The organism is Mycobacterium sp. NGS67, from assembly GCF_059812185.1.
This window is the reverse complement of sequence record NZ_JCALCF010000012.1, coordinates 110,918-167,791: the sequence shown is the minus strand read 5'-3', so window position 1 is coordinate 167,791 and position 56,874 is coordinate 110,918. Positions and strand designations below refer to the sequence as shown.

The 56,874-nt window shown below is 67.5% G+C and carries 51 protein-coding genes and 3 pseudogenes (2 of these 54 only partly in view); 27 read left to right on the top strand and 27 right to left on the bottom strand.

Annotation, left to right across the window (positions count from 1 at the left end; translation table 11 throughout):
- Window positions 1-1,012, bottom strand: the 5' portion of a protein-coding gene (locus AC5Y4D_RS14090) for a PE domain-containing protein (RefSeq protein ID WP_500037453.1). 749 nt of this gene lie to the left of the window's left edge; only the first 1,012 of its 1,761 coding nucleotides appear in the window; its start codon is at window positions 1,010-1,012; its stop codon lies beyond the left edge, outside the window.
- Between the two features lie 123 nt (window positions 1,013-1,135).
- Here AC5Y4D_RS14090 and AC5Y4D_RS14085 point away from each other — a divergent pair, with 123 nt between their 5' ends.
- Genes AC5Y4D_RS14085 through AC5Y4D_RS14065 form a run of 5 tightly spaced genes read left to right on the top strand, consistent with a single transcriptional unit; the run spans window position 1,136 to window position 6,688 of the window.
- A complete protein-coding gene (locus AC5Y4D_RS14085) occupies window positions 1,136-1,768 on the top strand; it encodes a TetR/AcrR family transcriptional regulator (RefSeq protein WP_499989772.1) in 633 nt (210 codons plus the stop codon).
- A complete protein-coding gene (locus tag AC5Y4D_RS14080; protein WP_500037452.1) occupies window positions 1,758-2,681 on the top strand; it encodes an ABC transporter ATP-binding protein in 924 nt (307 codons plus the stop codon). The genes AC5Y4D_RS14085 and AC5Y4D_RS14080 overlap by 11 nt, the downstream gene beginning before the upstream one ends.
- Complete coding sequence (locus tag AC5Y4D_RS14075; protein ID WP_500037451.1) at window positions 2,678-4,312, top strand: ABC transporter permease; 1,635 nt, start codon at window positions 2,678-2,680, stop codon at window positions 4,310-4,312. The genes AC5Y4D_RS14080 and AC5Y4D_RS14075 overlap by 4 nt, the downstream gene beginning before the upstream one ends.
- Window positions 4,309-4,983 carry a methyltransferase family protein gene (locus AC5Y4D_RS14070; protein WP_500037450.1) on the top strand — a complete coding sequence of 225 codons (675 nt, stop codon included), beginning with the start codon at window positions 4,309-4,311 and terminating at the stop codon, window positions 4,981-4,983. Before AC5Y4D_RS14075 ends, AC5Y4D_RS14070 begins: the two co-directional genes overlap by 4 nt.
- A 19-nt stretch (window positions 4,984-5,002) precedes the next feature.
- The gene (locus tag AC5Y4D_RS14065; protein WP_500037449.1) at window positions 5,003-6,688 is read left to right on the top strand and encodes a CocE/NonD family hydrolase; all 1,686 of its coding nucleotides are present in this window, start codon (window positions 5,003-5,005) and stop codon (window positions 6,686-6,688) included.
- Window positions 6,689-6,782: 94 nt separating this feature from the next.
- Here AC5Y4D_RS14065 and glgC read toward each other — a convergent pair whose 3' ends face one another.
- Window positions 6,783-7,997 (bottom strand): glucose-1-phosphate adenylyltransferase, encoded by a 1,215-nt coding sequence (gene glgC, locus AC5Y4D_RS14060; RefSeq protein WP_499941233.1) that lies wholly within the window; start codon window positions 7,995-7,997, stop codon window positions 6,783-6,785.
- A gap of 163 nt (window positions 7,998-8,160) precedes the next feature.
- Between glgC and glgA the strand changes: the two genes are divergently transcribed.
- Entirely contained in the window at window positions 8,161-9,324 is a 1,164-nt protein-coding gene (glgA, locus tag AC5Y4D_RS14055; protein ID WP_500037448.1) for a glycogen synthase, read from the top strand.
- Between the two features lie 22 nt (window positions 9,325-9,346).
- Here the strand turns inward: glgA and AC5Y4D_RS14050 are convergent, their stop codons facing one another.
- From AC5Y4D_RS14050 to log, 7 genes are all read right to left on the bottom strand, one after another.
- Complete coding sequence (locus AC5Y4D_RS14050; RefSeq protein WP_003406247.1) at window positions 9,347-9,514, bottom strand: DUF3117 domain-containing protein; 168 nt, start codon at window positions 9,512-9,514, stop codon at window positions 9,347-9,349.
- A gap of 177 nt (window positions 9,515-9,691) precedes the next feature.
- Window positions 9,692-10,273, bottom strand: a complete 582-nt coding sequence (locus AC5Y4D_RS14045) for a DNA-3-methyladenine glycosylase I (RefSeq protein ID WP_500037447.1) — start codon at window positions 10,271-10,273, stop codon at window positions 9,692-9,694.
- Window positions 10,270-10,632, bottom strand: coding sequence for a DivIVA domain-containing protein (locus tag AC5Y4D_RS14040; protein WP_500037446.1), 363 nt, complete (start codon window positions 10,630-10,632; stop codon window positions 10,270-10,272). Before AC5Y4D_RS14040 ends, AC5Y4D_RS14045 begins: the two co-directional genes overlap by 4 nt.
- A gap of 38 nt (window positions 10,633-10,670) precedes the next feature.
- Window positions 10,671-11,624: a glucosyl-3-phosphoglycerate synthase gene (locus AC5Y4D_RS14035; protein ID WP_500037445.1), complete on the bottom strand. Its 954-nt coding sequence runs from the start codon at window positions 11,622-11,624 to the stop codon at window positions 10,671-10,673.
- On the bottom strand, window positions 11,621-12,445 hold the full coding sequence (gene folP, locus AC5Y4D_RS14030; protein WP_500037468.1) for a dihydropteroate synthase: 825 nt from the start codon (window positions 12,443-12,445) through the stop codon (window positions 11,621-11,623). Before folP ends, AC5Y4D_RS14035 begins: the two co-directional genes overlap by 4 nt.
- Before the next feature lie 216 nt (window positions 12,446-12,661).
- Window positions 12,662-14,443 carry a long-chain-acyl-CoA synthetase FadD6 gene (gene fadD6 / locus AC5Y4D_RS14025; protein ID WP_500037444.1) on the bottom strand — a complete coding sequence of 594 codons (1,782 nt, stop codon included), beginning with the start codon at window positions 14,441-14,443 and terminating at the stop codon, window positions 12,662-12,664.
- A gap of 59 nt (window positions 14,444-14,502) precedes the next feature.
- Window positions 14,503-15,054: a cytokinin riboside 5'-monophosphate phosphoribohydrolase gene (gene log / locus AC5Y4D_RS14020; RefSeq protein ID WP_499941243.1), complete on the bottom strand. Its 552-nt coding sequence runs from the start codon at window positions 15,052-15,054 to the stop codon at window positions 14,503-14,505.
- A 60-nt stretch (window positions 15,055-15,114) separates the two neighbouring features.
- On the opposite strand from log, the gene AC5Y4D_RS14015 reads away from it, so the two are divergent.
- Window positions 15,115-17,232: an AAA family ATPase gene (locus tag AC5Y4D_RS14015; RefSeq protein WP_500037443.1), complete on the top strand. Its 2,118-nt coding sequence runs from the start codon at window positions 15,115-15,117 to the stop codon at window positions 17,230-17,232.
- A 4-nt stretch (window positions 17,233-17,236) separates the two neighbouring features.
- Here AC5Y4D_RS14015 and AC5Y4D_RS14010 read toward each other — a convergent pair whose 3' ends face one another.
- Genes AC5Y4D_RS14010 through dapE form a run of 3 tightly spaced genes read right to left on the bottom strand, consistent with a single transcriptional unit; the run spans window position 17,237 to window position 18,980 of the window.
- A complete protein-coding gene (locus AC5Y4D_RS14010; RefSeq protein WP_500037442.1) occupies window positions 17,237-17,632 on the bottom strand; it encodes a type II toxin-antitoxin system VapC family toxin in 396 nt (131 codons plus the stop codon).
- Between the two features lies 1 nt (window position 17,633).
- Window positions 17,634-17,882 carry a type II toxin-antitoxin system Phd/YefM family antitoxin gene (locus AC5Y4D_RS14005; RefSeq protein ID WP_499941248.1) on the bottom strand — a complete coding sequence of 83 codons (249 nt, stop codon included), beginning with the start codon at window positions 17,880-17,882 and terminating at the stop codon, window positions 17,634-17,636.
- 33 nt (window positions 17,883-17,915) lie between these two features.
- Window positions 17,916-18,980 (bottom strand): succinyl-diaminopimelate desuccinylase, encoded by a 1,065-nt coding sequence (dapE, locus tag AC5Y4D_RS14000; protein WP_500037441.1) that lies wholly within the window; start codon window positions 18,978-18,980, stop codon window positions 17,916-17,918.
- A 95-nt stretch (window positions 18,981-19,075) separates the two neighbouring features.
- On the opposite strand from dapE, the gene dapD reads away from it, so the two are divergent.
- Window positions 19,076-20,020, top strand: coding sequence for a 2,3,4,5-tetrahydropyridine-2,6-dicarboxylate N-succinyltransferase (gene dapD, locus AC5Y4D_RS13995; RefSeq protein WP_500037440.1), 945 nt, complete (start codon window positions 19,076-19,078; stop codon window positions 20,018-20,020).
- Here dapD and AC5Y4D_RS13990 read toward each other — a convergent pair.
- The 6 genes from AC5Y4D_RS13990 to AC5Y4D_RS13965 all read right to left on the bottom strand — a co-directional run bounded on the left by AC5Y4D_RS13990 (window position 20,017) and on the right by AC5Y4D_RS13965 (window position 28,577).
- Window positions 20,017-21,267, bottom strand: a complete 1,251-nt coding sequence (locus AC5Y4D_RS13990) for an MFS transporter (protein WP_499941418.1) — start codon at window positions 21,265-21,267, stop codon at window positions 20,017-20,019. The two genes, dapD and AC5Y4D_RS13990, sit on opposite strands and share 4 nt — an antisense overlap.
- A 158-nt stretch (window positions 21,268-21,425) precedes the next feature.
- On the bottom strand, window positions 21,426-22,829 hold the full coding sequence (locus AC5Y4D_RS13985) for an acyl-CoA synthetase (protein ID WP_500037439.1): 1,404 nt from the start codon (window positions 22,827-22,829) through the stop codon (window positions 21,426-21,428).
- A 1-nt stretch (window position 22,830) separates the two neighbouring features.
- Window positions 22,831-23,739 (bottom strand): alpha/beta fold hydrolase, encoded by a 909-nt coding sequence (locus AC5Y4D_RS13980; protein WP_499941255.1) that lies wholly within the window; start codon window positions 23,737-23,739, stop codon window positions 22,831-22,833.
- 23 nt (window positions 23,740-23,762) lie between these two features.
- Window positions 23,763-24,851: a GGDEF domain-containing protein gene (locus AC5Y4D_RS13975; protein WP_500037438.1), complete on the bottom strand. Its 1,089-nt coding sequence runs from the start codon at window positions 24,849-24,851 to the stop codon at window positions 23,763-23,765.
- Between the two features lie 52 nt (window positions 24,852-24,903).
- Window positions 24,904-27,120, bottom strand: a complete 2,217-nt coding sequence (locus tag AC5Y4D_RS13970) for a CaiB/BaiF CoA transferase family protein (RefSeq protein WP_500037437.1) — start codon at window positions 27,118-27,120, stop codon at window positions 24,904-24,906.
- Complete coding sequence (locus tag AC5Y4D_RS13965; RefSeq protein WP_500037436.1) at window positions 27,117-28,577, bottom strand: aldehyde dehydrogenase family protein; 1,461 nt, start codon at window positions 28,575-28,577, stop codon at window positions 27,117-27,119. Before AC5Y4D_RS13965 ends, AC5Y4D_RS13970 begins: the two co-directional genes overlap by 4 nt.
- A 167-nt stretch (window positions 28,578-28,744) precedes the next feature.
- Here AC5Y4D_RS13965 and AC5Y4D_RS13960 point away from each other — a divergent pair, with 167 nt between their 5' ends.
- The 8 genes from AC5Y4D_RS13960 to AC5Y4D_RS13925 are packed head-to-tail and all read left to right on the top strand — an operon-like array spanning window position 28,745 to window position 35,458.
- Complete coding sequence (locus AC5Y4D_RS13960) at window positions 28,745-29,947, top strand: cytochrome P450 (RefSeq protein ID WP_500037435.1); 1,203 nt, start codon at window positions 28,745-28,747, stop codon at window positions 29,945-29,947.
- Between the two features lie 3 nt (window positions 29,948-29,950).
- Complete coding sequence (locus tag AC5Y4D_RS13955; RefSeq protein ID WP_500037434.1) at window positions 29,951-31,147, top strand: acyl-CoA dehydrogenase family protein; 1,197 nt, start codon at window positions 29,951-29,953, stop codon at window positions 31,145-31,147.
- Entirely contained in the window at window positions 31,148-31,690 is a 543-nt protein-coding gene (locus AC5Y4D_RS13950; RefSeq protein ID WP_500037433.1) for an FAS1-like dehydratase domain-containing protein, read from the top strand.
- Window positions 31,690-32,109 carry a Zn-ribbon domain-containing OB-fold protein gene (locus AC5Y4D_RS13945; protein ID WP_500037432.1) on the top strand — a complete coding sequence of 140 codons (420 nt, stop codon included), beginning with the start codon at window positions 31,690-31,692 and terminating at the stop codon, window positions 32,107-32,109. The genes AC5Y4D_RS13950 and AC5Y4D_RS13945 overlap by 1 nt, the downstream gene beginning before the upstream one ends.
- Window positions 32,110-32,112: 3 nt before the next feature.
- Window positions 32,113-33,219 carry an acyl-CoA dehydrogenase family protein gene (locus AC5Y4D_RS13940; RefSeq protein WP_500037431.1) on the top strand — a complete coding sequence of 369 codons (1,107 nt, stop codon included), beginning with the start codon at window positions 32,113-32,115 and terminating at the stop codon, window positions 33,217-33,219.
- The gene (locus AC5Y4D_RS13935) at window positions 33,220-33,675 is read left to right on the top strand and encodes a MaoC family dehydratase (protein ID WP_500037430.1); all 456 of its coding nucleotides are present in this window, start codon (window positions 33,220-33,222) and stop codon (window positions 33,673-33,675) included. It begins immediately after the preceding gene.
- Window positions 33,672-34,838, top strand: a complete 1,167-nt coding sequence (locus AC5Y4D_RS13930) for a lipid-transfer protein (protein WP_500037429.1) — start codon at window positions 33,672-33,674, stop codon at window positions 34,836-34,838. Before AC5Y4D_RS13935 ends, AC5Y4D_RS13930 begins: the two co-directional genes overlap by 4 nt.
- Before the next feature lie 5 nt (window positions 34,839-34,843).
- Window positions 34,844-35,458: a TetR/AcrR family transcriptional regulator gene (locus AC5Y4D_RS13925; protein WP_500037428.1), complete on the top strand. Its 615-nt coding sequence runs from the start codon at window positions 34,844-34,846 to the stop codon at window positions 35,456-35,458.
- A 242-nt stretch (window positions 35,459-35,700) separates the two neighbouring features.
- On the opposite strand, the gene pruA is transcribed toward AC5Y4D_RS13925, so the two are convergent.
- Window positions 35,701-37,353, bottom strand: coding sequence for an L-glutamate gamma-semialdehyde dehydrogenase (gene pruA, locus AC5Y4D_RS13920; RefSeq protein WP_500037427.1), 1,653 nt, complete (start codon window positions 37,351-37,353; stop codon window positions 35,701-35,703).
- An 84-nt stretch (window positions 37,354-37,437) separates the two neighbouring features.
- On the opposite strand from pruA, the gene AC5Y4D_RS13915 reads away from it, so the two are divergent.
- From AC5Y4D_RS13915 to AC5Y4D_RS13885, 7 genes and pseudogenes are all read left to right on the top strand, one after another.
- Window positions 37,438-38,994 carry a PucR family transcriptional regulator gene (locus AC5Y4D_RS13915; protein ID WP_500037426.1) on the top strand — a complete coding sequence of 519 codons (1,557 nt, stop codon included), beginning with the start codon at window positions 37,438-37,440 and terminating at the stop codon, window positions 38,992-38,994.
- A 100-nt stretch (window positions 38,995-39,094) separates the two neighbouring features.
- Window positions 39,095-39,898 carry a trehalose 2-sulfotransferase gene (gene stf0, locus AC5Y4D_RS13910; protein ID WP_500037425.1) on the top strand — a complete coding sequence of 268 codons (804 nt, stop codon included), beginning with the start codon at window positions 39,095-39,097 and terminating at the stop codon, window positions 39,896-39,898.
- Window positions 39,895-40,812 (top strand): sulfate adenylyltransferase subunit CysD, encoded by a 918-nt coding sequence (cysD, locus tag AC5Y4D_RS13905; RefSeq protein WP_500037424.1) that lies wholly within the window; start codon window positions 39,895-39,897, stop codon window positions 40,810-40,812. The genes stf0 and cysD overlap by 4 nt, the downstream gene beginning before the upstream one ends.
- Complete coding sequence (gene cysC, locus AC5Y4D_RS13900) at window positions 40,812-42,722, top strand: adenylyl-sulfate kinase (protein ID WP_500037423.1); 1,911 nt, start codon at window positions 40,812-40,814, stop codon at window positions 42,720-42,722. The genes cysD and cysC overlap by 1 nt, the downstream gene beginning before the upstream one ends.
- Window positions 42,723-42,851 (top strand): annotated as a pseudogene (locus AC5Y4D_RS13895) (putative sulfate exporter family transporter); the annotation flags it as partial.
- A gap of 87 nt (window positions 42,852-42,938) precedes the next feature.
- Window positions 42,939-43,226 (top strand): CDGP domain-containing protein, encoded by a 288-nt coding sequence (locus AC5Y4D_RS13890; RefSeq protein WP_499989762.1) that lies wholly within the window; start codon window positions 42,939-42,941, stop codon window positions 43,224-43,226.
- Window positions 43,227-43,274: 48 nt separating this feature from the next.
- On the top strand, window positions 43,275-43,736 hold the full coding sequence (locus tag AC5Y4D_RS13885; RefSeq protein ID WP_500037422.1) for a DUF2834 domain-containing protein: 462 nt from the start codon (window positions 43,275-43,277) through the stop codon (window positions 43,734-43,736).
- Between the two features lie 72 nt (window positions 43,737-43,808).
- Here AC5Y4D_RS13885 and AC5Y4D_RS13880 read toward each other — a convergent pair.
- From AC5Y4D_RS13880 to fdxA, 3 genes and pseudogenes are all read right to left on the bottom strand, one after another.
- Window positions 43,809-45,029: pseudogene (locus AC5Y4D_RS13880) on the bottom strand (alpha/beta hydrolase fold domain-containing protein); the annotation flags it as partial.
- Window positions 45,030-45,178: 149 nt separating this feature from the next.
- Window positions 45,179-46,276 carry a succinyldiaminopimelate transaminase gene (dapC, locus tag AC5Y4D_RS13875; protein WP_500037421.1) on the bottom strand — a complete coding sequence of 366 codons (1,098 nt, stop codon included), beginning with the start codon at window positions 46,274-46,276 and terminating at the stop codon, window positions 45,179-45,181.
- A gap of 26 nt (window positions 46,277-46,302) precedes the next feature.
- Window positions 46,303-46,626, bottom strand: a complete 324-nt coding sequence (gene fdxA, locus AC5Y4D_RS13870) for a ferredoxin (RefSeq protein WP_499941294.1) — start codon at window positions 46,624-46,626, stop codon at window positions 46,303-46,305.
- A 404-nt stretch (window positions 46,627-47,030) separates the two neighbouring features.
- Here fdxA and AC5Y4D_RS13865 point away from each other — a divergent pair.
- Together AC5Y4D_RS13865 and AC5Y4D_RS13860 are read left to right on the top strand one after the other, a co-directional pair.
- Window positions 47,031-49,061 (top strand): annotated as a pseudogene (locus AC5Y4D_RS13865) (FAD-dependent oxidoreductase).
- 235 nt (window positions 49,062-49,296) lie between these two features.
- Entirely contained in the window at window positions 49,297-49,626 is a 330-nt protein-coding gene (locus AC5Y4D_RS13860; protein ID WP_499941422.1) for a hemophore-related protein, read from the top strand.
- 62 nt (window positions 49,627-49,688) lie between these two features.
- Here AC5Y4D_RS13860 and AC5Y4D_RS13855 read toward each other — a convergent pair whose 3' ends face one another.
- Window positions 49,689-52,262 (bottom strand): bifunctional FO biosynthesis protein CofGH, encoded by a 2,574-nt coding sequence (locus tag AC5Y4D_RS13855; protein ID WP_500037420.1) that lies wholly within the window; start codon window positions 52,260-52,262, stop codon window positions 49,689-49,691.
- Window positions 52,263-52,534: 272 nt separating this feature from the next.
- On the opposite strand from AC5Y4D_RS13855, the gene AC5Y4D_RS13850 reads away from it, so the two are divergent.
- Complete coding sequence (locus AC5Y4D_RS13850; protein ID WP_500037467.1) at window positions 52,535-53,392, top strand: PE family protein; 858 nt, start codon at window positions 52,535-52,537, stop codon at window positions 53,390-53,392.
- Window positions 53,393-53,396: 4 nt separating this feature from the next.
- On the opposite strand, the gene AC5Y4D_RS13845 is transcribed toward AC5Y4D_RS13850, so the two are convergent.
- The gene (locus tag AC5Y4D_RS13845; RefSeq protein WP_500037419.1) at window positions 53,397-53,858 is read right to left on the bottom strand and encodes a hypothetical protein; all 462 of its coding nucleotides are present in this window, start codon (window positions 53,856-53,858) and stop codon (window positions 53,397-53,399) included.
- 98 nt (window positions 53,859-53,956) lie between these two features.
- Window positions 53,957-54,850: an N-acetyl-1-D-myo-inositol-2-amino-2-deoxy-alpha-D-glucopyranoside deacetylase gene (gene mshB, locus AC5Y4D_RS13840; protein WP_500037418.1), complete on the bottom strand. Its 894-nt coding sequence runs from the start codon at window positions 54,848-54,850 to the stop codon at window positions 53,957-53,959.
- Between the two features lie 85 nt (window positions 54,851-54,935).
- Here mshB and AC5Y4D_RS13835 point away from each other — a divergent pair, with 85 nt between their 5' ends.
- On the top strand, window positions 54,936-55,541 hold the full coding sequence (locus AC5Y4D_RS13835) for a TetR/AcrR family transcriptional regulator (protein WP_500037417.1): 606 nt from the start codon (window positions 54,936-54,938) through the stop codon (window positions 55,539-55,541).
- On the opposite strand, the gene AC5Y4D_RS13830 is transcribed toward AC5Y4D_RS13835, so the two are convergent.
- Window positions 55,538-56,611 carry a PE family protein gene (locus tag AC5Y4D_RS13830; RefSeq protein WP_500037416.1) on the bottom strand — a complete coding sequence of 358 codons (1,074 nt, stop codon included), beginning with the start codon at window positions 56,609-56,611 and terminating at the stop codon, window positions 55,538-55,540. The two genes, AC5Y4D_RS13835 and AC5Y4D_RS13830, sit on opposite strands and share 4 nt — an antisense overlap.
- A gap of 157 nt (window positions 56,612-56,768) precedes the next feature.
- Window positions 56,769-56,874: the final stretch of a PE family protein gene (locus AC5Y4D_RS13825; RefSeq protein ID WP_499989756.1), read on the bottom strand. The gene runs 2,021 nt beyond the window's last position; the window shows 106 of its 2,127 coding nt (coding positions 2,022-2,127); its start codon lies off the right edge, out of view; it ends in the stop codon at window positions 56,769-56,771.

Here is a 56,874-nt window from a genome sequence, read left to right as displayed (position 1 = left end):
CCAACGCGGTGAGCGGGGGGCCTGGAATCGCTGTATCCAGCAGGTTTGTCACGTTGCTGATTGTTTGCCCGTGCCGGACGAACTCGATGGTGACGATCTCGCCAGTACCGGGGATGTAGGTGGGCCCGCCTTGACCGATGAACAGGCCGCCGTAGCCGCGGGCGCCGGTGGCTCCGACCGTGGCACCGGCCCCGCCGATGCCGCCGTATCCGCCGTCGCCGAACAGGAGCGCCTGGCCACCCGCACCGCCGGGACCGCCGGTTACGAGATGTGCACCGCCGGCGCCACCGTGGCCGCCATTGCCCATCAGCCAACCGCCGACGCCACCAGTCCCGCCCGCACCGCCGGCCCAGCCGGTACCGCCGCTGCCGCCGTTGCCGATCAGCCCGGCAGCTCCACCGGTCCCGCCGGCAAGGGGCAACACGCCGCCGGTCGGGCTGTAGCCGGCACCGCCGTCACCGAACAGCAATCCGCCGGCGCCGCCGGTCGGTGACGTCGCCGTTCCGGCTGCGCCGTTGCCGATCAGGTCGCGTCCGAACAGCAGCTGGGTGGGCGCATTGATGATCGGGTCCACCGCCTGGCCCAACGGGCTGGCGATCCATGCTTGACCGGCCGTGTGAATCGGACGGTAGACAATTGCCTGAAACCCACCGGAGACGACCTCGTTCAGCGCCGCCAAGGGCGCCGCGGCCGCACCGCCGCCCAGCAGCACACTCTCCAGCTCGCGCAAGATGGCCGCCTCGGTAGCGCCGTAGGACGCGGCCGCCGCACCCAAGTTGCGGACGAACTCGCCGTGATAAGCCGCCGCCTGGGCGGCTGCCGCTTGGTATTCGTTGGCATGCGTGCCGAACAGCGCCGCCACTGCAGCGGACACTTCATCGGCCGCCGCCGCGGCCACGTTGGTCGTCGGGGCGAGCGCGGACAGATTTCCGGCCCCTACCGCCGTCCCGATTTGCGCGGCATCGGCCGTCGCCGTCTCGAAGATGTCCAGTGCCGCCACCACAAATGACATTTCGCTACTCCTCGTTGCGGTATTCGATGCGGTCATCTTGGCATCCATGACCGAGGCGCACGGCGGATTCGCGAAGAACGGCACCCTTGACACGGCGCTGAACACACGTTTAGTGTACTGAACATGCGTTCAGCCGACTTGACCGCAACCGCGCGGATCCGCGACGCGGCGATCACCCAGTTCGGTGAACACGGTTTCGGGGTCGGCCTGCGCGCCATCGCCGACGCGGCCGGGGTCAGCGCGGCTCTGGTCATCCATCACTTCGGCTCCAAGGAAGGTCTGCGCAAGGCCTGCGACGAATACGTCACCGAACAGATCCGCAGCGACAAATCCGAGGTCATCCAGTCCAACGACCCCGCCTCCTGGCTCGGGGCGATGGCCGAGATCGAGTCCTATGCCCCACTGATGGCATACCTGGTCCGCAGTATGCAGTCCGGGGGTGAGCTCGCGAACATGTTGTGGCAGCGAATGATTGACAACGTCGAGGACTACCTGCAGGAGGGTGTCCGGGCCGGCACCATCAAGCCGAGTCGGGACCCGCACGCGCGCGCAAGGTATCTGGGCATCATCGGCGGCGGTGGGTTCCTGCTCTATCTGCAGATGCACGAGACGCCGACGGATGTACGCGCGGTGTTGCGCGACTACGCCCGCGACATGGTGTTGCCCGCCCTCGAGCTCTATTCCGAGGGACTGCTCACCGATCGCACCATGTACGACGCATTCCTCGAAAATCAAGGAGGGTCCAATGACCACTGATTACCGGGCGCCCATCGATGTCTCCGGTCTGACAAAGAGATTCGGGTCCGTGCGCGCACTCGACGGACTCGACCTACGGGTCGAGGAAGGCGAAGTGCACGGTTTCCTCGGCCCCAACGGCGCCGGCAAGTCGACTACCATCCGCGTCCTGTTGGGGGTAGTCAAGGCCGACGGCGGCACTGTCCGACTGCTCGGCGGCGACCCGTGGGTCGACGCTGTCGAACTGCACCGTCAGATCGCCTATGTGCCAGGCGATGTCACGCTCTGGCCGACACTGACCGGAGGCGAGACCATCGACCTGCTGGCCCGGATGCGCGGTGGCATCGACCAAAAGATGCGCGCGGAATTGATCGAGCGCTTCGAATTCGATCCGCACAAGAAGGTGCGGACCTACTCCAAAGGCAATCGCCAGAAGGTCTCCTTGATCTCGGCGTTCTCGTCACGGGCCAGGCTGCTGCTGCTGGACGAACCCACCACCGGGCTGGACCCGTTGATGGAGAACGTCTTTCAGCAGTGCGTCGCCGAAGCGCGCGATCGCGGCGCGACGGTGCTGCTGTCCAGTCACATCCTGGCCGAGACCGAGGCGCTGTGCGAGCGGGTGACCATCATCCAAGCCGGCAGAACCGTGGAAAGCGGATCGCTGGAATCCATGCGGCACCTGAGCCGGACCTCTATTAAAGCCGAGATGATCGGCGACCCAGGCGATGTCACCCGGATCAAGGGCGTCGAGGACGTCAGCATCGAAGGCAACACGCTGCGTGCGCAGGTCGACAGCGAAAGCTTGGGTGAACTGATCCGGGTGCTCGGTGCCGCCGGAGTGCGCAGCCTGGTCAGTCAGCCGCCCTCGCTGGAAGAACTGTTCCTGCGCCACTACAGCAGCAACGGTGCCCGGACGGAGGTGCCGGCGCGATGAGCACCGCCCTACTGCAGAATTCCGCCCTTGCGCCGCAACGCAGTTCGAACTTCACCGGCACACTGCAATTGCTGCGGCTCTACTTGCGCCGCGACCGGATTGTGTTGCCGCTGTGGGTGTTGCTGCTGTCAGTTCCGTTGGCCAGCGTGTACATCGGCAGCATCGAGAAGATCTATCCGACGGAGGCCGACCGGGCCGACCTCGCGGCATCGATCATGGCGAGCCCGGCCCAGCGTGCCCTCTACGGCCAGATCTACAACGACAGCCTCGGCGCGGTCGGCCTCTGGAAAGCCGGAGTGTTCCACGTGCTGATCGCGGTGGCCGTCATTCTCACCGTGATTCGTCACACCCGCGCCGACGAGGAAACCGGCCGGGCCGAACTGCTCGATTCGACCGCCGTGGGCCGCTACGCCGCCTTGACCGCCGCGCTGCTGTTGTCCTTCGGCGCCTCACTGGTCACCGGATTTGTCGGGGCGGCCGCACTGCTCACCACCGACGTCCCTGCGGGCGGGTCCGTGGCCTTCTGTGCCGCACTCGCCGGCTCCGGGCTGGTCTTCACCGCGGTTGCCGCAGTCGCTGCGCAGCTCTCACCGAGCGCCCGGGTTGCCCGCGGTTGCGCCTTTGCAGTCCTCGGCACCGCATTCACACTGCGGGCCGTCGGGGACGCGGGTTGGGCTGGGCTGTCGTGGTTTTCGCCGCTGGGGTGGTCGTTGCAGGTGCGTCCCTATGCAGGCGATCACTGGTGGGTGCTACTGCTGCACCTGGTGACGGCCACGGTGCTGACCGCCGTGGCGTACCGGTTGCTGGCCGGCCGCGACGTCGGCGCCGGCCTCGTCGCCGAACGTCCCGGCCCCGGCGTCGCGGGGAACACACTGAGCAATGTCTTCGGTCTGGCGTGGCGACTCGACCGCGGCTCCGTCGTGGTGTGGACGGTGGGGCTGGCGCTGTACGGGTTGCTGATCGGCAGTGTGACGCACGGTATCGGTGACGAGTTGGGTGGCGGCGCGGGTGCGCGCGAGATCGTCGTGCGGATGGGCGGTACCAGCGCACTCGAGCAGGCCTTCCTCGGCGTCGGATTCACCATGCTGGGCATGGTCGCGGCGGCATTCGCCGTCTCGCTGTCCCTGCGGTTACACCATGAGGAAGCCAGTCAGCGCGCCGAGACACTGCTGGCCGGTGCGGTGTCCCGGACCCGGTTGCTGGCCAGCCATCTGGTGTTGGCACTGGGCGGGTCGGCATTCACGATCCTGCTGTCCGGCCTGGCCGCGGGACTGGCCTACGGTTTGGCCGCCGGTGACGTCGGCGGCACGTTGCCCGCGGTCGTCGGGACGGCGGCCGTACAGGTGCCGGCGGTGTGGTTGCTGTCGGCGATCACCCTCGGATTGTTCGGGCTGGCACCGCGATTCACCTCCGCCGCATGGAGCGTGCTGGTCGGGTTCATCGCGCTGTACCTGCTCGGGTCGTTGTCGGGGTTCTCGCAGTGGCTGCTCGACCTGGAGCCGTTCGGGCACACGCCACGCGTCGGCGGCGGGGATTTCACCGCGGTGCCGTTGTTGTGGTTGCTGGGCATCGACGCTGCATTGATTGGGTTGGGCGTCTTGGCTTTTCGGCGACGGGATGTGCGGTCGTGAAGACCGGCCGGCGGATCGCGCTGTCGTCTGTCTTCGGCCTGATCCTCCTGGGTGCCATGCTGTTCGTCCCGGCGGGCACGTTGAATTATTGGCAGGCATGGCTTTTCCTAGCGGTGTTCACCGTCGCGACGCTGGCCCCCACCATCTATCTGGCCCGCACCCACCCCGATGCCCTGCAGCGACGTATGCGTGCCGGACCCAGGGCCGAAACCAGAACCCTGCAGAAGTTCGTCATCGTCGCGGCGTTCGCCGCGCTGGCGGCGATGGTGGTGGTCAGCGCCCTGGACCGCCGCTTCGACTGGTCGTCGATGCCGACCGCGCTCGCTTTGACCGGCGATGTACTGGTCGCGACCGGATTGGGCCTGGCCATGCTGGCGGTGGTGCAGAACAGCTACGCGGCGGCGACCGTCACGGTGGAGGCAGCCCAACCGGTCGTGTCCACCGGCTTGTACGGCATCGTGCGGCACCCGATGTACGTCGGGGACGTGATCCTGATGGCCGGTATCCCGCTGGCGCTGGGCTCCTACTGGGGGCTGCTGCTGGTGGTGCCCGGCACCGCTGTCCTCGTGCTGCGCATCCTCGACGAAGAACGGGTACTCGAAGACGAACTACCGGGATACCGCGACTACACCCGGCGAGTCCGTTATCGGCTGGTGCCACGCGTCTGGTAGCGCGCCTAGGGTAACGGGCGTGGCCCGCAACTGTGCACCGACTCTGGACCGGCCGTGGCGTCGTCCGGGCGCATTCCGTTACGCCGTGCAGCGCGTTCGCGGTCTCGTCAGACCGCCGATCACGGTCACCGACCCTCCCCCGCACCTCGTCGTCGAGCGCGATGTCGAAGTGCCGACCCGCGACGGGACGGTCTTGCGGCTCAACGTCTTTCGTGAGGAAGACGGTACTGCGCGGCCCGTCATCCTCAGCATCCATCCGTACGGCAAGGACGATCTGCCGACCAGGCGGCGCAAGCGCTGGACGTTCTCGGCTCAATACCGCCTCCTGCGCCAACCCAAGCCGGTGCGTTTCTCCGCCCTGACGGGTTGGGAGGCTCCGGATCCGGTGTGGTGGACCGGGCACGGCTTCGTCGTGGTCAACGCCGACTGCCGCGGCTGCGGTCAGTCCGAGGGCACCGGAAATCTGCTGTCACGCCAGGAAGCCGAGGACACCTACGACGTCGTGCAGTGGTTGGCCGAGCAACCGTGGAGCGACGGCCGGGTGGTCATGCTCGGTGTCTCCTACCTGGCCATCACCCAGTTCGCAGTGGCCGCGTTGCAGCCACCGGCACTGCGTGCGATCTGTCCGTGGGAAGGCTTGACCGATGCCTACCGCGACCTGACGTTCCCGGGCGGCATCCGGGAATCGGGGTTCACCCGCATGTGGGCCCGCGGCCTGCGTCGTCGCACCCGGCAGAGCTACGACCTGGAACAGATGCAAACCCAGCACCCGCTGCGCGACGAGTTCTGGCGTTCGGTGGCACCGGATTTGTCGGAGATCAAGGTCCCCATGCTGGTCTGCGGCAGCTTCTCGGACAACAATCTGCACAGCCGCGGCTCCATGCGGGCGTTCATCCACGGAGGGTCCGCTCACGCCCGCCTCTACACCCATCGCGGCGGCAAATGGGAGACGTTCTACTCCGACGACGCGTTGGCCGAGCAACTGGCGTTCTTTCGCGACGTGCTGAACGGCGCGCCCGCATCCCGCAGCGTCCGCCTCGAGGTGCGCGAGGACCGCGACACGGTGGCCGCGGTGCGCGAAGAGCACGAGTGGCCACTGGCCCGCACCAAATGGCGCCCGATGTATCTCGCCGGTGCCGGGCTCCTGGCGACTGAGCCGCCCCGGAAGGCCGGCAGCATCACGTTTGAAACGCATTCTCGCGCAGCATCATTCAGCTGGACCGTGGAGCAGGACATCGAGCTGGCCGGACCGATGGCGGCCCGGCTCTGGGTCCAGCTGGACGGTTGTGACGACGCGAATTTATTTGTCGGAGTTGAGAAGTGGCGCGACGGATGCTACGTCGGCTTCGAAGGGTCCTACGGCTACGGCCGCGACCGGGTGGCCACCGGATGGCAGCGGGTCTCGTTGCGCGCCTTGGATCCCGAGCTGTCCCGTCCTTGGCAGCCGGTCCCGGCGTGCGACCGGGTGCAGCCGGTGCCTCCTGGTGAAGTGGTTTCGGTGGACGTGGCGCTGGGACCGTCGGCCACGCTGTTCCGCGCCGGCGAGCAACTGCGGATGGTGGTGGCCGGACGCTGGCTGTCCCCGCGCAATCCGTTGACGGGCCAGTTCCCGGCGGCCTTCCCGGACCCGCCGCGCGGCCTGGTGACGCTGCGCTGGGGTCCGCGCTACGACGCGCACCTGCTGGTCCCGGAAGTCCCCTCGTAGCGCGAGCAGACGCAGAATCGCACGCTCGGGTGCACTTTCATGCGATTCTGCGTCTGCTCGCGGCGGGAGGTGCCCCAGCTCGCCGGCGGTTTCGTCAGATCCAAGTGCCCTTGCCGACGGCCACCACGCCGCCGGCGCTGATCGCAAACCGTTCCCGGTCCTTCTCCAGGTCCACCCCGACCATCTCACCGGGGCCGACGACCACGTTCTTGTCCAGGATTGCGTGGCGCACCACCGCGCCACGGCCGACCCGCGCACCCGGCATGATCACGCTGCCCTCGACGATCGCGCCGTCGTCGACCACGACGTTGGACGACAACACCGAGTTGCGCACCGAAGCCGCCGAAATGATGCTGCCCGCGCCCACCACCGACTCCTGGGCCGAGCCGCCGTTGACGAACTTGGCCGGGGCCAGATTTTCCGTGGCGCCCAGGATCGGCCAGCGCCGGTTGTACAGGTTGAACACCGGATGCACCGACACCAGGTCCATGTGCGCGTCGTAGAACGCATCGAGCGTCCCGACATCACGCCAGTAGCCGCGGTCGCGGTCGGTGGCGCCGGGCACGTCGTTGTCGGCGAAGTCGTAAACCGCGGCCATCCCGTCGGCCACCAACCGCGGAATGATGTCGCCACCCATGTCATGGTCGGAGTGGTCGTCGTCGGCGTCGGCGCGGATCGCATCGATCAGCACCTTGGTGGTGAAGATGTAGTTGCCCATCGACACGAAGGTGGCGTCGGGGTCGTCGGGGGTGCCGGGCGGGTCCATCGGCTTCTCGACGAAGTTGCGGATCCGGCCCGATTCGTCGGCGTCGATGCAGCCGAACGCGCTCGCTTCGGCTCGCGGCACCCTGATGCCGGCTACGGTCGCGCCGGCACCACTGTCGACGTGGAAGCGCACCATCTGCTCGGGATCCATCCGGTACACGTGGTCGGCGCCGAAAACCACGATGTAGTCGGGATCTTCGTCGTAGATCAGGTTCAGTGACTGATAGATCGCGTCGGCCGAACCGGTGTACCAGCGCGGACCGAGGCGCTGCTGGGCCGGGACCGGGGTGATGTACTCGCCGGCCAAACCGGACAACCGCCAGTTCTGCGAGATATGGCGGTCCAGCGAGTGCGACTTGTATTGGGTGAGAACACAGATCCTCAGGTAGCGCGCGTTGACGAGGTTGGACAGCACGAAGTCGATCAGCCGGTATCCGCCGCCGAAGGGAACCGCGGGTTTGGCGCGGTCGGCGGTCAGGGGATAGAGCCGCTTGCCCTCACCACCGGCCAGCACAATGCCCAGCACTTGTGGCGATTCCCTCATGCGCTTCAACCTATCGGCACCTGCGGACCCCTGCCACCGATCCCCGCTTCGCCCGAGAAGCGTGAGGACCGGTGGGTCAAGGATATTCGGCCGGGTTGGCGAGCTTCTCGACAGCCCGACACCCGCCAGGCGGGCTGTCCGGTCGCCGAACTAGCGTGCGGGTATGCGGGTGGCAATGATGACTCGGGAATATCCTCCGGAGGTCTACGGCGGTGCCGGTGTACACGTCACCGAACTGGTCGCACAACTGCGCCGACTGTGTGCGGTCGACGTGCATTGCCAAGGCGCGCCGCGCCCCACCGCCGTCGCCCACCAGCCCGACCCGCGGCTGCGCAGCGCCAATGCGGCCTTGTCGACCTTGTCGTCGGACCTGGTGATGGCCAACGCCGCCAACGCGGCCACCGTCGTGCACTCGCACACCTGGTACACCGGCCTGGCCGGGCATTTGGCCAAGCTGCTCTACGACGTCCCGCACGTGCTGACCGCCCATTCCCTGGAGCCGATGCGGCCGTGGAAAGCCGAGCAGCTCGGCGGCGGCTATCAGGTTTCGACCTGGGTGGAGAACACCGCCGTCCTGGCCGCCGACGCCGTCATCGCCGTCAGCACCGGGATGCGTGACGACATTCTGCGCGTCTACCCCACGTTGGATCCGAATCTGGTGCACGTGATCCGCAACGGCATCGACACCGAGGTCTGGCATCCCGCCGGACCGGTGCGCACCGGGTCGGTGCTGGAAGATCACGGCGTCGACGTGAACCGGCCGATCGTGGCGTTCGTCGGGCGGATCACCCGGCAGAAGGGTGTGTCGCATCTGGTCGCGGCGGCGCACCAATTCAGCCCGGACGTGCAGCTGGTGTTGTGCGCCGGAGCTCCTGACACTCCGCAGATCGCCGAAGAGGTGCGCTCCGCGGTGGCCAGACTCGAACGCACCCGCACCGGGGTGTTCTGGATACGCGACATGCTGCACAAGACCAAGCTGCGTGAAATACTCTCAGCTGCAACGGTTTTCGTGTGCCCGTCAGTGTACGAGCCGTTGGGCATCGTGAACCTGGAGGCAATGGCCTGCGCGACGGCGGTGGTGGCTTCCGACGTCGGCGGGATCCCCGAGGTGGTCGCCGACGGCGTCACCGGTTCGTTGGTGCACTACGACGCCGAGTATCCCGAGGCCTTCGAGGCGCGGTTGGCCGAGGCGGTCAATGCCCTGATCGCTGACCCGGCGAAGGCCGAACAATACGGCCGCGCGGGACGTCAGCGCTGTATCGAAGAATTCTCCTGGACACACATCGCCGAGCAGACGCTGGACATCTACCGCAAGGTGTGTGAGTAGGGCAGGCTCAGGCGCGCCGGCCTCAGCTGGTGACGCCCTTGAGCTCGTCGCCCAGGGCGGCGGCTTCGTCCGGAGTGAGTTCGACCACCAGTCGGCCCCCACCTTCAAGTGGTACCCGCATTACGATGCCGCGCCCCTCCTTGGTTGCTTCTAGTGGACCGTCGCCGGTCCGGGGCTTCATCGCCGCCATCGAGTGCTCCCTCCAGATTCGATCTGGCCCGCACCCGCGGACCTGGTCGGCGCCGAGCATGCCCCGCCAGTGGATTTCCAGCCATACCCGACATTGAACTGCCAAATCACCAGTCTATTGTTCCCTATCCGGGTGACCAGGTGCACAAAGACCCACTTCTGATGCCAACTGAGGTCGTCAAACCGTAGCCCGCTGCACCCAGCACGTACGGATGTGATCGTCGACCATTCCGGTCGCCTGCATCAGTGAGTACGCGGTGGTGGGACCGACGAAGCGGAAACCGCGTCGCTTCAGCTCGCGCGCCATCGCCTTTGATTCCACGCTCACCGAAGGGATTTCAGACAGGTCGGCAAGGCGAGGCCGCGCAGGCGGCGCGAACGACCAGAGCAGATCGGACAGGTCCCGCGGGGACCCCAGCTCGACGGCGGCACGCGCATTGGCGATCGTCGCCTCGATTTTGGCCCGGTTGCGCACGATGGACGTGTCGGCCAGCAGCCGTTGCACGTCGGCGTCGGTGAAGCCGGAGATCTTCTCGACGTCGAACTCAGCGAAGGCGCGCCGGAAATCGTCGCGTTTGCGCAGGATGATCAGCCAGGACAGACCGCTCTGGAACGCTTCCAGACTCATCCGCTCGAACAGCGCCGTCCCGTCGGTGAGTTTCTGGCCCCATTCGTAGTCGTGGTAGTCGCGGTAGAGCTGCGCGTCGGGTCCGGGGCGCACCTCGGCCCAGCCGCAGCGGACGCGACCGTCCTCGCTCATGTCGGACCGGAACGCTCGGACACGACGGGCTCGACGTCGGACGGCTCCGAACCGCCGGACTGGACCTCCGTACCGGACGATTGCAGGGCAGCCACCTGTGCGCGCAGTATCTCGAGCTCCCGGCCCAGCCGGTCCAGCACCCAGTCCACTTCGCTGGTCTTGTACCCGCGCATGACCTGGGTGAACTTCACCGCGTCGACGTCAGCGGCCGTGACACCGTAGGCGGGCAGCACCGTCGCCGTCGTCGCCCGCGGCAACGGCGGCAGCGGCTCACCGCGACCGAACAACAGGCTCGCCGCGCCGAACAGGACGACCGCGACCAGGATCAACACCACCAGGTACAGCAACACCAACGCCACGGGATCGATCTTGCCCTACGGCACTGACACGTCGGTTTCTAGCGCGGCCGGAGCACATCCATGGGTGGACGGTCGGCCAACGACACCGGCCAGGTGTGCTGGGTGTAACCTTCACCGGCCGGCGAGAACTGCGTCAGGCCGACCCCGGAGTCGGGGACCCCGCACCGGGACAACAGGGTGGCGATCACCTGGCGACTCATCGCACCCAGCTCCTCCAGCGGCCGGTTGCGGTGCGCCCGGACACCCAGGTTGACCTGCGCGATCGCATCCAGTCCCAGCCGATCGAAGGTGTCGACGAGCAGGCCGATCTCCACGCCGTAGCCCGGCGCGAACGGCAACGACGTCAGCAGCTCCCGGCTGGCTGCGTACTCCCCGCCCAGCGGCTGCAGCACGCACCCCAGTTCGGGTCGCAGCGCGGCCAGCAGCGGGCGGGCCACGAGTTCGGTGACCCGGCCGCCCCCGGTGGCGTTGCCGTCGCTCAGCGGTCGCCGGTAGAAACCTTTGACCAGGTGGATGCCGTCGCCGGTGAGCAGCGGACCGACCAGGTAGGGCACGAACATGGGATGCGGGTTGAGCAGGTCGGAATCGATGAACACGACGATGTCGCCGCTGGTGGCGGCCAGCGAGCGCCACAACGCCTCGCCCTTGCCGGGCCGGGCCGGCAGTTCGGGCACGGCCTGCTCGCGGCTGACGACGCGGGCGCCGGCCGCGATGGCCCGGATCTCGGTGTCGTCGGTCGAGCCCGAATCCAGCACGATCAGCTCGTCGACCAGCCCGTCTACCAGCGGGGAGATGCTGTCGATGACCGATCCGATGGTCTCTTCCTCGTTCAAGGCCGGCAGCACCACCGAAATCGTGCGCCCGGCCTTGGCGGCGACGAGTTCGCCGATCGTCCAGCGCGGACGGTTCCAGCTGCGGTCGGCGAACCAGGTGTCCCCGGGTCGCGCCGCGAGCACGCCGTCAGCGGCGAGATCCAGCTCCGAGGCCGTCATCCCAGTCCTCTCACGGTGCGCGCCGGCGGGCGGGTGCCCTGGATCGAGGCGACCATCTCCAGCACCCGGCGGGTGGCCGCGACCTGGTGGACCCGGAACATGCGGGCTCCGGCGGCCGCCGCGAGCGCGGTAGCCGCCAGTGTCCCCTCGAGCCGTTCGGTCACGTCCACACCCAGAGTCTCCCCGACGAAGTCCTTGTTGCTCAACGCCATGAGCACGGGCCACCCGGTACCGACGAGTTCGGCCACGTGCCGCAGCAGGATCAGCCCATGGAAGGTGTTCTTGCCGAAATCGTGGGTGGGGTCGATCAGTACCCGGTCGCGGGCCACTCCGACCGCAACTGCCCGCTCGGCGGCGCTCGTGACCTGGCGAATCACGTCGTCCACCACGCCGCGGGTAGTCGTACCGTAACTCACCCGGAATGGCCGTGTCCTGGGCGCCGCACCGCCGGTGTGCGAGCACACCAGGCCCGCGTTGAACTCGGCAGCCACCTGTTGGAGGCGTGGATCCACGCCTGCCCAGGTGTCGTTGATGATGTCCGCCCCGGCCGCACAGGCGAGTTCTGCGACCTCGGAGCGCCAGGTGTCGACGCTGATCAGCTGGTCGGGGTAGGCGTTGCGCAGCCACTCGACGAACGGCACCAGCCGGGCGATCTCGGTGTCGGGGTCGACGGTTTCGCCGGGCCCGGCTTTGACCCCACCGACGTCGATGACGTCGGCACCGTCGCCGATCGCGCGGTGCACGGCGTCTTGAGCGGCTTGGTCGCTGAACGTCGCGCCGCGGTCGAAGAACGAGTCCGGGGTGCGGTTGATGATCGCCATGATCAGCGCGCGATCCGCCGCGACCGGGCGGCCGCAGAAGGTTGCCGGCACGACTCTATGGTGCCTGGTCGTGGTCACCGGCGTGCTTTCGGCATTGGGCGTGAAACGAGGGCTTCGCCGGTGAAAGTACGGCGGGAAAATCGAAACAAATCCCGCCCTGAGCTCACCGGCAACGCCGAGACTTCACAGTCAATGCGGGCGCGCAAGCGACGCCCGTCAGCCCTGCGGCCGCTTACCCGCCGCGACCTCTCCCGGATACTCGTCGTAGTACTCGACGTAGCCCTCCTTACGGCCGGCCAGCACGTAGAGCGGGTCTTCGATATCGGAGCCGTAAGCCTGCTTGCGCAGCTCGACCTTGCGGCTCTTGAACGTCGTAGTGTGCTCCAGGGACTCGACCAACCGCACGAACAGCGGCAGCGCGTAGGCCGGCAACTTGTCGTACACCGCGCGCGCCAGGGACTGGCCGTCGAATTCCTTGCCCTCGCGCAGCTTGACCGCCGCCATCCCGGCGCGCCCACCGGTGTCGGGCACCTCGACGCCGAACACGGTGCATTCTTCGACCTGAGAATCCGACGCCACCGCGGCCTCGACTTGGGTCGTCGCCACGTTCTCGCCCTTCCAGCGGAACGTGTCGCCCAACCGGTCGACGAACGCGGCATGGAACAGGCCCTGCGGGCTCATCACGTCGCCGGTGTTGAAATACGTGTCGCCGTCTTTGAATGCGTTGCGCACCAGCTTCTTTTCGGTGGCTTGCTTGTCGGTGTAGCCGTCGAAGGGCTGCAGCCGGTTGACCGGGCTGAGCAACAGGCCCGGCTCGCCGGCGGGCACGCGCCGCACCCGTCCGTTGTCGTCGCGCACCGGTTCACCGGTGTCGGGGTCGTATTCGACGTAGGCCAGCGGCATCGGCGAGATGCCGGTGCTGCGCGGCACGTTGAAGATGTTGATGAACGCCGTGGTGCCTTCGCTGGCGGCGTAGAACTCGCAGACCCGGGCGATGCCGAATCGTTTGGTGAATTCGTCCCAGATGTCCGGGCGCAGCCCGTTGCCGGCGATGACGCGGACCTTGTGCTTGCGGTCGGTCGGTTTGGCCGGCTGGTTGAGCAGGTAGCGGCACACTTCGCCGATGTAGATGAACGCGGTGGCATCGCTGGCGATCACCTCGTCCCAGAACCGTGAAGCCGAGAACGACTTGCCCAGCGCCAGCGTCGCACCGGAATTGATCACCGACGACAGCGCGACGGTCAGCGCATTGTTGTGGTACAGCGGCAGGCAGCTGTACATGGTGTCGGAGGCCTTCAACCGCAGCCCCAGCCCGCCGAATGCGCCGAGGGCTTTGAGCCACCGGTAGTGCGTCATCACGCTGGCCTTCGGATAGCCGGTGGTGCCGGAGGTGAAGATGTAGAACGCGGTGTCCCGGGCACGCACCGTCGACACCGAGTCCGGGTTGGTCGCCGGCGCGGTCGCGGCGAATTGCTCGACGTCTTCGATGGTCAGCACGTCCCCGGCCGACCCGCCGGCTTCGCTGACGGCGCTGACCAGGTCGGATTCGGCGACCAGCACCTTGGCATCCAGCAAGCCCAGGCTGTGCCGCAGGACGTCCCCACGCTGGTGGTAGTTGAGCATGCCGGCGATCGCGCCGCACTTGACCGCCGCCAGCATCGTCAGCACGGTGTTGGGCGAGTTGCGCAGCATCACTCCCACCACGTCGCCGGGCCCGACGCCGCGGGCGGCCAACACGGCGGCGTAGCGGTTGGCGGCGGCGTTCGCCTCGCTGTACGTCAGTTGCTGGTCGCCGAACTTCAGAAAAACCCGGTCGGCGTAGCGGGCGGCGCGCTCCTGGAACACCGCGCCGATCGACGTCCTGGAACCGGGACGCGGCAGCAGGCCGGTCTTCACCGCACGCAGGATCGAGGGCGCGTCGGCCACCAGCCCGGGAATCCGTACCGCGAGGTCGGTCAGTTTGACTCGTGTGTTCGTGTCACCGTCGTGATCGGCCACCTGATCCCTCGATTCCCTTGCAGACCCCTGAGTACATACCGCAGGGCGGCCTGGACCGGTCAGGCCGGTGCGCAGGCGTCCAGCGCTTCGCCGACCTTATCGACCACCACCAGTCGGTCCACCGCGGCCTGGGAGACGTAGCCGCTGTCCAGCAGTCCGAAGATCCACGTCCGCACGGCGTCGTAATGCCCCCACGGGTCCAGAATCACGATGGGCTTGTCGTGCACGCCGAGATACCCCTCGGTCCACGCGCTCAACAGTTCGTCGAGGGTGCCGACACCCCCCGGCAGTGCGATGAACGCATCGGCCCGCCCTTCCATGACCTGCTTCCGCTCGCTCAGCGTGTCGGTGACGATCAGTTCGTCGGCCTGACGGTCGGCCAGTTCACGGTCCAGCAGCATCGTGGGGATCACGCCGACGGTCCAGCCGCCGCCAGCCCGCGCGGCCGAGGCCACCGCCCCCATCGCCGACACGTGCCCACCGCCCCACACCAGCGTCCATCCGCGCGCGGCGATCGCGGAACCGAGCTCCGCGGCCAATTCCAGCAGTTCGGGGTGCGTCGGTGCGGCAGCGCAGTACACGGCCACCGCCAGCCGGCCGTCTGAGGGCATACCCGAAAGGTAGACCGCCCACCTTCCCCGGCACACGCCGGTGGGCCATAAAGTCGAACGGTGCCGATCCGCTGGAACGTCCCGCAACACACCGAGGCGTTGGAGCGGCTGTACGGCGCGCTGGAGGGTTCTGGTGGCGCGATCGTCCTCGGGCCCGACGGCGTCGGCAAGTCGACCCTGGCCCGGTTGGCCGCCGAGCGTTTCTGCAGCGAACATCCGGCAACCGTCACCCGCTGGGTCGTCGGCACCCCGACCGAGCGTGTGGTGCCGTTCGGTGCCTTCGGCCATCTGGTCGAGATCTCCGACATCGGCAAACCGGCGAAGCTGTTGCGGGCCGCCCGCGCGTCGCTGACCCGGACCGCCCACGCCCACCAGGGCGATTTGCTGCTCGTCGTCGACGAGGCGCACGACCTGGACATCCTGTCGGCGACCCTGGTGTACCAGCTGGCCCGCACGGGTACGGCTCGGATGATCGTGACCTCGCGCGCCGACGCCGCTCCCGCCGCCGTCGCCGCGTTGTGGACGGACGACCTGCTGGACCGGATCGACATCGAGCCTCCCGGTGGGGCCACGACGTCGGCGGAGGTCGACGAGTTCCTCGCCGAGTTACCTGCACCCGCGCGCCTGGTGCTGGACTACCTGGCTTTGGTGGAGCCGTTGACGGTGGCCGATCTGACCGTGCTGGCAGGCGACGGTGCCGTCGCCCAGGCGGCAGAGCTGGGCGCCGCAGAAACCCGGGTCCGCAACGACGACGAACCGGTCGTGTACACCGCGCACCCGATGTTCGGGGAACGCGCCCGGGTCGCGCTGAGCACCGCCGATCTGCGCCGGCGGCGCACCGCGCTGGTCGAGTTGCTTTCCCAGCACTCCTGTGAGCACCCCAGCGACCGGTTGCGACTGGCGTCGCTGGCGCTGGACTGCGACGCGCTGCAGCCGGTCACCGAAGTCACCGCCGCCGCCCAGCAGGCGCTGCGGCTGGGAGATCTGTTACTCGCCGAACGGTTGGCGCGGGCGGTGCTGGACCGGTCGGGCGGCCTGGATGCCCGCCTGGTGCTGGGTCAGGCGCTGGCCTGGCAGGGCCGCGGCCGGGAGGCCGGCCAGTTGTTGGCCGCGGTGAACCCCGCCGACCTCTCTGAGGCGGACTTGATCGCGTGGGCGGTGCCGCGGGCGGCCAACCAGTTCTGGATGCTCGGTGAGCCGGAGAAGGCGACGGCGTTCTTGCAGACGACCCGCAACCGGGTGACCGAGCCGGCGTCACAAAACGTGCTGGACGGGTTGAGCGCCACGTTCGCGATGAACTCGGGGAACCTGCACCGGGCCATCGCGGTGTCCACCGAAGTGCTCTCGGCACCGACTGCAGGGGACATGGCTGTGGCATGGGCAGCCAGTTCGGCCGCGCTGTCCTCGGCCCGAATGGGTCGCTTCGGCGACGTCGCCGCGCTCGCCGAAAGAGCCACCGCCGCAGAACATCCCGGCCTGTTGCGGTTCACCGCTGGTCTGGCGCAGATCACGTCGCTGCTGATGGCGGGCGAGACCGACCAGGCACAGGCGCTGGCTCAGCAATTCACCGACTTCGCCGAACTGCAGCAACCCGGACGGGCCGTCGGGGAGGTGCTGCTGGCCTACGTGTTGAACGTCAAGGGCGAATTCGGCGCCGCCGCAGCGTTGTTGGAACCCGCGGCGGCCGTGCTGGAACGGTCCGGCTACTCCTGGGGTCCGCTGTCGCTGATGTTGTTGACCACCACCATCGCCCGCCAGGGCGACATCCCGGGATCGGCAAAAGCGTTGCGGCGCGCTGAAACCCGGCACGGAACCAAGTCGGCGGTGTTCGCCCCTGAGCTGGGTCAGGCTCGGGCGTGGACCCGGGCCACGGCACGAGACCCGATGGGCGCGACGTCAGCGGCGCGAGATGCTGCCCGCATGGCCGAACGCGCCGGGCAATCGGCGGTCGCGCTCTGCGCGTGGCACGACGCCATCCGGCTGGGCGATGTCCGGGCGGTGGAACCGGTGACCCGTTTGGCGGCCGAAATCAATTGCAAGGTAGGCGATCTCGTCGTCCGGCATGCCCGTGCGCTGGCCAGTCGGGACGCTGCCGCACTGCAAGAGGTGGCCGACGAATTCGGCACGATCGGGATGGGCGCGGCGGCCGCGGATGCCGCCGCGCAGGCGCAGGGCTAGCGACTCAGATGGAGACGACCCGGATGAGGTCGTCGAGTCGGCTGAAATCATCGCCGTTTCGGGTGTAGAGGTCGAGACCGTTGGCGTGTGCAGTGGCCGCGATCAGGAGGGCAGCGAATCGGCTGCGCGGCTTGCGACCTCCGCCGGCCACAGCCGCGACCACAAGTCCGTAACTGCGTGCAGCGACTGCATCGAAGGGCAGCGGTTGGATAAGTGACTCCACTTCCTGAAGTCGGACCTGGCGTCGGGACGCTTCCATCGGATCGGAGGTCAACCGCGGACCGGCGGCCAGTTCGGCGACCGTAATCGCCGAGATCGCCACCTCGTCGGGCATTGCGGCCAGCACCGCGGGATCATGCCAGTCGACGACGACCGAGGTGTCAAGCAAGCCACGGGTCAACTCAAATTCCTTGGTCTACCGCGCGATCCAGGTCAACCCGGAACTGCCGATGGTCGATGCGCACCGCGCTATCCCGCAACGCCGCCACCTCGTCGCGGGAGACGAAGGTGCTTCGAGCGGCCTTGACGGGGCGAAGCTCGGCTACCGGTTCGCCATTTCGAGTCACAACGAAGGTCTCACCCGCCGCTACGGCCTCGATGACTTTGCCGTTCTCGTTACGCAGTTCGCGCTGCGGGATCGTCCGGACCACGCATCCGATTGTAGCAACTTGTGCTACAGCAGGCTACGCGCTGAGATAGCTGCGCAGCATCTCCACCGCCGCGGTGATGTTGGCGACCGGCACCCGCTCGTCCCGCTTGTGCGCCAGGTTGGGGTCACCGGGACCGTAATTGATCGCCGGAATGCCAAGCGCGGCAAAGCGTGACACGTCAGTCCAGCCGTATTTCGCCCGAACCTGTCCCCCGGCGGCCTCGACCAGAGACCTCGCCGCGGGGGCCGACAGACCGGGCAGCGCACCGGCCGCGGAGTCGGTCAGCGTGATCTGCACGTCGAGCCTGTCGAGCACCTCGTGGACATGGGTGAGCGCCGCCTGCGGCGACCGGTCGGGGGCGAAGCGGAAGTTGACCGTCACCGAGGCGGCGTCGGGAATCACGTTCCCGGCGATGCCGCCCTCGATGCGCACCGCCGACAACCCCTCCCGGTACACGCAGCCGTCGATGTCGACGCTGCGCGGCTGATACGCCGCGAGTCGCCGCATGACCCCGCCGAGTTTGTGAATTGCGTTGTCGCCCAACCACGATCGTGCCGAGTGCGCCCGCGTTCCGGCGGCGCTGACGACGACCCGCAACGTGCCCTGGCACCCCGCCTCGATGAAGCCGGCGGTGGGTTCGCCCAGGACGGCGACGTCGGCGGTCAGCCAGTCCGGCAACTCGCGCTCGATACGGCCCAAACCGTTTGCCGCCGAGTCGATCTCCTCACAGTCGTACATCACCAGCGTCAAGTCGTGCGCCGGTTCGGCAACGGTGGCAGCCAGGTGCAGAAAGACCGCGTCCCCGGACTTCATGTCCGCGGTACCGCAGCCGTGCAACTCTGCGCCGTCCAGCCGGCTTGGCAGGTTATCGGCGACCGGCACGGTGTCCAGATGCCCGGCCAGCAGCACCCGCGACGGCCGGTTCAGCGCAGTGCGGGCCAGCACCGCGTTGCCGTTGCGCACGATCTCGAAGCCGGTCGTCTGGGCGCGCAGCGCCGCCTCGACCTCGTCGGCGATGCGCGCCTCGTCGCGCGACTCACTGGGGATGTCGACCAGCGCGGCGGTCAGCTCAACGGGATCACCCTTCAGGTCCAACACTCACCAAGTATGCCGAGCAGACGCAAAGTCCCCTTATTCGGGACGAAAAAGGGGACTTTTGCGTCTGCTCGCGGGGGGAAAGTAACCTTGCCGCCGTGACTGGAGCAGCAGGTATCGGCCTGGCGACACTGGCCTCCGACGGATCTGTCCTCGATGCCTGGTTTCCTGAACCGGAACTGACGGAGTCGGACACCAGCGCCACAACACGATTGGCCCTGTCGGATCTTCCCGCCGTGCTGGGAGCGCTGGTGGGCCGTGACGACGACCGCCAGACCGAGACCATCGCGATCCGCACGGTCATCGGCTCCCTCGACGAACAGGCCGGCGACGCCTACGACGCCTACCTGCGATTGCATCTGCTCTCCCACCGCCTGGTGGCGCCGCACGGGCTCAACGCGGGCGGCTTGTTCGGGGTATTGACCAACGTGGTCTGGACCAACCGCGGACCATGCGCCATCGAGGGCTTCGAGGCGGTGCGGGCGCGGCTGCGCCGACATGGACCGGTCACGGTGTACGGCATCGACAAGTTCCCGCGGATGGTCGACTACGTGGTGCCGTCCGGGGTGCGCATCGCCGACGCCGACCGGGTCCGGTTGGGCGCGCACCTGGCGGCGGGCACGACGGTGATGCACGAGGGTTTCGTCAACTACAACGCCGGCACGCTGGGCGCGTCGATGGTGGAAGGCCGCATCTCGGCGGGCGTGGTCGTCGGCGACGGCTCCGACATCGGCGGCGGTGCCTCGATCATGGGCACGCTGTCCGGCGGCGGGACCGAGGTCATCTCGATCGGCAAACGCTGCCTGCTGGGCGCCAATGCGGGACTGGGCATTTCCCTCGGTGACGACTGCGTGGTGGAGGCCGGCCTGTACGTCACCGCGGGCACCAAACTCACCGGGCCCGACGGCGCGACGCTGAAGGCCAGTGAGCTCTCCGGCGGCAACAACCTGCTGTTCCGGCGCAATTCACTCAGTGGCGCGGTCGAGGTGGTGCCGCGCGGCGGCCAGGGCATTGCGCTCAACGAGGACCTGCACGCCAACTAGCGCAGCCGGGTGCCGCGCGTTTCGGGCAGTCGGTAGACGCACGCCAGGCTGATCACCACCAGGATCACCAGCATCAACGCGATACCGGCGGCCCCATGAGCGGCCAACAGCCAGCCGGCGATCAGCGGCGGAACCGCGCCGCCGGCGATGCCGGCCAGGTTGATCGACAGCGCGGTCGCGGTGTAGCGGTAGCGGGTGGCGAACAGTTCGGGGACGAACGCAGCGACCGGGCCGAAGCAGCTCGCGGAGACGGCGTACATGCCCAGGATGGCGACCGCGAACAACACCGGGTCGCGGGAGTCGATCAGCGGCATCACCGACAACGCCCACGGCAGCGCCGCGGCCCAGCTGACCAACAGCACGCGCCGCCGCCCGAACCGGTCGCACAACCCCGCCGTCAGCGCGGCGAACACCAGGCAGGTGAGCCCGCCCAACACCCCGACGACCAGGATCAGGTTGCGCGAATAGCCGAGCTGAGTGTGGGCGTAGCCGGGCAGATACGCGCTCGCCAGATAGGTGAACGCGAAGCAGCCGAGCACGCTGCCGCCGGCCAGCACCACCTCCCGGCGCTGCAGTCGCAGCACTTCGGCCAGCGGCGCGGCAGCTTTGGTCTGCTGACCGGCGAAGACGGGTGTCTCCTTGATGTTGAGCCGCACGTACAGCGCGATGACGATCAGCACCGCGCTGAGTAGGAAGGGAATGCGCCATCCCCATTGCATGAAGGCATGGCTGCCTTCACCGATGGTCGCGTTGACGCCCAGGAACGTCAGGCTGGTCAGCACCAGCGCGATACCGCCGCCGAGCGCGGTGAACATCCCGTAGAACCCGCGTCGGCCGACAGGCGCCGATTCGGCGCTCAGCAGGGCCGATCCGGCCCATTCGCCGCCGACGGCGAAACCCTGCATGATCCGCAGCACGATCAGGATCAGCGGGGCCGCGGCGCCGACGGTTGCCGTGCTGGGCACCAAACCCACGGTCACGGTGGACAGCGCCATGATCAGCAGGGTGGCGACCAGGGTGCGCTTACGGCCCAACCGGTCACCGAGATGCCCGAAGACGGCGGCGCCCAGCGGCCGGGACAGGAACGCGGTGGCGAAGGTCCCCATCGAGGCGACGGTGGCCATCGTCGGTCCTAGGTGCGGGTAGAACACGGTGGGAAAGACCAGCGCCGCCGCGGTGCCGTAGATGAAGAAGTCGTAGTACTCGACGGCCGATCCGACCAGGCAGGCCAGGGCCACCCGCCGCATCGGCGTGACCTTGGGAGCAATCGTGCTGACAGACACCTTAAAAACGGTAGGCGACGGCACGCGGCTGTTTCCCTGGAAAATGCTGGTAACTCGCTGGCAGTGCATGTACAGCGACACGCCGCGATGGCCGTACATTTGCGCGCGCTCGCGACAGGGACTCAGCCTTCGGCCAGCAACTGCTTCTTGAGAACCTTGCCGAGCGCATTGCGGGGCAGCGACTCAACCATCCGCACCTCGCGCGGCCGCTTGTGCACCGAAAGTTGCTCAGCGACAAACTGAATCAACTCGTCAGGGCTGGCCGTGCCGACGACGTAGGCCACGATCCGCTGACCCAGATCTTCGTCGGGCGGCCCGACCACCGCGGCCTCGTCGACGCCGGGATGTGCGAGCAGTACCGTCTCGATCTCGCCGGCGCCGATCCGGTACCCGCCGGACTTGATCAGGTCGACGGACTCGCGGCCCACGATGCGGTGCATTCCGCTTTCGTCGACGACGGCGACGTCCCCGGTTCGGTACCACCCGTCGTCGGTGAATGCCTCGGCGGTGGCTTCCGGTCGGTTCAGGTAACCGTCGAACAGCGTCAGACCCCGAACCTGAAGCTTGCCAACGGTTTCCGCGTCGTGCGGCACCGGGGCACCGTGGTCGTCGACCATCCGGGTCTGCACCCCGGCCAGCGGCAGACCCACCCAACCCGGGCGGCGCTCGCCGTCGGCCCGAGTGGAGACGGTGATCAACGACTCCGACGCGCCGTAGCGTTCGATGGGCCGGTGCCCGGTCAGTTCCTCGAGCCGTTCGAACACCGGCACCGGAAGTGCGGCACTCCCGGACACCAGCAGCCGCGCCGGTCGCAATGCCTGCGCGGCACTCTGGTCGGCCACCACCCGCGACCACACCGTCGGCACCCCGAAGTAGAGCGTGCCGCCGGCGCCCGCGTAGCCGGCCGGTGTGGGTTTTCCGGTGTGCACGAACCGATTTCCTACCCGCAGCGACCCGAGCAGGCCGAGCACCAAGCCGTGGATGTGATAGAGCGGCAGCCCATGCACCAGCACGTCGTCGGGCGTCCACTGCCACGCTTCGGCCAGCGCGTCGAGGTCCGCGGCGATCGCCCGGCGGCTCACCTGCACACCCTTGGGCAGACCCGTCGTGCCCGATGTGTAGACGATCATCGCCAGCGCATCCGGCGCCGGCTCGGCGTAGCGGTGCCAGGACCGGGCATGGAGCCGCACCGGAATGTGTTGCAGCCCAGCGGGATCCTCCGGCAGCGGCCCCAGCCACGCCTGGGCGCCGGAATCGGTGAGCATGTGCCGGCGTTCGGCGACGCCGACGTCGGCGGGTACCGGCACGACCGGCACGCCGGCGATCAGGCACCCGACGATCGCCAGCACCGTCGATGCCGTCGGGGTGGCCAGCACCGCGATCCGGTGGGCGCCGGCCACCCGCTCGGCCACCGACGTCGCGGCACCCACCAGGTCGCCGCGGCTCAGCCGGAACCCGTCGATGCTGACCGCGTCCGGCACGTCGCGGGCGGTGGCTACCGCGGGATTCAGCGACGTCAGCAGCACGTCAGGCCCGCTCGTCCCAGATCTTGAGCAGGGTCTCCAGGATCTCCTCGCCGCGTCCCAGCCCGGCGAGATGGCTTTCCTCCGGCAGGTGGTACAGCTCGGCGTCGGGCAGCCGGGAGACGACGTGCTCGCCGTGCGCAAACGGGATGATGTGGTCGTGGTCGCCGTGCCACCAGCGCACCGGGACCGTCACGTCCTCGAGCCGGAATCCCCAGTCGCGGGCGAACAGAATGACGTCGTTGAACGGCGCGGCCAGCTGTTTGCGGCTGCCGTTGAGCAGGTCGTCGAGGAACATCGCCTTGAACTCGGGCCGGGTCAGCAGATGCCGGTCGGCTTCCGGTGACAACAGCGCATAGATGTCGAGCGCGCTGGATGCGACCGGCCGGATCGACTGGATCAGCATGCTGGCACCGATCCGCAGCGGGTTGCCGCCGAACTTCAGCAGTGGCGCCACCCGCAGGCCCAGGTTCATCGCTCCGCCACTGATCGCGTCAGGTCCCTGGGTCGGGGCCACGCCACCCAGTACGCCGACGGCCACCACCCGGTCGGACAGCCCGGCCGCGCAGGCCAACGTGTAGGGACCTCCGCCGGACAGGCCCACGACCGCCATCTTGTCGATGCCCAGGGTGTCGGCGATGACGCGCAGGTCGTCGGCGAAGGCCGCGATGGTTTCGTACCGGTGCGGAGTCGACGAGCCGATGCCGGGACGGTCCACGCCGATCAGGCGGATGTCGTGCAGGTCGGCGTAGACGCGGGCCTCGGTGGGGATCTGCCTGCGTGCGCCGGGCGTGCCATGCAGCCAGAAGACCGCGCGACCCTGCGGCGCGCCGAATTCGGCGAAGCCGAGTTGGCGGTTCTCGCCGACGGCGATGTTTCCTTCGAGCTTGGGTCGGGCGATCGCGACAGGCATGCGCAGCAGCCTATCAGCGCAGTTCAGGCGACCTTTTCCGGCTTCACCTCGGTACGGTCACCACCGGCTCGCTTCGCCAGGTACATTGCCGAGTCCGCGCGGTCGATGAGGCGGTGCACCACGTTGTGCACCGTGCTCGATGAGCAGGTGCCGGTGGCGATACCGATGCTCACGGTGAATTGCGGCGCCGCCGCGTTGCCGGCCAGCGCCGCATGGATCCGGCGGGCCACCCCGTGCCCGGCCTCGCTCTCGCCCCGCAACACGATCACGAACTCCTCACCACCGATCCGCGCCGCGGCCGTGTCGAACGGTGCCTCGGCGAGGGCGGCACGCATGCATTCGGCGAGGGTGGTGAGCACCCGGTCACCGGCTTCGTGACCGTGGGTGTCGTTGATCGCCTTGAACTGGTCGATGTCGATGGTGAGGGCCGTCAGCGGCGCTGTGGTGTCGCCCACCAGACCGTCCAGACTGTCCTCCAGGCCGCGCCGGTTGTTGAGGTGGGTCAACGGATCATGCAGGGCCTCAACGGCTCCCGTCCGCAATGTCAGCAGATAAGCCTGCATCACGACCGGGAAGCCCAGCACGATCGGCACCACGATCAATACGTTGATGGTGACGACATTCGCCGGAAACAGGTGCTGCCGCAGCGATTCCAGGTAGCACCAGGTAATCGAGGCCGCGGAGAACAACAGGTGCAGCGTCAGAGCACGCGGTCCGTGCAGGGCCACGATGTAGAAGCCGTTGATCGCCAACACCGTCAGGCCGGGCATCGCCAGGAAGGTCTGGCCGACGTTGATGACGGTCCCGAGAACACAGAGGTTGGACACCAGGATGAACAGAGCTGAGATCCGCTCGGACGGAAAGGGTCCGAATGTCCAGCCGATGCCGGAGACCACCGCTACCCCGACGATCAGGTAACTGACTTCGGGCACTTTCAGATTCGGGTAGACCACCGTCAGGATGCTGATGCCGGCATAGAACAACATCAGGATTCCCATGAACGCCTGATGCAGTCGGAGGAACCCGCGATTGCGGAGTTGCTGCACGGTCCAGTCGAAACCGGACGGCTGATTCCACCAGCCGACCACGAAGTTCCTGAACGCACTCAGCACCGGCCGGAAGCCCTTTCGTCCAGAGCAGTCTAGAACGGTTCGGCCTTGAGTTTTAGGCGTTCAGTAGGCGTTCGCCGATGACCCGTTGCTCGCGCAGCGTGGCGATCTCGTCATCGGACAGCCCCAAGCCGCGCAGCAGTTCGTCGTTGTGCTGGCCGAGCGTCGGTGGCGCGCTGCGGTGGTGGCGGTCGGGTCCGGGGGTGATGTGAAACGGCCAGCCGGGGAAGCGGCGCAGCCCGGTGACCGGGTGCTCGAAATCCTCGTAGAAATCCCGCGCGTCCAGTTGGGCGAAGTCGTACATCCGGTCGCCGGTGGCCACGCGCTCAGCCGCAATCCCTTGTCCCTGAAGGGTTTCAACGACGGCATCGGCGGGCAGGGTGCGGGTCCAGCCGGTGATGAGTTCGTCGAACGTGTCGTGGTCGAGCGTTCCGTCGTCGGGCAGCGACACCGCCACCCAAGCCTCGTCCTTCGTCGGATAGACGCCCTGCAGGCAGCCGCGCCGGCGGTTGCCTTCCCGCGGACGCACCACACCGTTCATCGAATACTCGATCACCGGTTCGGCGGTCACACAGGCGGCGACCTCGATCTGGGCGATCTCGACCAACTGGCCTTCGCCGGTGCGGCGGAGGTGTTCGAGTGCGGCCAGCAACGCCACCCCGGCGTGCATCCCGACGATGGGATCGGCCGGACCCTGCAGGTTGCACGGCGGCCCCTCGGCGTATCCGGTCACCGCCGTCATCCCCGACGTCTGCTCGATATTCAGTGCCCAGCCGACATAGTCGCGCCAGGGTCCGTCCAGTCCGAAGCCGGGCATCCGAACCGCGATCACGTCGGGTTTCAGCTTCACCAGCGAGTCGTAGTCCAGACCGAACTGTTCGACCACCCGCGGGGAGAAGTTCTCCACGACGACGTCGGCCTGCGCGGCCAACCGGTGGGCGATGTCGCGTCCGGCCGCCGAACCCAGGTCGAGGGTGAGGTCCTTCTTGTTGAGGTTGGTGGCCTGCCACAGCGCGCTGCGCTCGTACCAGTCGTCGCCCTCGAAGGGATAGGCGCCGGAGTAGCGGTGCCCGTCGGGGCGCTGGATGGATTCGACCTTGACGATGTCGGCGCCGAACGCTCCCAGGTAGCAGGTCAGATACGCCCCCGCCCAGAACGTGCTCAGGTCCAGCACCCGCAGTCCGGCGAACGGAAGCTCGCCTGTGGGCGCAGTCGGCGGCGCGGGTGCCGACGTGCTCGCGCCCATCCGGAAGGGTGCGCCGGGCCGCCGAAATCCGTTGCCCTGCACGAAGAAACCGCGCTTGGCGTACTGCGGCGAATCCAGCACGGTGGCGCCGTCGTTGACCGGAGCGGCCGGGATCCGCATCGCCTGGCTGAGTTCGACGAGTTCGGCGACGGTTTGGGCGGCCAGCAACGGCTCGGCCTTGGCGAAGAACTCGGCGCGCTCCGGGCCGCCCATCATGATGGCGATCTGGTGCTCACCGAACTCGGGCAGGCCCAGCATCGCGCACACGTCCAGCCAGTGCTGTCCGGTCAGGCAGTTGATGCCCACCCAACCGTCGGCGGCGCGCACCACACCCAGCATCGGCGCCGCGCGGATATTCGGTGGCAGGCCAAGGCTTTTCATCCGCTCGGCCATCAGCATCGGATACGGCAGCGTCGACAGCAGCGACTCGAACTCCGAGACGTCGACGTGTCTGACCGCTCCGGGAGCTAGCCGCAGGGCCGTCAGCGCACCCAGCGCCCCGTAGACGCCGGCCACGTACTCCGAGATCCGGGCACCGGCCTGTACCGGCGGTCGCTGCGGGTCCCGGTGGCTGATCCAGCCCGAGACCGCCTGCATGGTCAGCGCCGACGCAGTGCGGTCCCGCCACGGCCCGCAGTGGCCGAAGTGAGAAATGCTGAGCCGCACCAGATTTGGATTGAGCTGTGTCAGCCCGTCGAGTCCGTATTTCCGCAGTGTCCCGGGCGGTAGATTCTCGGCCAGGACGTGGCTCCCCGCGATCAGTTCACGCGCGGTCTCGAGATCGGCCGGTTGGCTCAAATCCAGTGTGATGCAACGCTTTCCGGTATTGAGGTACTCGAACAGGCCACTGCGTTCGGGATCGGGCGCCGCACCCGGAAAAGGCCCCCAGCTGCGCAGCGGATCCCCGGCCGGGGGCTCGATTTTGACGACGTCGGCGCCCAGGTCGACCAACAGCTTGGTGGCGTAGGGGCCGGAGATCTCGGTAGCGATTTCGACGACGTGCAGCCCCGCAAGGGGTCCCGTCACGCGGGCACTCCGATGGCCATCGGCTCCATGTACTGGTGCACCCCGCCGATCCCGCCACCCTCGCGGCCCAGACCGCTGAGTTTGAAGCCGCCGAACGGCGCGGCCCCGGCACCGCAGCCGTTGACCGCGACCTGCCCGGTCCGGATGCGGCGGGCGACGCCGACGGCGCGGTCCACGTCGCCGCTCCAGACCGCCCCGGACAGGCCGTAGCGCGAGTTGTTCGCGATCGCGACCGCGTCGTCGTCGTCGCGGTAGCGGACCACGCTCAGCACCGGCCCGAACACTTCCTCTTGTGCGATAACCGAATTCGGCTGCACGTCGGTCAGGATCGTCGGCTCGAAGTAGAACCCGACGTCCAGGCCGGCCGGGCGTTCGCCGCCGGCCACCAACGTGGCTCCCTCGTCCAGTGCGCCGGCGACGTGGTTCGCCACCCGCTCGCGCTGCGCGTCGCTGATCAACGGACCCATCTGCACGCCCGGGTCGGTCGGGTCGCCCACCTTCACCGAACGGGCCATCGACACCAACCGGTCGACGACGTCGTCGTGCAGTGAATCCGGCAGCAGCAGCCTGCTTTGCAGGATGCAGGCCTGCCCGGCGTGCAGCGAGCAACAGTCGAACAGCATCTGCTGCAACATCTCGTCAGTGACGTCGGTGTCGTCGAGGATGACGCATGCCGACTTGCCCCCGAGTTCCAGCAGGATCCGCTTGAGGGTGTCGCCCGCGGCGGACATCACCTGTCGTCCGACCACCGAGCTGCCGGTGAAGCTGACCATGTCGATCCGGGGGTCGGTGGTGAGCAGTTTGGCCGCCTCCACACCCGACGGGGTGACGACATTGACCACACCGGGCGGGATGTCGGTGTGCTCTTCGATCAGCCGCGCCAGGGCCAGCCCGGCCAGCGGCGTGAGTGGCGACGGTTTGAGGACGACGGTGTCACCGGCCGCCAGCGCGTGGTTGAGCTTCATCACGTTGAGGCAATGCGGGAAGTTCCACGGTGTCAGGATGGACACCACACCCAGCGGTTCGTGCCGCAACAAGGTGGTTCCGGCCCCGATACCGGTCACGGCTTCGTCGGCAAGCTGGGTGGCCAGCTGGGCGGCGTGCATGGCCATGAACGCCGCGCCGTCGACCTGCATCAACCGCTCGTTCTCGATGCAGCCCCATTCCTGCTGGGACAGCGCGAAGAAGTCGTCGGCGTGTTTGAGTAGGGCCTCGCCGAGCTGATTGAGGCACGTCGAGCGTACCTCGGGCGTGCTGGTGCCCCAGGGGCCCTCGTCGAATGCCCGGCGCGCGGCACCGATCGCCTCGGCGACCTGGCTGACGCTGGCGTCCGGGGCGCTGGCGATGGTCTGCTCGGTGGCCGGCGAGATGTCGTCGTAGCGACCGTCCTCGGGTTCCACCCATCGTCCGTCGATGTAGAGCTGGTAGGTGTCAACGAGCGCCGGTACCGCAGCCATCTGCTTCCTCACCCCAGGTCGGTCATCTTTCCCCCTGGTGTACACCCGTCGGACTCGGGCGTCAATCATGGAATGGGCGGATTTTGCGCATTTTTCGGTGTGTTGGATGCGTATTGACAGCGCAGCCGCCCGCGGAGTAGACACATTGCACAAGACACTTTGGCTCAATGTGTCGGATCGGAGGGACGCCAGCCGTGCGTACCGACTTCCCCTTGCACTCCCCTGACTTCTATGCCGGTGACCCGTACCCGGCTTACCGGGAGCTGCGCGCGACGTCGCCGGTGCACTGGAACGACGAGACCAAGTTCTGGGCGTTGCTCAAATACGAGGACATCCGCTTCGTGTCCAGCAATCCGGCCCTGTTCACCTCGACCAAGGGCATCTCGATACCCGACCCGGAGATGCCCAATCCGGTGCAGGAAGGCAATTTGATCTTCACCGACCCGCCGCGGCACCGGCAGATGCGCAAGCTGATCAATGCCGGGTTCACCCGCCGTCGGGTTGCGGTCCTCGAGCCCAAGATCCGCGAGATCGTGCGCGGCATCCTCGATCAGGTCGAGCCGGGATCGGTGCACGAGTTCGCCGAAGAGATCGCGGCCCCGCTGCCGACCCGGATGATCGCCGAGTTGATCGGCGCTCCGGCCGAGGACTGGGAGCAGTTCCGGGCCTGGTCGGATGCGGCCACCGGAACCGCCGACCCCGAGATCGAACTCGACGCGTTCGTGGCCATCGGCCAGTTGTTCGAGTACTTCCAGAAGCTGATCGCGGCGCGCCGCACCGACCCGCGCGACGACCTGCTCTCGGTGTTGGCCCAGGCCGAGATCGACGAACACCGGCTCACCGACGAAGACCTGCTGAACTTCGCGTTCCTGCTCCTGGTGGCCGGTAACGAGACCACCCGCAATCTGATCGCGCTGGGCACCCTGGCCTTGATCAACCACCCCGACCAATGCCGGCTGCTGGTCGAGGATCCCACGCTGATCCCCGTAGCGGTCGAGGAGATGCTGCGCTGGAACAGCCCGGTGGTCAGCATGTCTCGGGTTGCGACCGCCGACACCGAGATCCGCGGCCAGCGGATTCTCGAGGGCCAAGTGGTGACGATGCTCTACGGGTCGGCCAACCGCGACGAGGACGTATTCGGCAGTGACTCCGAGGAATTCAAGGTGACCCGCCACCCCAATCCGCACATCGCTTTCGGCTGCGGCGAACATTCCTGCATCGGTGCGCAATTGGCGCGACTGGAGGCGACCGTGTTGTTCGACGAGTTGTTGCGTCGCTTCCCGCGACTCGAGCTTGTCGGTGACGTCGCTCGGATGAAGGCCACGATGGTTCCCGGGGTGAAGCGCATGCCGGTCCGGTTGGGGGCCTGAGCGATGGAACTGGAATACACCCCGCAGCAACAACAGCTGCGTGCGGAGATGCGGGCCACGTTGCAACAGGTGATGACCCCCGAACGTGTCTCAGCGATCGGCAAGAACATCGAGGGCGGCCCCGCCGTCCGCGAGTGCGTACGTGCGCTGGCCGCCGCCGACCTGCTCGGCGTGGGATGGCCGAAAGAATATGGCGGGCAAGGTTTCTCGGCGATTGAGCAGTTCATCTTCGCCGAAGAAGCGCGACGGGCCGGCGCGCCGATCCCGTTGGTGACGCTCAATACCGTGGGCCCGACGCTGATGCAGCGCGGCAGCGAGGAGCAGAAGCAGAAGTTTCTGCCCGCCATCCTGGACGGCAGCGTCGAGTTCGCCATCGGCTACTCCGAGCCCGGTGCCGGTAGCGACCTGGCCTCGGTGCGCACCACGGCGGTGCGCGACGGGGACGAGTACGTGATCAACGGCCAGAAGATGTTCACCAGCGGCGCCGCCTACGCTGACTACATCTGGCTCGCTGCCCGCACCGACCCGAACGTCAAGAAACATAAAGGTATTTCGATCCTGATCGTGCCGACGTCGTCAGCGGGGTTCTCCTGGCAGCCGCTGCACACCATGCCGGGCATCTCGACCTTCTACACGTTCTACGACAACGTGCGGGTGCCGGTGAGCGCACTGGTGGGCGAGGAGAACCAGGGTTGGCAGCTGATCACCACCCAGCTGAATTTCGAGCGCGCCGCCCTGGGCAATCTGGGTGCGCTGGAGCCACTGTTCGAAAAGACGCTGGCCTGGGCCGAATCCACCGAGCTCGACGGTGCCCGGGTCATCGACCAGCCGTGGGTACAGCTCGCGCTGGCCAGGGTCGAAGCACAGGTCGCCGCATACAAATTGGTGAACCTGCGGGTGAACGCCGCGATGACCAAAGGCGTACTCAACATGGGAGAAGCCTCGGCCGCCAAGGTCTTCGGCACCGAGCTCACCCAGCAGGTCGCCCGCCAGCTGCTCGAGGTCCTCGACGGCAACGGGGTGCGCCGTGGTGCCGACGCGCCGCTTCGTGGCGCCCTGGAAACGGCGTACCGGCAGGCCGTCATCAACACGTTCGGTGGCGGCGCCAACGAGATCCAGCGTGACATCATCGCCATGGCCGGGTTGGGCATGCCGCGGGCACCACGTGACCTTCGCGCCACAACAGAAAAGGCAGGTTAAATGACGGACGCAGAACTTCTGGCCAAGCTGCGCGGGCTGGTCGACAAACCGACCGGGGGCAGCGGAAAGCCTTCGGTGGCACCGGATCCGGTCAACCAGCCGATGATCCGGCACTGGGCGTATGCCATGGACGACCTGAACCCGGTGTACATCGATCCCGATTTCGCGGCGACGTCCCGCTTCGGCGGCATCGTCTCACCGCCGGTGATGCTGCAGACCTGGACGATGCCGTCGCCGAAGCTGGAAGGGATCGGGGACCGCGGCGGTGCGCCCATCGAGATCAAGAGCAACCCGACGGCGTTCCTCGACGAGGCCGGGTACAGCAGCACCGTGGCCACCAACTCCGAATTCGAGATCGAACGGTATCCGCGACTGGGCGATCAGATCAGCTCGACAACGGTCTACGAGTCGGTGTCGGACGAGAAGAAGACCGCGCTGGGCACCGGATTCTTCCTGACCTGGCTGACCACCTACACCAACCAGGACGGGGAAGTGTTGGGGCGGCAGCGATTCCGGGTGCTGCGATTCAGGCCGGAGCGCTGATGGCGACCCGGATGACGCCGGCGATCAGTCCGGACACCGAGTTCTTCTGGAACGGTCTGCGGGACCACAAGCTGCTGATCCAGCGTTGCGCAGGCTGCGGCGTGCTGCGGCACCCGCCCCGGCCGATGTGCCCGCAGTGCCGCTCGCTGGACTGGGAGACCGTCGAGGCGTCCGGACGGGGCACCGTCTACAGCTACGTGCTGCCGCATCAGCCGCGCGTCCCGTTCTTCGACTACCCCTACATCGTGGCGCTGGTCGAACTCGAGGAGGGCGTGCGGCTGGTGTCGAACCTCACCGACGTGGACCCGTCCGACGTGACGGTCGGGATGCCGGTCGAAATCTACTTCGAGGCCTTCGAAGGCGTGTCCAGGAAGTCTCAGGAAGACCTTGTGCTGCACCAGTTCCGGCCGAGCGGATAGAACATGGACTTCACCTTCACCGAGGAACAGGAAACCATCTCGAAGCTGGCCCGCGAGATCTTCGAGCGCCGGGCCACACCGGAGCGGTTGACCGAACTGGAGGCGGGCGAGGTCCGCTACGACGAGGCGCTGTGGAAAGAACTCGCTGCCGTCGACCTGTTGGGAACCGCACTGCCGGAAGCGTACGGCGGCAACGGCGGTGGCTTCGTGGAACTCGGTGTGCTGCTGGCCGAGGTCGGGTGGAGCGTGGCGCCGGTGCCGGCCTACGCGACGCTGGTGCTGGGGGCCGATCCGATTGCCCGACACGGCACCGAAGAACAACAGCAACGCCTGCTACCCGAAGTCGTTGCCGGCAACCGCATCCTGAGTGCGGGGCTGGCCGAACCCGGCCGATCCGACCCGACTCGCCCGGCCACGACCGCGCGCCGCGACGGTGCGAGCTGGCGCCTGGAGGGTGCCAAGGAACTGGTCCCGGCAGGCCAACTCGCCGACACAGTGCTGATCCCGGCCACCATCGACGACGGGGACGTCGGCCTGTTCCTGCTGGCCACCGAGGACCCAGGCGTCGAGGTCCGGCCGGTGTCGACCACCGACCGCGAACCCCACGCCGACGTGTTCCTGGATGGCGCAACGGTTTCCGGCGGCGACCGCCTCGAAGGCGCCTCGGTCGAGTCGCTGTACACGCGGGCGCTGGCCGCGCTGTGCGCCATCCAGCTCGGCGTCGCCGATCGCGCGCTGCACATCGCCGCCGAATACACTACCGGGCGTGAACAATTCGGCCGGCCCATCGGCAGTTTCCAGGCCGTGCAACAGCGGATGGCCGACGCCTTCATCGACGTCGAGGCGATCCGGTGGACCACCTGGCACGCGGCGTGGCTGATCGCGAATGAGCAGCCGGCCGACCGGGCGGCACGCATTGCGAAGTTCTGGGCCGCCGAAGCCGGCGCGCGGGTGACCGCAACCGCTCAGCACGTCCACGGCGGCATCGGGATCGACACCACCTATCCTTTGCACCGCTACTTCCTGTGGGCCAAGCACAATGAGCTCACCCTCGGCCCTGCTTCCCAGCAGCTTGCGCGCCTGGGCTCGACATACTCGGAAGGACTGTAGATGACGACCACCGCCAGTCGCACGACCACGTTGAAGTGGGCCGACATCGAGGTCGGCGACGACGTCACCGCCCTCGAAATCCCCATTGACACAACGAAGATCGTCGCCGGGGCGATTGCGTCGCGTGACTTCATGCCGGCGCACCACGACCGCGACTACGCCAAGAAGCAAGGCTCCCCGGACCTGTTCATGAACATCCTGACCACCAACGGGTACTGCGTCCGGTTCCTCACCGACTGGGCCGGGCCGGAGGCGATGGTCAAGAATCTCGCGATTCGGCTTGGGGTGCCGTGTTTTCCGGGCTCCACGCTGAGCTTCGCCGGCACCGTCTCCGCCAAGAACCCCGGCACTGACGGCGAGAACTTCGTCGAGGTGACCTTCCGGGGTTCCAACAACCTCGGCGACCACGTCTCGGGCACTGCCGTGCTCAGCCTGCTCGACGGGGCGGGCGCATGAGCGCTTTGCCGGGACGTTGTGCCATAGCCGGCATCGGTCAGACCGAGTTCTCCAAGGAGTCGGGCCGCAGCGAACTCCAATTGGCTTGCGAGGCAGTCAGTGCCGCGATCGACGACGCCGGCCTGGCACCCAGTGACGTCGACGGCATGGTCACCTTCACCATGGACTCCAGCGACGAGATCGACATCGCCCGCAACGTCGGCATCGGCGACCTGAGCTTCTTTTCCCGCGTGCATCACGGCGGCGGCGCGGCGGCCGGCACCGTCGTGCATGCCGCGATGGCGGTCGCGACCGGCGTCGCCGATGTGGTGGTGTGCTGGCGGGCGTTCAACGAGCGATCCGGGTTCCGGTTCGGCGGCAGTGGACGTACCAGCGCCGAAACTCCCTTGTTCATGGCGCATTACGCACCCTTCGGATTGATCACACCGGCCGCCTGGGTGGCGCTGCACGCCCAGCGGTACATGTCGACCTACGGGGTCACCAACGAGAATTTCGGCCGGATCGCCGTCGTCGACCGCGCGCACGCCGCCCGCAATCCCGACGCCTGGTTCTACGAACGTCCGATCACGTTGGAAGACCACCAGAACTCGCGCTGGATCGTCGAACCGGTGCTGCGCCTGCTGGACTGCTGTCAGGAGAGCGACGGCGGCGTCGCGCTGGTTGTGACCAGCGCCGAACGGGCCCGCGATCTGCGCCAGCCGCCGGCGATCATCACCGCGGCTGCCCAGGGCGCCGCCGCCGACGGCGAGATGATGACCAGCTACTACCGCCAGGACATCACCGGGTTGCCGGAGATGGGCGTCGTCGCCGACCGGCTGTGGCGCGATTCGGGCCTGAAACCGCAAGACATCCAAACCGCCTTCATCTACGACCATTTCACGCCGTTCGTGTTCACCCAACTCGAGGAACTCGGCTTCTGCGGGCGCGGCGAGGCCAAGGATTTCGCCACCGTCGAGCGATTGTCACTGGGCGGTGAATTCCCGATCAACACCAACGGCGGCCTGCTCGGCGAGGCCTATATTCACGGCATGAACGGCATCACCGAAGGCGTTCGGCAGGTGCGGGGCACTTCCTACAACCAGGTCGAAAACGTCGAGCATGTGCTGGTCACCTCGGGTACCGGGGTGCCCACCAGCGGGCTCATCCTCGCCCGGGACGGGTAGGCCCGATGACCCAGGCCCAAGCGACCGATACGCGGGAACTCATCCTCGATTCCGCGTATGCGTGTTTCCGTAAACACGGGCTGCTGAAGACTACGATCGTCGACATCGCCCGGGAGGCGGGCATATCGCGCAGCACGATCTACGAGTACTTCTCCGACAAAGGGGCCATCCTGGAGGCCTGCGCGGAGCACGCTTCCGAGCAGTTCTACCGGGAAATGACCAGAGCGATGAACCCCGGCTCCTCGCTCGAGGAAAAACTCGCCAACGCAGCGGTTTTCGTCACCCAGGCGCGCCGGGCGATCGCCTCCGAGGAGTACTTCGACGAAGACGCGATCAGCCTGCTCCTCACCAAGGACGCCGCGGTGCTGTTGCGTGAATGCGTCGACTTCTTCGCTCCCTACTTGTCTGCGGCGAAGATCACCGGCGAGGTGCGCAAGGACCTCGACGTGGAGTCGGCCGGCGAATGGTTCGCGCGGATCCTGTTCTCGTTGTTCAGCACCGCCTCGCCGATACGCGATATGGACGATCCCGACGTCGTCGCCGAGTTCGTCAGCGCACACGTGGTGCGCGGCTTCGCCGACGACCGCGCGCGGCCCGCCCGCACCATTCGCCCTCGTTGAACACGCTCGGGTGTGGGCCACGGCTTTCATTGTGAAGCCGGGGCTTTGATTGTGAAGCCACGGCTTTCAATGTGAAGTCACGGCTTTCAATGTGAAGCCTGGGCGGCCAGATCGCGATTTCGCCGCCCTGAGTTCACTCTCAACGCCACACCTTCACTCTCAACGCCACACGCTCACTCTCAACGCCGCACCTCTCAACGCCACACGCTCACTCTCAACGCCCTGGCCTCACGATCGATGCGTCAACCCTGGCAGGAAGAACCCAAGTCAAAACCCATGTGCGGATACGCGTGCTCGGTCGCCGGGACGAACGTCTCCTTGATGGTGCGCGTCGACGTCCAGCGCATCAGGTTCAGCGCCGACCCGGCCTTGTCGTTGGTCCCGGATCCGCGTGAGCCACCGAACGGCTGGCGTCCGACCACCGCCCCGGTCGGCTTGTCGTTGACGTAGAAGTTTCCCGCCGCGAACCGCAGCCGCCGCGAAGCGGTCAGCACCGCCTCGCGGTCGTCGGCGATAACCGCGCCCGTCAACGCATACCGGGATCCGGTGTCGATGACCTCGAGCATCCGCTCGTACTGGCTGTCCGGGTAGACGTGCACAGACAGCAGCGGCCCGAAGTACTCGGTCGCGAACGCCTCGTCGGTCGGGTCGTCGGACAGCAGCACGGTGGGCCGCACGAAATACCCTTCGCTGTCGTCGTATTCGCCGCCGACCGCGACAGTGACACCGGTGGCACCCTTCGCCCGTTCGATGGCGTCGACGTTCTTGACGAACGCGCGACGGTCGATCAGCGCGCCACCGAAGTTGGACAGATCGGTGACGTCGCCGTAGGTCAATTCGGCGACCGCACCGAGGAACTCGTCACCCATCCGCTGCCACACCGAGTGGGCGACGAACGCCCGCGAGGCGGCCGAGCACTTCTGGCCCTGGTAGTCGAACGCACCGCGAATCAGGGCCGCACGCAACACATCTGGCCGCGCGGAGGCATGCGCAAGCACGAAGTCCTTGCCGCCGGTCTCCCCCACCAACCTCGGATAGCTGTGGTAGCGGCCGATATTGGCCCCAACCTGGCGCCACAGGTGCTGGAAGGTGACCGTCGACCCGGTGAAGTGGATGCCGGCCAGCCGCGGGTCATCCAGCGCGACGTCGGACACCGCCAGACCGTCCCCGGTGACCAGGTTGATCACCCCGGCCGGCAACCCGGCCGCCTCCAGCAGTTGCATCGTCAGATACGCCGACAGCGTCTGCGAGATCGACGGCTTCCACACCACGGTGTTGCCCATCAGCGCCGGCGCGGTCGGCAGGTTCGCGGCGATCGAGGTGAAGTTGAACGGCGTAATCGCATAGACGAAACCGTCGAGCGGGCGGTAGTCGCTGCGGTTCCACTCCCCCGGACCACTGATCGGTTGCTGCGCCAGAATCTGCCGCGCGAACGCGACGTTGAACCGCCAGAAATCGACCTGCTCACAGGGTGCATCGATCTCGGCCTGGTACACCGACTTGGACTGGCCGAGCATCGTGGCCGCGGCGATCTTTTCCCGCCACGGCCCGGCCAGCAGGTCGGCGGCCCGTAGGAAGATCGCCGCGCGTTCGTCGAACGGCATCGCCGCCCAGTAGTCCTTCGCGGTCATCGCCGCTTCGACCGCGGCGGCGGCGTCGGCGTGGGTGGCGTTGGACAGCGTGCCCAGTCTGGCGGCGTGCCGGTGCGGCTGGACGACGTCGATCGTCTCGCCCTTGCCCATCCGGTGCCGGCCCGCGATGACATGCGGTAGCTCGACCGGGTTAGCGGCCAGCGCAGCCAGTTCGGTGCGCAGCCGGGTGCGCTCGGGTGAGTTCGGCGCGTAGTCGTGCACCGGCTCGTTGGCCGGCATCGGTACCTGGGTGATGGCGTCCATGCAGGTCAGGATCCGCGCCGTAGCGCCTCGATCAGTTGGCTGATCAGCCAACAACTGGTGCTGTTGCTAGTAGCATCGGACAACATGGGGTCCGGCGTCGGACTCGGCCATTTGCTGCTGGCCCTGGACGCGACCATGGTGCGCCTGGTCGCCGCGCCGCGGGGCCTGGACCTTCCGGTGGCCAGCGCGGCATTGATCGATACCGACGACGTGCGACTGGGTCTGGCCGCTGCAGCCGGCTCGGCCGACGCCTTCTTCCTGCTCGGTGTCGGCGACGACGACGCGGTGCGCTGGATCGCCGCACCCGCCCGCGCGCCCGTGGCGGTCTTCGTCAAGGAACCGTCGGCGCCGGTGGTGGCGGCGGCAGTGCGGGCCGGTGCCGCGGTCGTGGCCGTCGATCCACGCGCCCGGTGGGAGCGGATCTACCAGCTGGTCAACCGCGTGTTGGCGCACGGCCCTTCCGACCAGCAACAGGATTCCGGCTCCGATCTGTTCGGGCTGGCACAGTCCCTGGCCGACCGGATTCACGGCATGGTCAGCATCGAAGACGCCCAGTCGCACGTGCTGGCCTATTCGGCCTCCAACGACGAAGCCGACGAGTTGCGCCGGCTGTCGATCCTGGGCCGCGCCGGCCCGCCCGAGCATCTGCAGTGGATCGGTCGAGCGGGCATCTTCGACGCGCTGCGGAAGGGAAACGACGTGGTGCGGGTGGCCGAGCGCCCGAACTTGGGTCTGCGGCCGCGCCTGGCCATCGGCATCCACGAAAACGGCGTGTTCACCGGCACCATCTGGGTGCAGCAGGGGTCGCAGTCGCTGGCTGAGGACGCCGAGGAGATGCTGCGCGGGGCCGCGGTGCTGGCCGCCCGGATCATGTCGCGCTTGGCGGCCCGCCCGTCCACCCACACCTTGCGGGTGCAGCAGCTACTCGGCCTGACTGACGGCGGCGCGGTGACCGACATCGCCGTCGAACTCGGCCTGCCGGTAGCGGGCGACGGCGTGCTGATCGGCTGGGACACCCTCGCGCCCGGCGACCGCCAGACGCGCCTCGCCGACGTCTTGGCACTGAGCGCCAGCGCTTTTCGGCACGATGCGCAGGTCGCATCCAATGGGTCCCGGGTCTACGTCCTGCTACCGCAGCTCGGCACAGCCCGGTCGATCCCGTCCTGGGTGCGCGGCACCATCGCCGCGCTACGCACCGAAATCGGCGTCGAATTGCGCGCGGCCATCGCCGTGCCGGTCCCGGGCCTGGCCGCGGTATCGGAAGCCCGCATCGAGGTGGACCGGGTACTCGACAGCGCCGAACGCCACCCCGGCACCATCGGCCGGGTCACCTCGCTGGCCGAAGCGCGCACCACGGTGCTGCTCGACGAGATCGTCACCCTGATCGGCACCGACGAACGACTCGTCGATCCCCGGATCCGCACCCTGCGCAACCGGGATCCGATGCTGGCCGAGACGCTACGCGTCTACCTGGACTGTTTCGGTGACGTCGCCGCCGCGGCGCTGCGCCTGCAGGTGCACCCGAACACGGTTCGATACCGGGTGCGCCGAATCGAGAAGGTGCTGTCGACCTCGCTGAGTGATCCCGAGGCGCGCCTGTTGTTTTCGCTGGGTTTACGGGCAACCGAGCCGTCGGCCTGAGGTTTTCCCAGACAGCGGCGCTGGTCGGGCAATAGTTATTCTCAGGCTGAGCGTAACTGCAAGAGTTGCAGCGGTTTTGCCTGCGGTTAGGCTTCGGTTCGTGGCCGATCATCCGTCGTCATATCTGGTGCTGGCATCCCAGCGCAGCGGGAGCACGCTGCTCGTGGAATCGCTGCGCGCGACCGGCGTGGCCGGCGAGCCGCAGGAGTTCTTCCAGTACCTGCCCTCCACCAGTCAGTCCCCACAGCCGCGGCAGTGGTTCGCCGACGTGGACGACGAGTCGATCCTGAGCCTGCTGGACCCGCTCGACGAAGGAAAGCCCGACCTCGCACCGGCGGAGATCTGGCGCGACTACATCCGCACCGTCGGCCGCACGCCGAACGGGGTGTGGGGCGGCAAGCTGATGTGGAATCAGACGCCGCTGTTGCTGGACCGGGCGGCCGGCCTGCCCGACCGCTCGGGAGAGGGTTTGTTGTCCGCGATCCGCGACGTCGTCGGCGAGGACCCGTTGCTCATCCACATCCACCGGCCCGACGTCATCTCGCAGGCGGTGTCGTTCTGGCGCGCGGTGCAGACCCGGGTGTGGCGCGGACGGCCCGACCCGGTCCGCGACGCGCGCGCCACCTACCATGCCGGCGCGATCGCGCACGTGGTCAAGATGCTGCGGGCGCAGGAGGAAGGCTGGCAGAACTGGTTTGCCGAAGAAAACGTCAAACCGATCGAGATTTCCTATCCGGTGTTGTGGCGCAACCTGACTCAGGTCGTCGGCCACATCCTCGAAGAGCTGGGTCTGGACCCGCGACTGGCGCCCGAACCGGTGCTCCAGCGTCAGGCCGACCAGCGTTCCGACGAGTGGGTGGACCGCTATCGGACCGATGCCGAAAGAGAGGGGCTCCCCACATGAGCGCTCCGACAGACACGTTGCACGTCGACGAGCTGAGGCTGCTGGAAGCCGAAGCGGTGCACATCATCCGCGAAGTCGTCGCCGAACTGGAGCGGCCGGTGCTGCTGTTCTCCGCCGGCAAGGACTCGATCGTGTTGCTTCGGTTGGCGGAGAAGGCATTTCGCCCGTTGCCGCTGCCGTTCCCGGTGATGCACGTCGACACCGGACACAACTTCCCCGAGGTGATCGAGTTCCGCGACGAGCGGGTCACCGGCGAGGGGCACAAGCTGATCGTCGCCTCGGTCCAGGAGTCGATCGACAAGGGCCGGGTGCCCGACCCGGGCCCGTCGGCTTCGCGCAACCGCGCCCAGACCCGCACCCTGCTCGACGCCCTCGAGGAGGGCGGCTTCGACGCGGCCTTCGGCGGCGCACGACGCGACGAGGAACGCGCGCGGGCCAAGGAACGGATCCTCAGTTTCCGTGACGAGTTCGGTCAGTGGGACCCGCGTGCCCAGCGCCCGGAACCGTGGTCGCTCTACAACGGCCGGATCAAGAAGGGCGAGCAGGTCCGGGTGTTCCCGTTGAGCAACTGGACCGAGCTCGACGTCTGGCGCTACATCGAATTGGAAGAGCTGGAGATTCCGTCGATCTACTACGCGCACGAGCGTGAGGTGTTCGAACGGGACGGCATCCTGCTGGCGGTGTCGGAATACGCCAGCCCGCAGGACGGGGAGAAAGCCGCCAAGGAATGGGTGCGTTACCGCACCGTCGGGGACCTGACCATCACCGGCGCGGTGCGTTCGGAAGCCACCGACATCACCGGCGTCATCCGTGAGATCTCGGCCGCGACGGTGTCCGAGCGCGGTGAGACCCGCGCCGACGACCGCACGTCAGCCGCTGCGATGGAAGACCGTAAGCGAGAAGGGTATTTCTGATGACTGTCGCCGACAAGGCCGAGAAAGTCGTACACCCCAAGGGAATAACGCGTCAGCTGCTGCGGATCACCACCGCAGGATCGGTGGACGACGGCAAGAGCACCCTGATCGGCCGGCTGCTGCACGACACGGACAGCCTGCCGCTGGACCATCTGGAAGCCGTCACCGACGAGGAGGGCGTGGCCGATCTGGCGGCGCTGTCCGACGGCCTGCGCGCCGAACGCGAACAGGGCATCACCATCGACGTCGCGTACCGGTTCTTTTCCACCGAGACGCGCAGCTACATCCTGGCTGATACACCGGGTCACGAGCGTTACACCCGCAACATGTTCACCGGCGCCTCCAATGCGCACGTGGCGGTGCTGCTGGTCGACGCGCGCGAAGGAGTGCTGCGGCAGACGCGCAGGCATGCCCGGATCGCGAAGCTGTTGGGCATCAAGCACTTTGTGGCCGCCGTCAACAAGATCGATTTGATCGACTTCGACCAGGGCAAATTCTCCGACGTCGAAGAACAACTGGGCCAGGTGGCGGCGCGGCTGGGCGAAGTCGACATCAAGGTGATCCCGCTCGCGGCCAAGCACGGCGACAACGTGGTGCACCGCTCCGACCGGACGCCGTGGTACGACGGCCCCACGCTGCTGGACTATCTGGAAGGCGTGGAACTGGCCGCCCCGCAGGCCGAGGCGTCCCGGCTGCGGCTGCCGGTGCAGTGGGTCTCGCGCCCGACCGACCAGCAGCGCCGCCGTTACACCGGCCGGCTGGCGGCGGGCACGCTGAGCGTCGGAGATCCGGTGATGTCGCTGCCCGCCGGCACCAAGTCGACGGTGACCGCGTTGGACACCCTCGATGACGACCGAAACACCGCTGTCGCACCGCTTTCGGTGTCCATCGAGTTGGAGGACGACATCGACGTCGGTCGCGGCGACGTCCTGGTCAGCGGGGCCGAGGATGCGGTTCCGCCGGTGCTGGCCCGGGAATTGGACGCCAATGTGTGCTGGTTCATCGACAACCCGCTGCGCGCCGGTGACCGACTGGCGTTGAAACAGACGACCAAGACCGTGCGGACCACCGTGCAGGAGCTGCACTCGCGCCTGGACCCGGAGACCCTGGACGAGATCGACCAGCCGGTCGAGTTGACGCTCAACGACATCGGCACCGTGACGTTGCGCACCAGCTCGGTCGTCATCGCCGATCCCTATACCGGCAACCGGGACAGCGGCGCGTTCATCCTGATCGACGAGACCACCAACGACACCGTCGGCGCCGGCACCATCATCGAGGCGCGGGAAGTCAAGCCGGGTGCCAGTCAGCGCACCGACATCCGTTGGCACCCTTCGGCGTTGGACCGCAAGCACCGCTGGAAGGCGACCGGCCAACCGGGTGCGACGATCTGGTTCACCGGCCTGCCGGCCTCGGGCAAGTCCACCGTCGCGGTGGCCGTGGAACGCGCACTCGTCGAATCCGGTCGCGTCGCCTACCTGCTCGACGGGGACAACCTGCGACACGGACTGTCCGACGACCTGGGCTTCTCCCCCGGCGACCGCACCGAAAACATCAGGCGGGTAGGGCATTTGACGCGCCTGCTGGCGGACGCGGGCGTGGTCGCGTTGGCCTCGCTGGTATCGCCGTTGAAGTCTGACCGCGAGACCGCACGCGCGCTCAACGACGCCGCCAAACTCCCGTTCATCGAGGTGCACATCTCCACCTCGCTGGAGGAATGCGAGCGCCGCGACCCCAAGGGTCTGTACGCGCGGGCACGCAAGGGCGAACTGAAGGGGATGACCGGTGTGGACGCGCCGTACGAGCCGCCGGAGGAAGCCGACCTGGTGCTCGACACCACCGATGCGGACATCGACGATCTCGCCGCCAAGGTGATCAGCCTGCTCGACGAGCGCAGTCCGCGTAAGTAACGGCAGATCACCCGAACCGGTTGGCGCCCACTGGTTGTCGCGGTCATCGGACGAGTCGTCGTCGCCTCGGTGTCGCTGGGGCTCGTCCTGTTCACCTCACGCGTTTTGCACCGGGGCGTAGCCGGCTGAGCTGATCGGCATAAACGGACCAACAGTTGGGTAGACACCCGGAAGCTCGATCCTTGCGCGCCGCCTGCGAGCTGACGGGAGACGACCATGAAACGCTGCATCGTCGCAGGACTGACCGCCCTGTTGCTGGCCGCGGTGCCGGTAGCCGTGGCGGCGCCGGCCGCCGCCGGCTGTGTGTACGGCGGAGGCGTCATCAGCAAGTGCGACGGACCCGTTCAGCCGGACGGCACCTGGCAACGATGCGTGGGAGTTGCCCAGCTGGTTCCGCACGGCGCCAGTTCCTACCTGACGCCCGTCAAGAACTGCGACGTGCTGGGTCCGGATCGGACCCCCGCGGATCCCGCGCTCGCCGACCCGCCCGCGCACATCGACTGACGGCGGGGGACGCTGGCGCGTCGAGGGCTCTTATGCCAGCGTGAGCGCATGACAATTCCCGGCCGAGCCGATCAAGCGCTACCCATGCCCACGTCACGCAAGGTCCTCTGCGTCGTCTACGGTGCCATCGCGGTAGCCGCACTCGTCGCGACCTGGAGTCAGAATCTCGCGTATTTCGACCGGCCCGCGCGCTTTCTGCACGACTTCACCCTGGACGCCAAAGTCACACCGGCGTCCCGATCGTTGACGGCCGACCTGTTGCTGCTCGCCCTGGCGGTCATCATCCTGATGGTGATCGAGGCCAGAAAGCTCGACATCAGATTCGTGTGGCTCTACGTCGTCGCCGGATTCGCCGTCGCGATCAGCGTTTCGTTTCCGTTGTTCCTCATCGCCCGCGAATTTCGGTTGGGCACAACAGATTCCCCGCGGCTACACACGCCGGACACCGTCCTGCTCACGGCTTTCGCCGTTCTGGCGGCGGCGCAGACCATCTGGGTGGCCATAGCGTGACGGGTCCTGGCGCTCAAGGGCGTGTGCGGTCCGGGTCGACGATCCCGCGCGTAGGTTCTCCACCCGAGACGGGGCATATACCTCGGCCAGGAACTGCTCGACCGCCACCGCGGTGTGCGCCGCGCGGGTCGACCCGAAGATGTCGAAAGCATGCTGCGCGCAGGGCAATTCGGCGTAGACGACCGGCTGGCGGCTGACCTCGCGGAGCCGCGCGGTGAAACTGCGGGCCTGCTCCACCGGAATCAACGAGTCGTTGACGCCGTGCAGCACGAAGAACGGTGGCGCGTCTTCGGACACGTGGGTGATGGGCGAGGCCAGCCGGAACGGCTCGACGATGTCGGCCCGCCCGAGCTTGAACACGCGCTTGGCCATCATTGCGTGCATCATCGGATGCACCGCGTCGTCGCGGGTGAAGTCGTAGAACCCGTAGAACGGCACGGCAGCCTGCACCCGGGTGTCGGCGTCTTCGAAGTCGGGCTGGAACAGCGGATAGTTCGGGGTGAGCGCGGCGAGCGAAGACAGGTGCCCGCCGGCCGAGCCGCCGGTGATCGCGATCCAGTTCGGGTCGCCGCCGTATTCGGCGATGTGCTCTTTGGTCCACGCGATGGCCCGTTTGACGTCGACGATCTGGTCCGGCCAGGTCGAGCGCGGGCTGAGCCGGTAGTTCACCGACACACAGACCCAGCCGAGTTCGGCCAGATGGCTCATCAACGGATGTGCTTGTCCGCGTTTGTTTCCCACCATCCAGGCACCGCCGTGCACCTGCAACAGCACCGGCGCCCGCCCGTCGCGGTCGAGATCGGGGCGGCGCCAGATGTCGAGGTGGTTGCGCGAACCGAACTCCCCGTAGCTGATGTCGCTGTCGTGGGCGTAGTCGCGCCAGATGCGCAGCATGCGCGCCGGGCCCGGCTTCTTCGCCGTCGCACCATCGGGCGCCGGACGCTTCCACAGGTCGGCCCCGTCGGTGCGGCGGTCGGGACCCAGCCCTTCGTCCAGCGCCGCCGTCAGGGTCTCCTGGGCGGTGTGCCCGGCACGCCGCAGCCCCAGCAGGGCCAGCCAGGATGCGCAGGCCAACCCCCAACTCAGCAGACTTATCCGCGGCGACCGCCGAGGAGTTACCGCGGCCAGGGCGGCGACGTGCGCGGCCAGCCCATACAACGGCAGTTCCGAAGCGAACAGTCCGTAGCCGAACGCGTAGCCCGCGCCGTAACCGCGCTTGCTGAACGGGCGATAACCGTTGGCCGCGAACACCACCCCGGCCAGCGCCACCAGGATCGCCGCTATCCGCTTCATCGTCTTCCCTCCCGTCGCTGGTTGACCAATCTATCCGGTCGCTCCCGCCGAACCTCGGCCAAGCGCCCACTCCCTTCCCGCCGAGCAGACGCAAAATCCCCCTATCACCCCGTGATTTGGGGGATTTTGCGTCTGCTCGCCATAGCAAGCTAGCGCAGGCGGTGGGCCGCGGCGGCAATCCGCTCGTCGGTGGCGGTCAGGGCGACGCGCACATGACGCGCGCCCGCGGGACCGTAGAAATCACCGGGAGCCACCAGGATGCCGCGTTGCGCCAGCCAGGAAACGGTCTCGTGGCAGCCCTGACCCCGGCTCGCCCACAGGTAGAGGCCGGCCTCGGAGTGATCGACGGTGAAGCCCGCCGAGCGCAGCGCCGCCAGCAAGACCGCGCGGCGCTGCGCGTAGCGCTCCCGCTGCACCTTCTCGTGGTCGTCGTCGTCCAGCGCGGCGACCATCGCGGCCTGCACCGCCGTCGGCACGATCATCCCGGCGTGCTTGCGCACCGCCAGCAACTCTGCGACCACGCCCGCATCCCCGGCGACGAAACCCGCCCGGTAGCCGGCCAGCGACGAACTCTTCGACAACGAGTGCACGGCCAGCAACCCGGTGTGGTCGCCCTCGCAGACCGACGGGTGAAGCACCGACAGGGGTGCCGACCCGTTCTCCAGGTCCCACGCCAGCCCGAGGTAGCACTCGTCGGACGCCACCAGCACCCCGCGCTCACGTGCCCACCCGACTACCTTGCGTAGGTGCTCGACCCCGAGTACCCGGCCGGTGGGGTTGCTCGGCGAGTTCAGGTAGATCAGCGCCGGGGTCTGCGGTCCCAGCTGAGTCAATGAGTCCGCGCGCATCACCTGGGCTCCGGCCAGCCGCGCACCCACGTCGTAGGTGGGGTAGGCGAGTTCCGGCACCACGACCACGTCGCCGGCACCGAGCCCCAGTAGCGTCGGCAACCAGGCGATGAGTTCTTTGGTGCCGATCACCGGCAGCACCGCGGATTCCGCCAAGCCGGTGACGCCGTAGCGACGGGCCAGTGCGGACACCGCGGAGTCCCGCAACCTGCGGGTGCCCGCGGTGGCTGGGTAGCCGGGTGCCGCTCCGGCGGCCGTCAACGCTTCCTGGATCAGCGGCGCGACCGGATCGACGGGGGTGCCGACCGACAGGTCGACGATGCCGTCCGGATGGGCCGCCGCGGTCGCCTTCGCCTCGGCCAGGGTGTCCCACGGAAACTCTGGCAAGGACGCCGACACCGGTTGCCGGCGGCGCAGCAGCGGATTCAGTCCTCGCCCTGGGGCGGCAGGTCCTTGACCGCTTGCGGGTCGTTTTCGGTCAGCCCGACCTTGGCCGCCCCGCCCGGGGAGCCCAGCTCGGCGAAGAAGTCCGCATTGATCTGCGTGTACTGACTCCACTGCTCGGGCACGTCATCTTCGTAGTAAATGGCCTCGACCGGGCAGACCGGCTCGCAGGCGCCGCAGTCCACGCACTCGTCGGGGTGGATGTACAGCATCCGAGCGCCCTCGTAGATGCAGTCGACGGGGCATTCCTCGATGCACGCCTTGTCCTTGATGTCGGTGCAGGGCTGGGCAATCACGTACGTCACGGACGTCTCCTCAACGTGTCCTCCATGAACAAGTGGGCTGTCGGCTGCACGGCCTGGGGGCGTCCAAGCCGCGAACCGGTACTGCTTTGGTTACTGATACTAGACGTTGCACATACAGGCCGACCAAATGGCACGCCCGAAAATATGTCCAGTCATGGTGCACCTCGCGGCATAGCCGGGTGCAACCACCCCTATGCTGCGCGGATGGCGCTTCCCCAGGCTGGTCTCGTCTCCCGCAGCGCCCCCCATGCCGGACGCTGCCGACGATGGAGAACGACGGGTGGGCGGAACTCGCGCGCTGGATCGCCGAGCCGCTCGACCCGACCGCCCGGCCGAGGTGATGCGTTGAGCCACAACGGTCCTCGTGAGATAGCCGTCCAGCTGCGCGGCGCCGAGGAGAACCGGTGAACTACCCGAACCTGTTGTCTCCGTTGGATCTCGGCTGCACCACGTTACGCAACCGGGTGGTCATGGGGTCGATGCACACCGGGCTGGAAGACCGCGCCGGCAACATCGATCGACTGGCCGCGTACTTCGCCGAACGCGCCCGCGGCGGCGTCGGGCTCCTCGTCACCGGTGGGTACGCGCCCAACCGCACCGGTTGGCTGCTGCCGTTCGCCTCGGATCTGACGACCTCGCGGCAGGCACGACGGCATCGTCGCGTCACCCGCGCGGTGCACGACGAGGGCGGCAGGATCCTGCTGCAGATCCTGCATGCCGGACGCTATGCCTACCACCCGCTTTCGGTCAGTGCATCGTCGATCAAGGCGCCCATCAACCCATTTCGGCCGCGCACGCTGAGCGGTCGTGGTGTCGAATCGACCATCGCCGATTTCGTGCGGTGCGCTCGGTTGGCGCGTGACGGTGGCTACGACGGCGTCGAAATCATGGGCAGCGAAGGCTATCTGGTCAACCAGTTCCTGGCGCCACGCACCAACAACCGCACCGATTCCTGGGGCGGCTACGCGATCAACCGCCGCCGATTTCCGGTCGAGATCGTGCGCCGCACCCGGGCCGCCGTCGGACCCGATTTCGTCATCTCCTAGCGCATGTCGCTCGCCGACTATGTCGAAGAAGGTCAGAGTTGGGACGAAATCCTCGCGCTGGCAACCGAAGTCGAAGCCGCCGGCGCCACCGTCATCAACTCCGGGTTCGGCTGGCACGAGGCGCGAGTACCCACGATCGTGACCTCGGTCCCCAACAGCGCGTTCGTCGCCATCAGCAGTGCGTTGGCCGGACACGTCGGCATCCCAGTGATCGCATCCAACCGGATCAACATGCCGCAAGCCGCCGAACAGATCCTTTCCGACACCGGAGTGCAACTGGTCTCGATGGCCCGACCCCTGCTGGCGGACCCGGAGTGGGTGCACAAAGCCGCAGCCGGCCACGCCGACGAGATCAACACGTGCATCGCCTGCAATCAAGCGTGTCTGGACCACGCATTCGCCCGTAAGACGGTGTCGTGCCTGCTCAACCCGCGCGCCGGACACGAGACGAAGCTGGTGCTGGCGCCGGCCCGGCACACCCGGGACGTGGCCGTCGTCGGCGCCGGCCCCGCCGGATTGGCCGCGGCGGTCAGCGCCGCACAGCGCGGACACCGGGTCACGTTGTTCGACGCGAACGACTTCATCGGCGGTCAGTTCGACCTGGCTCGCCGCATTCCCGGCAAGGAGGAGTTCGCCGAGACCATCCGGTACTTCTCGACCATGCTGACGAAGTTCGGCGTCGACGTTCGGTTGGGCGCCAGGGTGGGCGCCCACGACCTGGCCGACTACGACGTCGTCGTACTGGCCACCGGCGTATCGCCACGCATCCCGGACGTCCCCGGTATCGACCATCCCAAGGTGCTGACCTACGCCGAGGCCATCACCGGCGCCAAGCCGGTCGGCAAGACGGTGGCCGTCATCGGCGCGGGCGGCGTCGGCTTCGACGTCGCCGAATTCCTGGTGACCGAGCAGTCGCCGACGTTGAACGTCAAGGAGTGGAAGGCCGAATGGGGAATCGTCGACTCGCACGAGGGTCCCGCGGACCTGCGGGGAGCCCTGGTCCCCGCTTTGCCTACCCCGGCGGCCCGAGTGGTCTACCTGCTGCAGCGCAGCAAGGGCCCGCAGGGACGGAGACTGGGTAAGACCAGCGGGTGGGTGCATCGAGCTTCGTTGCAGGCCAAGGGCGTGCACCAGCTGTCCGGGGTGAACTACGAGCGGGTCAGCGACGCCGGCCTGCACATCAGCTTCGGCCCGGACCGGCGGCGACGCCAGATACTCGCGGTGGACAGCGTTGTCGTGTGCGCCGGTCAGGATTCGGTGCGCGATCTCCAGGACGACCTACGCCGGACGGGGAGCGATCCCTACGTCATCGGCGGGGCGGCCGTTGCCGCCGAATTGGACGCCAAACGCGCGATCAGACAGGGCACCGAGCTCGCGGCCAGGCTGTGAAAAACCTTTGAAGGTAGCCCGCTGGGCGGCGGTCCGAGGCCGTTCGCCCTGCGCGAAACTGCCGCCCATACCCGCTCTGACCTGCGAAAAGTTACATCCGGCGGGGATCTGGCGATAACAATTCTGATGGGAGCATGCCCAGGGAGCCTGGTAGCCTTTAACGCAGACGGCAACCGCTGGGCAGATGTCGTCGCCGTCTTGTCGACGGTGCAATAAGTTGGGGAAGGTGTCCAAAATGTTGTCGTTTACCAAAGTAGCCGTGGTGGCTGGAGGCTTGGCAGTGTCGCTGGGCTTGGGGACCGGTGTCGCCTCCGCCGACCCGCTGGATGCGGCCGTCAACTCGACCTGCAACTACGGGCAGGTCATGGCCGCGCTCAACGCGCAGGACCCGGCGGCAGCCGCACAGCTCACCGCCTCGCCGGTGGCGACCGGCTGGCTGAACTCCTTCATCGCCTCACCGCCGGCAAAGCGCCGGCAGATGGCGGCGCAGCTCCAGGCCATGCCGGGCGCCGCGCAGTATGTGGGGCTCGTCGAGTCCGTTGCAGTTTCCTGTAACAACTACTGAGTTCTGACCCGCAAGCGCAACGCCGTGATCCTCCGGGATCGGGTGCGTTGCGCTTGCGGCGTTTATGCCGCCAGTGATGCGTAGGTGGTGGTCCGCTGACGCGCGGGCCGTCCGATGCCCTCGGCGATAGCGACCAGCTCGGCCACCGTCTTGGCCGACCCGTGTTCGGAGCCGGCCATCCGCGAGATGGTTTCCTCCATCAGCGTGCCGCCCAGGTCGTTGGCACCGCCGTTGAGCATCGCCTGGGTGCGTTCGACACCGAGCTTCACCCAACTGGTCTGGATATGCGCGATACGGCCGTGCAGCATGATCCGCGCCAGGGCGTGCACCGCGCGGTTGTCCCGGTGGGTGGGCCCGGGACGCGCCGCGCCGGCCAGATACAGCGGCGAATTCTGGTGCACGAACGGCAGCGGCACGAACTCGGTGAAACCGCCGGTGCGGTCCTGAATGCCCCGCAGCACATTGAGGTGCCCGACCCAGTGCCTGGGGTTGTCGACGTGGCCGTACATCATCGTCGACGACGACCGCAGGCCCACCTCGTGCGCGGTGGTGACAATCTCCACCCACAACGACGTCGGCAACTTGCCCTTGGTGAGCACCCACCTGACCTCGTCGTCCAGAATCTCGGCGGCCGTGCCGGGAATGGTGTCCAGACCCGCCTCGCGCAGGTTGGTCAGCCAGTCGCGGATGCTCAGCCCACTCTTGGTGACCCCGTTGGCGATCTCCATCGGCGAGAACGCATGCACATGCATCGACGGGACGCGGGCTTTGACCGCGCGCACCAGATCGGCGTAACCGGTCACCGGCAACTCGGGGTCGATGCCGCCCTGCATGCAGATCTCGGTGGCACCGGCGGCGTGCGCCTCCCACGCTCGGTCGGCCACCTCCTGCGCCGAGAGCGAGTACGCGTCGGCGTCGCCTTTGCGCTGGGCGAAGGCGCAGAACCGGCAGCCGGTGTAGCAGATGTTGGTGAAGTTGATGTTGCGGTTCACCACGAACGTCACGTCGTCGCCCACCACCTCACGGCGCAACGAATCAGCAAGTGCGGTAACGGCTTCCAGCGCAGGTCCGTCGGCGGTGGCCAGGGCCAGGTATTCGTCGTCGGTGCAACGGCCCGGCGAGCGTTCGGCCGAGCGCAGCGCGGCCAGCACCTCGGTGTCTAGGCGCTCTGGCGCTGTGGCGCCTTGCGCGGCGAGCTCATGCACCCGCGACCGAATGGAATCCCAGTCGCCAAAAGCACTTTCGAGGTCGCTGCGGGTCTCGGTGCTGCGGCCCTCGGTGTCGATCGCGGCGTTCAGATCCACCCGACCCGAGGAAGCCACCTCGTCCGGCTCCTGCCACGGCATCCCCTCCGGGTTGACGTCGCGGGCGAACCCGGTCGCGGGATCAGCAAGCGCCGCAACATGTCCCCGCACCCGCGGATCGATCCACGCCGCGCCGGCCGCGACGTACTTCGGTTGCACGGTGAGCCGCTGCACCAGGTCGTAGCCGGCCTGTGCGGTGACGGCGGCCAGGTCATCCAGAGCGGGCCACGGACGTTCGGGGTTCACATGGTCGGGTGTCAGCGGCGAAACACCGCCCCAGTCGTCGACGCCGGCGGCTACCAGGGCCAGGCATTCGTCGCGGGACACCAGGTTCGGCGGCGCCTGGATGCGCATGGCGGGTCCGAGCACCAACCGCGCCACTGCCACCGTCGCCAGATAGTCGTCGATACCGGCGTCGGGCACCGCGGCCATCGCCGTGCGTTCCTTGGCCCGGAAGTTCTGCACGATGACCTCTTGGATGTGCCCGAATTCCTTGTGCGACTTGCGGATCGCGTGCAAGGTGTCAGCGCGTTCGGCCAGCGTCTCGCCGATACCCACCAGCAGCCCGGTGGTGAACGGGATGGACAGTCGGCCGGCGTCGGTCAGGGCGCGCAGCCGAACCGCGGGGTCTTTGTCCGGGCTGCCGTAGTGCGCAAGGCCTTTGGTTTCGAACAGCCGCCGCGACGTCGTCTCCAGCATCATGCCCATCGACGGCGCCACCGGCTTGAGCCGCGACATCTCCGACCAGGTCATGACGCCGGGATTCAGGTGCGGCAACAGGCCGGTTTCCTCCAGCACCCGGATGGCCATCGCTCGCACGTAGGACAACGTGGAGTCGTAGCCGCGTTCCTCGAGCCACTGCCGCGCCTCGGCCCAGCGGTCCTCGGGGCGGTCCCCCAGCGTGAACAATGCTTCCTTGCAGCCGAGTTCGGCTCCGCGGCGTGCCACGTCGAGGATCTCGTCGGGCTCCATGTACAGGCCGATGCCCTGGGCGCGCAGCCTGCCCGGGACGGTGACGAACGTGCAGTAGTGGCAGTTGTCCCGGCACAGGTGGGTGACCGGGATGAACACCTTGCGCGAGTAGCTGATCGGCAATCGCCCGCCCGGGCCGCGGCGCCCGGCCGATTCCAAACCTGCATCGCGCACCCGTGCCGCGCTGGCGCACAGGTCGGCGAGGTCGTCGCCACGGGCGGTCATCGCGACCGCCGCCTCGTCGATGTTGAGCGCGACACCGTCTCGCGCCCGCCGTAGCACGCGGCGCAACGCCGAACGATCGGCTCTCAGCGGTAGCGCGGGGTTGGGCAAAGCCGTGGGCTCCGGAGGCTCCGACATCAAGGGCACGTTGGTGTAACTTCCCCGCGCGGCGATTTCATCCGCGTCATCCGCACGTCCTGTTCTGCGGGAAACCTGGGCATCCCTGGCGCCATACGCGCAACAGTAGCGGCAGGGCGCCCGCCGCCCGTGACTGACCGGGATGCGCGATTCGGCGAAATGCCCGCCGAGTGGGACAATAGCCGCGGACGACCGCGATACGATGCGTAACCGGTCACCGGCGGAAGCGGCTTTGGCGGCAGCCGTTTTGGTATCAAGTAGAGGTGAGTGAGATGTCGTTCGTGCAGGCAGCGCCGGAGGCGCTGAAAGCCGCGGCGGCCAATATCGCCGGCATCGGCACCGAGATCAGTTCGGCCAACGCCGCCGCCGCACCGCCCACCACCGGCGTGGTCGCCGCGGCTGCCGACCAGGTATCGGCGCAGGTCGCGGCCCTGTTCTCCAACCACGCCGCGGGCTACCAGCAGCTCAGCTCCCAGGTGTCGGCGTTTCACGAAAAGATCGTGCAGGCCCTGGGATCCGGCGCGAACGCCTACTCCAACGCGGAGTCCGGTGCCGCGCGGACCCTGCTTAATGCGGTCGCCGCACCGGCCGAACAGCTCGTCGGGAAATCGGTGATCGCACCCTCGGCGGCCGGCCTGGCCGGTGAGGTGCAGAGCGTCTTCTCTGGCATCCAGAGTCCCGGCATCGGCAATGTGTTCGGTGCGCTGAAGCTGCAACCAACCGGCGGTATCAGTGGCCTCGCGGCCACCAGCGGGCTGCTGGGACCGGCCGCCGCGGCACCCGCGGCCGTCCTACCGGTGTCGTGGGCGACCGCGATCGAGAACGCCTACCTGTCCATCGAGCCGTATGTGGAATACGGCTTCAACCTGGCTGCCTACCTGGCCGGCTGGTTGCCGTACGTCGGGATCCTGGCCCCGCAGATCAACTTCTTCTACTACCTGTTCGAACCGATGGTGCAGAGCGGCCTGTTCAATACCCTGGACTTTCTGAGCGGAACCGTCAGCTTCAGTCAGGGTTTGAGCAATTTCTGGTCGGCCACCACGGCTTCGGTCAACCAGTTCATCAACACCGAGATCGACTGGTTCCTGAGCTTCCTGCCGCCGCTACCACCGTTCCCGCCGTTCCCCTGATCCTTCACCGGTGACGGTGCCGACGCCACAACACCCACGCCGGCGGCGCCACTCCCAGCACCACCAGCAACAGCGCCCCGTAGGCCAGCACGCCCGCACCGCCGAGGACGACGTCGCCGCCCGGGCCGCCCAGACTCAGCACCGCCACGGTCAGTAGCCAGGTCCACAACGGCAGCGCGGCCAGCCGCGGTGATGCGGTCCAACGCGCCGCGGCCCACACCAGGGCGGCGTTGAGCAGCCCGCTGAGCAACGCGCTCACCGGAAACGGAATCGAGCCGATATACGAAGGCAGCAGCAGCGCCCCGGCGAGTGCGGACAACACACCGTCGACGGCAAGCAGCGCCAATACAACAAACCTGACCGCGGGATCCGTCGCGCCGCTCTCTTCGATCGAGGCGGTGCGTGGCTGGGTGTCGGTCAGGTTGGGACGCTGTCGATCTGCGAGGCGATCGATCCCAGCACCCACTGCAGGCTGTCGAGGCGGTCCTGCCAGTGCTGCAGGTTAGGGTCCAAATCGGGGTCCATGTGTTTCCTCCAGTCGCTGCAAGGCTGCCACTCCGAAGCCTACGTGCCGGAGCCGTTGAAGCCCAGACCGGCAAGGAGATCCGTTTCCCAGCCGCGCTCGTCGCGCTCGCCCGCGCAGCCTTCGATGAGGACATAGTGCTCGCTGGCCAGGATGGGCAGAGCCAGGTTGTTGGACAGCGCGCAGGCTTTGCCGGTGGGGCCCACGACCACCTGGGTCGCGTGCGCGGCCAGTGCGGCCGCCTTGGCGGCGTGTGCGTCGGCGTCCGCCTCGACGACGGCGGTGATGCGCTCGTCGGGGTAGCCGAACGGAATGTCCTCCGGGGGCAGCACCCATCCGGGGCGTAGGTCCTCGGGGCCCAGCGCGCGCAGTTCTGCTACCACCGCGTCGCGGGCCAGCACGGTCCAGTAGAACTTCGGGACCGGCCACGGGTCGCCCGAATCGTCCTGCACGCCCGCTTCGGCGACCGCGGCGGTACAGACGGCGTGGGCGCGGATGTGGTCGGGATGCCCGTATCCGCCGTCCGGGTCGTAGGTGACGACGACGTGCGGGCGCAGCTCGCGGATCAGCGCCACCAGCGCGCCGACCGCCTCCCGCTCGTCGGCCTGGACGAATTCGCGTCCGGTGCGTGCTTCGGTGCCGGCCATGCCGGAGTCGCGCCAGTGTCCCGCGCCGCCCAGGTAGATCGGCTCGGCGACGCCCAACGCGGCCAAAGCCCGACGGAGCTCGCCGATGCGGTAGCCGCCGAGTTGGTCCGCGTGGTCGGCGACCAGTTGGCCCCACCGGTCCCCGATCACCTCACCCTCCTCACCGAGGGTGCACGTGACGACGTGGACCTGCGCGCCGCGCGCGGTGTAGTGCGCGATGGTGGCACCGTTGCTCAGGCTCTCGTCGTCGGGATGCGCATGGACGAACAGCAGCCGCGGCCTGGACATGGACGCACAGTACCCGGCAGCACGACGTTCGGAAGAAAACCCACCTTTGGCGACCAATAGGAACGCCGACGCCTACTATCGTCGGATGGCGCAGCTGACCCAGACCATCGCCCGCAGTCGCCGGCGCGGCGAAGTACTCGAACGCGCGCTATACGCGGCGGCGGTGGCCGAACTGGCCGCGGTCGGATACGGACGGCTTTCGATGGAGGGCATCGCCGCGCGCGCCCACACCGGCAAGGCAGCGCTGTACCGGCGCTGGGCCAGCAAACACGATCTGGTGCAGGCCGCCTTGATCCACACCTTGCCGCCGCTGCCCGAACTACGGCCGGGCCGCTCCGCCCGGGAGAATCTGCTGACGGTGTTCACCGCGCACCGCGACGTGCTGGCCGGCAAGACCGACTTTCCCGGCCTGGAGATCATCAGCCAATTGCTCCACGAGCCCGAGTTGCGCGCGATCTTCGCCGAAGCCGTGGTGGGGCCGCGCATGAAGATCGTCGAGTCGATCCTGCAAACCGCGGTCGCCGACGGCGAACTCGATCCCGCGACGCTGACGCCGCTGAGCGCGCGGGTGGGACCCGCATTGATCAATCAGCACTTCATGCTGACCGCAACCCCGTTGACCCGACGCGAGATGGCGCTCATCGTAGACACCGTGATACCACCGAAACCCGTTGCGTCGCAGGCGGATTAGGCGCTGAACGGCTCCGTGAACAGGCCGATCAGGTTGGCGCCGGCCGCCAGGGCCTGATCGAACGCGCCGACCACGCCGCCGATCTGGCCGCCGTTGAAGGACTGAGCCCCGGTGCCTTGCAGCAAGCTCGAGGTGAAATTGGACGGTACCGGCGCGCCGAAGAACAGGTCCACGGCCTGCTCCCCGGTACCCACCAGCAGGTTGCCTACGTTGAAGCCGCGGTTGAGAACCCCGTTGAGCGCGCTGTCGGTGCCGAAAAACGCCCGCTCAAAGGCGATTTCGTTGGCGACCAGCGCCTGGTTGAAGGTCATTTGATTGGCGACCAGGTTGGAGTTGAAACCGATCTGCATCTGCTCCAATTGCGCGAACGGGATCGCCGGGACACCGGTGGTTCCGGCGCTTGGCACCAGACCTAACACATTGGCCGGGACGGTCAAGCCCTGGTAGAAGGCACCGGCGAGGCCGCCGACCTGACCGCCGTTGAAGGGTTGAGCTCCGGAACCGAGCAACAGGCTGGAAGTGAAGTTCGCCGGTGTCGGCGCGCCGAAGAACAAGTTGACCGCCTGCTCGCCGGTGCCCACCAACAGGTTGCCGACATTGAAGCTGCGGTTGATGACCCCGTTGAGGGCGCTGTCGGTGCCGAAAAACGCCCGCTCGAAAGCGATCTCATTGGACACCAGCGCCTGGTTGAACGCCAGCTCGTTGGCTACCAGGTTCGAGTTGAAAGCGAGCTGGGACTGCTCCACCATCTGGAGCGGGCCCGCGGCGGCCGCCTGCAACGGGGCGACGTTCGCAGCCTCGGCGGCGGCGTAGGCGTTGGCGCCGCCACGCAGGGCTTGCACGAATTGCTCATGGAACTGCGAAGCATGCGCGCTGAGTTGCTGGAAAGCCTGACCGTGCGCGCCGAACAACGATGCGATGGCCGCCGATATCTCGTCGGCGCCGGCCGGCAACACCGCCGTCGTCGCTTCCGCTATCGAACTGCTCGCGGTGCCGATCGCGGAATTGATGCCCGCCAGATCCGTGGCTGCCGCCGCCACGAACTCCGGCACCGTCGTCAAATAGGACATCGCGGACCTCCCCACCCGTGCCACGCACGGCCCTCCCCGGCCGGTCGTGTAGCTGTGTCAACGATCAGTGATGCTAGCGACGCAGGCGGCGCCAGATGGCGTCTTTCTCCAAAATGAACTAGACAAACCGATCTGGATTCGTTTCGTGGATACCCGGTCAGGGGAGGGGCTGATCGACCTCGACGTCCACGCCCGCGTCGACGCTGACATCGAAGAGCCCGTTGAACGCGGTTTGGAAGGGCGTCAGCACGGAACTGATCAGG

What these genes read in the sequence shown, in the direction of transcription:
- AC5Y4D_RS13850 (WP_500037467.1), top strand. Translation starts at nt 52,535, where the DNA reads ATGTCGTTCGTGCAGGCAGCGCCGGAGGCGCTGAAAGCCGCGGCGGCC.
- AC5Y4D_RS13830 (WP_500037416.1), bottom strand. Translation starts at nt 56,611, where the DNA reads ATGTCCTATTTGACGACGGTGCCGGAGTTCGTGGCGGCGGCAGCCACG.
- folP (WP_500037468.1), bottom strand. Translation starts at nt 12,445, where the DNA reads ATGGCGATCATCAACCGCACCCCGGACTCGTTCTTCGACCGCGGCGCG.
- AC5Y4D_RS14085 (WP_499989772.1), top strand. Translation starts at nt 1,136, where the DNA reads ATGCGTTCAGCCGACTTGACCGCAACCGCGCGGATCCGCGACGCGGCG.
- AC5Y4D_RS13945 (WP_500037432.1), top strand. Translation starts at nt 31,690, where the DNA reads ATGGCGACCCGGATGACGCCGGCGATCAGTCCGGACACCGAGTTCTTC.
- AC5Y4D_RS14035 (WP_500037445.1), bottom strand. Translation starts at nt 11,624, where the DNA reads ATGACGGCCTCGGAGCTGGATCTCGCCGCTGACGGCGTGCTCGCGGCG.
- log (WP_499941243.1), bottom strand. Translation starts at nt 15,054, where the DNA reads ATGCCCTCAGACGGCCGGCTGGCGGTGGCCGTGTACTGCGCTGCCGCA.
- AC5Y4D_RS14080 (WP_500037452.1), top strand. Translation starts at nt 1,758, where the DNA reads ATGACCACTGATTACCGGGCGCCCATCGATGTCTCCGGTCTGACAAAG.
- AC5Y4D_RS13855 (WP_500037420.1), bottom strand. Translation starts at nt 52,262, where the DNA reads ATGTCGGAGCCTCCGGAGCCCACGGCTTTGCCCAACCCCGCGCTACCG.
- AC5Y4D_RS13860 (WP_499941422.1), top strand. Translation starts at nt 49,297, where the DNA reads ATGTTGTCGTTTACCAAAGTAGCCGTGGTGGCTGGAGGCTTGGCAGTG.
- AC5Y4D_RS13940 (WP_500037431.1), top strand. Translation starts at nt 32,113, where the DNA reads ATGGACTTCACCTTCACCGAGGAACAGGAAACCATCTCGAAGCTGGCC.
- AC5Y4D_RS13990 (WP_499941418.1), bottom strand. Translation starts at nt 21,267, where the DNA reads ATGCGGCGGGTGGCCCTGGCCTGCCTGGTCGGATCGGCCGTCGAGTAC.
- AC5Y4D_RS13930 (WP_500037429.1), top strand. Translation starts at nt 33,672, where the DNA reads ATGAGCGCTTTGCCGGGACGTTGTGCCATAGCCGGCATCGGTCAGACC.
- AC5Y4D_RS13925 (WP_500037428.1), top strand. Translation starts at nt 34,844, where the DNA reads ATGACCCAGGCCCAAGCGACCGATACGCGGGAACTCATCCTCGATTCC.
- AC5Y4D_RS14075 (WP_500037451.1), top strand. Translation starts at nt 2,678, where the DNA reads ATGAGCACCGCCCTACTGCAGAATTCCGCCCTTGCGCCGCAACGCAGT.
- glgC (WP_499941233.1), bottom strand. Translation starts at nt 7,997, where the DNA reads ATGAGGGAATCGCCACAAGTGCTGGGCATTGTGCTGGCCGGTGGTGAG.
- AC5Y4D_RS13915 (WP_500037426.1), top strand. Translation starts at nt 37,438, where the DNA reads ATGGGGTCCGGCGTCGGACTCGGCCATTTGCTGCTGGCCCTGGACGCG.
- cysD (WP_500037424.1), top strand. Translation starts at nt 39,895, where the DNA reads ATGAGCGCTCCGACAGACACGTTGCACGTCGACGAGCTGAGGCTGCTG.
- AC5Y4D_RS13935 (WP_500037430.1), top strand. Translation starts at nt 33,220, where the DNA reads ATGACGACCACCGCCAGTCGCACGACCACGTTGAAGTGGGCCGACATC.
- AC5Y4D_RS13965 (WP_500037436.1), bottom strand. Translation starts at nt 28,577, where the DNA reads ATGGCTGCGGTACCGGCGCTCGTTGACACCTACCAGCTCTACATCGAC.
- mshB (WP_500037418.1), bottom strand. Translation starts at nt 54,850, where the DNA reads ATGTCCAGGCCGCGGCTGCTGTTCGTCCATGCGCATCCCGACGACGAG.
- AC5Y4D_RS13950 (WP_500037433.1), top strand. Translation starts at nt 31,148, where the DNA reads ATGACGGACGCAGAACTTCTGGCCAAGCTGCGCGGGCTGGTCGACAAA.
- AC5Y4D_RS14050 (WP_003406247.1), bottom strand. Translation starts at nt 9,514, where the DNA reads ATGGCGGCGATGAAGCCCCGGACCGGCGACGGTCCACTAGAAGCAACC.
- AC5Y4D_RS13960 (WP_500037435.1), top strand. Translation starts at nt 28,745, where the DNA reads ATGTGTCGGATCGGAGGGACGCCAGCCGTGCGTACCGACTTCCCCTTG.
- AC5Y4D_RS13885 (WP_500037422.1), top strand. Translation starts at nt 43,275, where the DNA reads ATGACAATTCCCGGCCGAGCCGATCAAGCGCTACCCATGCCCACGTCA.
- AC5Y4D_RS13980 (WP_499941255.1), bottom strand. Translation starts at nt 23,739, where the DNA reads ATGCCTGTCGCGATCGCCCGACCCAAGCTCGAAGGAAACATCGCCGTC.
- AC5Y4D_RS14045 (WP_500037447.1), bottom strand. Translation starts at nt 10,273, where the DNA reads ATGAGCGAGGACGGTCGCGTCCGCTGCGGCTGGGCCGAGGTGCGCCCC.
- pruA (WP_500037427.1), bottom strand. Translation starts at nt 37,353, where the DNA reads ATGGACGCCATCACCCAGGTACCGATGCCGGCCAACGAGCCGGTGCAC.
- AC5Y4D_RS13890 (WP_499989762.1), top strand. Translation starts at nt 42,939, where the DNA reads ATGAAACGCTGCATCGTCGCAGGACTGACCGCCCTGTTGCTGGCCGCG.
- glgA (WP_500037448.1), top strand. Translation starts at nt 8,161, where the DNA reads ATGCGGGTGGCAATGATGACTCGGGAATATCCTCCGGAGGTCTACGGC.
- AC5Y4D_RS13955 (WP_500037434.1), top strand. Translation starts at nt 29,951, where the DNA reads ATGGAACTGGAATACACCCCGCAGCAACAACAGCTGCGTGCGGAGATG.
- AC5Y4D_RS13835 (WP_500037417.1), top strand. Translation starts at nt 54,936, where the DNA reads ATGGCGCAGCTGACCCAGACCATCGCCCGCAGTCGCCGGCGCGGCGAA.
- cysC (WP_500037423.1), top strand. Translation starts at nt 40,812, where the DNA reads ATGACTGTCGCCGACAAGGCCGAGAAAGTCGTACACCCCAAGGGAATA.